Annotated in this window: 54 protein-coding genes, 1 tRNA gene and 1 pseudogene (1 of these 56 running past the window's edge); 25 read left to right on the top strand and 31 right to left on the bottom strand. The window is 56.8% G+C overall.

Translation table 11 applies throughout. The features are described 5' to 3' along the window. Window positions 1-70: 70 nt before the first annotated feature. Window positions 71-1342: an SLC13 family permease gene (locus JAO32_RS13175; RefSeq protein WP_334241112.1), complete on the bottom strand. Its 1272-nt coding sequence runs from the start codon at window positions 1340-1342 to the stop codon at window positions 71-73. A 75-nt stretch (window positions 1343-1417) separates the two neighbouring features. On the opposite strand from JAO32_RS13175, the gene JAO32_RS13180 reads away from it, so the two are divergent. From JAO32_RS13180 to JAO32_RS13195, 4 genes are all read left to right on the top strand, one after another. Continuing rightward, window positions 1418-1831 (top strand): cupin domain-containing protein, encoded by a 414-nt coding sequence (locus JAO32_RS13180; protein ID WP_334241114.1) that lies wholly within the window; start codon window positions 1418-1420, stop codon window positions 1829-1831. Window positions 1832-1835: 4 nt separating this feature from the next. After that, the gene (locus tag JAO32_RS13185) at window positions 1836-2909 is read left to right on the top strand and encodes a cytochrome-c peroxidase (RefSeq protein ID WP_334241115.1); all 1074 of its coding nucleotides are present in this window, start codon (window positions 1836-1838) and stop codon (window positions 2907-2909) included. A gap of 38 nt (window positions 2910-2947) precedes the next feature. Further along, entirely contained in the window at window positions 2948-3724 is a 777-nt protein-coding gene (locus JAO32_RS13190) for a carboxypeptidase regulatory-like domain-containing protein (protein WP_334241117.1), read from the top strand. Window positions 3725-3808: 84 nt separating this feature from the next. Then, entirely contained in the window at window positions 3809-4774 is a 966-nt protein-coding gene (locus JAO32_RS13195; protein ID WP_334241119.1) for a sugar phosphate isomerase/epimerase family protein, read from the top strand. Window positions 4775-4974: 200 nt separating this feature from the next. On the opposite strand, the gene JAO32_RS13200 is transcribed toward JAO32_RS13195, so the two are convergent. After that, the gene (locus JAO32_RS13200) at window positions 4975-6447 is read right to left on the bottom strand and encodes a sulfatase family protein (RefSeq protein ID WP_334241120.1); all 1473 of its coding nucleotides are present in this window, start codon (window positions 6445-6447) and stop codon (window positions 4975-4977) included. A 172-nt stretch (window positions 6448-6619) separates the two neighbouring features. On the opposite strand from JAO32_RS13200, the gene JAO32_RS13205 reads away from it, so the two are divergent. Continuing rightward, on the top strand, window positions 6620-7036 hold the full coding sequence (locus JAO32_RS13205) for a secondary thiamine-phosphate synthase enzyme YjbQ (protein ID WP_334241122.1): 417 nt from the start codon (window positions 6620-6622) through the stop codon (window positions 7034-7036). A gap of 64 nt (window positions 7037-7100) precedes the next feature. Here the strand turns inward: JAO32_RS13205 and JAO32_RS13210 are convergent, their stop codons facing one another. Together JAO32_RS13210 and JAO32_RS13215 are read right to left on the bottom strand one after the other, a co-directional pair. Beyond that, a complete protein-coding gene (locus tag JAO32_RS13210; protein WP_334241123.1) occupies window positions 7101-8960 on the bottom strand; it encodes a M20/M25/M40 family metallo-hydrolase in 1860 nt (619 codons plus the stop codon). A 90-nt stretch (window positions 8961-9050) separates the two neighbouring features. Then, a complete protein-coding gene (locus tag JAO32_RS13215) occupies window positions 9051-10022 on the bottom strand; it encodes a c-type cytochrome (protein ID WP_334241125.1) in 972 nt (323 codons plus the stop codon). 173 nt (window positions 10023-10195) lie between these two features. Here JAO32_RS13215 and JAO32_RS13220 point away from each other — a divergent pair, with 173 nt between their 5' ends. Then, on the top strand, window positions 10196-11116 hold the full coding sequence (locus JAO32_RS13220) for an alpha/beta fold hydrolase (protein ID WP_334241126.1): 921 nt from the start codon (window positions 10196-10198) through the stop codon (window positions 11114-11116). Here the strand turns inward: JAO32_RS13220 and pstB are convergent, their stop codons facing one another. From pstB to pstS, 5 genes are read right to left on the bottom strand one after another with little or no spacing between them, the layout of a single operon-like run. After that, on the bottom strand, window positions 11117-11920 hold the full coding sequence (gene pstB, locus JAO32_RS13225; RefSeq protein WP_334241127.1) for a phosphate ABC transporter ATP-binding protein PstB: 804 nt from the start codon (window positions 11918-11920) through the stop codon (window positions 11117-11119). Next, a complete protein-coding gene (gene pstA / locus JAO32_RS13230) occupies window positions 11917-12774 on the bottom strand; it encodes a phosphate ABC transporter permease PstA (RefSeq protein ID WP_334241129.1) in 858 nt (285 codons plus the stop codon). Before pstA ends, pstB begins: the two co-directional genes overlap by 4 nt. Continuing rightward, entirely contained in the window at window positions 12774-13217 is a 444-nt protein-coding gene (locus JAO32_RS13235) for a hypothetical protein (RefSeq protein WP_334241130.1), read from the bottom strand. Before JAO32_RS13235 ends, pstA begins: the two co-directional genes overlap by 1 nt. Further along, the gene (gene pstC / locus JAO32_RS13240) at window positions 13217-14206 is read right to left on the bottom strand and encodes a phosphate ABC transporter permease subunit PstC (RefSeq protein WP_334241131.1); all 990 of its coding nucleotides are present in this window, start codon (window positions 14204-14206) and stop codon (window positions 13217-13219) included. The genes JAO32_RS13235 and pstC overlap by 1 nt, the downstream gene beginning before the upstream one ends. A gap of 10 nt (window positions 14207-14216) precedes the next feature. After that, window positions 14217-15320 (bottom strand): phosphate ABC transporter substrate-binding protein PstS, encoded by a 1104-nt coding sequence (gene pstS / locus JAO32_RS13245; protein ID WP_334241133.1) that lies wholly within the window; start codon window positions 15318-15320, stop codon window positions 14217-14219. Between the two features lie 298 nt (window positions 15321-15618). Here pstS and JAO32_RS13250 point away from each other — a divergent pair, with 298 nt between their 5' ends. The 8 genes and pseudogenes from JAO32_RS13250 to JAO32_RS13280 all read left to right on the top strand — a co-directional run bounded on the left by JAO32_RS13250 (window position 15619) and on the right by JAO32_RS13280 (window position 23521). Then, the gene (locus JAO32_RS13250) at window positions 15619-15912 is read left to right on the top strand and encodes a DUF503 domain-containing protein (protein ID WP_334241136.1); all 294 of its coding nucleotides are present in this window, start codon (window positions 15619-15621) and stop codon (window positions 15910-15912) included. Between the two features lie 49 nt (window positions 15913-15961). Beyond that, entirely contained in the window at window positions 15962-16309 is a 348-nt protein-coding gene (locus JAO32_RS13255; protein WP_334241137.1) for a hypothetical protein, read from the top strand. A gap of 450 nt (window positions 16310-16759) precedes the next feature. Next, the gene (locus JAO32_RS13260; RefSeq protein ID WP_334241139.1) at window positions 16760-18010 is read left to right on the top strand and encodes a spinster family MFS transporter; all 1251 of its coding nucleotides are present in this window, start codon (window positions 16760-16762) and stop codon (window positions 18008-18010) included. Window positions 18011-18270: 260 nt separating this feature from the next. Next, window positions 18271-19809 (top strand): annotated as a pseudogene (locus tag JAO32_RS13265) (carboxypeptidase regulatory-like domain-containing protein); the annotation flags it as partial. Window positions 19810-19898: 89 nt separating this feature from the next. After that, complete coding sequence (locus JAO32_RS20075) at window positions 19899-20957, top strand: hypothetical protein (RefSeq protein ID WP_443082597.1); 1059 nt, start codon at window positions 19899-19901, stop codon at window positions 20955-20957. A gap of 128 nt (window positions 20958-21085) precedes the next feature. Next, complete coding sequence (locus tag JAO32_RS13270) at window positions 21086-21646, top strand: TlpA family protein disulfide reductase (RefSeq protein ID WP_334241145.1); 561 nt, start codon at window positions 21086-21088, stop codon at window positions 21644-21646. Window positions 21647-21816: 170 nt separating this feature from the next. After that, window positions 21817-22494 carry an HAD-IA family hydrolase gene (locus JAO32_RS13275; RefSeq protein ID WP_334241147.1) on the top strand — a complete coding sequence of 226 codons (678 nt, stop codon included), beginning with the start codon at window positions 21817-21819 and terminating at the stop codon, window positions 22492-22494. A 43-nt stretch (window positions 22495-22537) separates the two neighbouring features. After that, the gene (locus JAO32_RS13280) at window positions 22538-23521 is read left to right on the top strand and encodes an epimerase (RefSeq protein ID WP_334241149.1); all 984 of its coding nucleotides are present in this window, start codon (window positions 22538-22540) and stop codon (window positions 23519-23521) included. Between the two features lie 27 nt (window positions 23522-23548). Here the strand turns inward: JAO32_RS13280 and JAO32_RS13285 are convergent, their stop codons facing one another. Both JAO32_RS13285 and JAO32_RS13290 read right to left on the bottom strand, forming a co-directional pair. Next, the gene (locus JAO32_RS13285) at window positions 23549-25036 is read right to left on the bottom strand and encodes a SulP family inorganic anion transporter (RefSeq protein WP_334241152.1); all 1488 of its coding nucleotides are present in this window, start codon (window positions 25034-25036) and stop codon (window positions 23549-23551) included. Between the two features lie 328 nt (window positions 25037-25364). Beyond that, window positions 25365-26270, bottom strand: coding sequence for an SDR family oxidoreductase (locus JAO32_RS13290; protein WP_334241153.1), 906 nt, complete (start codon window positions 26268-26270; stop codon window positions 25365-25367). A gap of 42 nt (window positions 26271-26312) precedes the next feature. On the opposite strand from JAO32_RS13290, the gene JAO32_RS13295 reads away from it, so the two are divergent. Further along, window positions 26313-27221: a LysR family transcriptional regulator gene (locus JAO32_RS13295; RefSeq protein ID WP_334241155.1), complete on the top strand. Its 909-nt coding sequence runs from the start codon at window positions 26313-26315 to the stop codon at window positions 27219-27221. Window positions 27222-27322: 101 nt separating this feature from the next. On the opposite strand, the gene JAO32_RS13300 is transcribed toward JAO32_RS13295, so the two are convergent. The 3 genes from JAO32_RS13300 to JAO32_RS13310 form a co-directional block, all read right to left on the bottom strand. Beyond that, window positions 27323-27718 carry a (R)-mandelonitrile lyase gene (locus JAO32_RS13300; RefSeq protein ID WP_334241157.1) on the bottom strand — a complete coding sequence of 132 codons (396 nt, stop codon included), beginning with the start codon at window positions 27716-27718 and terminating at the stop codon, window positions 27323-27325. Further along, window positions 27715-28494: a carboxymuconolactone decarboxylase family protein gene (locus tag JAO32_RS13305; RefSeq protein WP_334241159.1), complete on the bottom strand. Its 780-nt coding sequence runs from the start codon at window positions 28492-28494 to the stop codon at window positions 27715-27717. Before JAO32_RS13305 ends, JAO32_RS13300 begins: the two co-directional genes overlap by 4 nt. 102 nt (window positions 28495-28596) lie before the next feature. Continuing rightward, on the bottom strand, window positions 28597-29367 hold the full coding sequence (locus tag JAO32_RS13310) for a glucose 1-dehydrogenase (RefSeq protein WP_334241161.1): 771 nt from the start codon (window positions 29365-29367) through the stop codon (window positions 28597-28599). Window positions 29368-29487: 120 nt separating this feature from the next. Between JAO32_RS13310 and JAO32_RS13315 the strand changes: the two genes are divergently transcribed. Then, on the top strand, window positions 29488-30375 hold the full coding sequence (locus tag JAO32_RS13315) for a LysR family transcriptional regulator (RefSeq protein ID WP_334241163.1): 888 nt from the start codon (window positions 29488-29490) through the stop codon (window positions 30373-30375). Window positions 30376-30624: 249 nt separating this feature from the next. After that, window positions 30625-31482 carry a glycoside hydrolase domain-containing protein gene (locus tag JAO32_RS13320; RefSeq protein WP_334241165.1) on the top strand — a complete coding sequence of 286 codons (858 nt, stop codon included), beginning with the start codon at window positions 30625-30627 and terminating at the stop codon, window positions 31480-31482. Window positions 31483-31770: 288 nt separating this feature from the next. Here the strand turns inward: JAO32_RS13320 and JAO32_RS13325 are convergent, their stop codons facing one another. Then, the gene (locus JAO32_RS13325; RefSeq protein ID WP_334241167.1) at window positions 31771-32619 is read right to left on the bottom strand and encodes an MBL fold metallo-hydrolase; all 849 of its coding nucleotides are present in this window, start codon (window positions 32617-32619) and stop codon (window positions 31771-31773) included. Window positions 32620-33226: 607 nt separating this feature from the next. Continuing rightward, the gene (locus JAO32_RS13330) at window positions 33227-34189 is read right to left on the bottom strand and encodes a 2-hydroxyacid dehydrogenase (RefSeq protein WP_334241168.1); all 963 of its coding nucleotides are present in this window, start codon (window positions 34187-34189) and stop codon (window positions 33227-33229) included. Between the two features lie 65 nt (window positions 34190-34254). On the opposite strand from JAO32_RS13330, the gene JAO32_RS13335 reads away from it, so the two are divergent. Beyond that, window positions 34255-35259 (top strand): LLM class flavin-dependent oxidoreductase, encoded by a 1005-nt coding sequence (locus tag JAO32_RS13335; RefSeq protein WP_334241170.1) that lies wholly within the window; start codon window positions 34255-34257, stop codon window positions 35257-35259. 70 nt (window positions 35260-35329) lie between these two features. Here JAO32_RS13335 and ispG read toward each other — a convergent pair whose 3' ends face one another. After that, on the bottom strand, window positions 35330-36574 hold the full coding sequence (gene ispG / locus JAO32_RS13340) for a flavodoxin-dependent (E)-4-hydroxy-3-methylbut-2-enyl-diphosphate synthase (protein ID WP_334241172.1): 1245 nt from the start codon (window positions 36572-36574) through the stop codon (window positions 35330-35332). Between the two features lie 67 nt (window positions 36575-36641). Here ispG and JAO32_RS13345 point away from each other — a divergent pair, with 67 nt between their 5' ends. Both JAO32_RS13345 and JAO32_RS13350 read left to right on the top strand, forming a co-directional pair. Then, entirely contained in the window at window positions 36642-37853 is a 1212-nt protein-coding gene (locus JAO32_RS13345; protein WP_334241174.1) for a PQQ-dependent sugar dehydrogenase, read from the top strand. Between the two features lie 35 nt (window positions 37854-37888). Further along, window positions 37889-37965 (top strand) — tRNA-Arg (locus JAO32_RS13350). A 94-nt stretch (window positions 37966-38059) separates the two neighbouring features. On the opposite strand, the gene JAO32_RS13355 is transcribed toward JAO32_RS13350, so the two are convergent. The 5 genes from JAO32_RS13355 to JAO32_RS13375 all read right to left on the bottom strand — a co-directional run bounded on the left by JAO32_RS13355 (window position 38060) and on the right by JAO32_RS13375 (window position 44444). Then, window positions 38060-40789: a TonB-dependent receptor gene (locus tag JAO32_RS13355; RefSeq protein WP_334241176.1), complete on the bottom strand. Its 2730-nt coding sequence runs from the start codon at window positions 40787-40789 to the stop codon at window positions 38060-38062. 56 nt (window positions 40790-40845) lie between these two features. Beyond that, window positions 40846-41442: an acid phosphatase gene (locus JAO32_RS13360; protein ID WP_334241177.1), complete on the bottom strand. Its 597-nt coding sequence runs from the start codon at window positions 41440-41442 to the stop codon at window positions 40846-40848. 291 nt (window positions 41443-41733) lie between these two features. Further along, window positions 41734-43155 (bottom strand): ATP-binding protein, encoded by a 1422-nt coding sequence (locus tag JAO32_RS13365; protein WP_334241179.1) that lies wholly within the window; start codon window positions 43153-43155, stop codon window positions 41734-41736. A 3-nt stretch (window positions 43156-43158) separates the two neighbouring features. After that, a complete protein-coding gene (locus JAO32_RS13370) occupies window positions 43159-43824 on the bottom strand; it encodes a response regulator transcription factor (protein ID WP_334241182.1) in 666 nt (221 codons plus the stop codon). A 23-nt stretch (window positions 43825-43847) separates the two neighbouring features. Beyond that, entirely contained in the window at window positions 43848-44444 is a 597-nt protein-coding gene (locus JAO32_RS13375; RefSeq protein WP_334241184.1) for a hypothetical protein, read from the bottom strand. Between the two features lie 247 nt (window positions 44445-44691). On the opposite strand from JAO32_RS13375, the gene trhO reads away from it, so the two are divergent. Beyond that, on the top strand, window positions 44692-45423 hold the full coding sequence (gene trhO, locus JAO32_RS13380) for an oxygen-dependent tRNA uridine(34) hydroxylase TrhO (RefSeq protein WP_334241187.1): 732 nt from the start codon (window positions 44692-44694) through the stop codon (window positions 45421-45423). Window positions 45424-45538: 115 nt separating this feature from the next. On the opposite strand, the gene JAO32_RS13385 is transcribed toward trhO, so the two are convergent. Genes JAO32_RS13385 through JAO32_RS13395 form a run of 3 tightly spaced genes read right to left on the bottom strand, consistent with a single transcriptional unit; the run spans window position 45539 to window position 47317 of the window. Continuing rightward, a complete protein-coding gene (locus tag JAO32_RS13385) occupies window positions 45539-46363 on the bottom strand; it encodes a DUF4252 domain-containing protein (protein WP_334241189.1) in 825 nt (274 codons plus the stop codon). Window positions 46364-46395: 32 nt separating this feature from the next. Then, a complete protein-coding gene (locus JAO32_RS13390; protein WP_334241191.1) occupies window positions 46396-46803 on the bottom strand; it encodes a hypothetical protein in 408 nt (135 codons plus the stop codon). After that, window positions 46796-47317 carry an RNA polymerase sigma factor gene (locus tag JAO32_RS13395; RefSeq protein ID WP_334241193.1) on the bottom strand — a complete coding sequence of 174 codons (522 nt, stop codon included), beginning with the start codon at window positions 47315-47317 and terminating at the stop codon, window positions 46796-46798. Before JAO32_RS13395 ends, JAO32_RS13390 begins: the two co-directional genes overlap by 8 nt. Before the next feature lie 161 nt (window positions 47318-47478). On the opposite strand from JAO32_RS13395, the gene rbfA reads away from it, so the two are divergent. From rbfA to JAO32_RS13415, 4 genes are all read left to right on the top strand, one after another. Then, window positions 47479-47880: a 30S ribosome-binding factor RbfA gene (gene rbfA / locus JAO32_RS13400; protein WP_334241195.1), complete on the top strand. Its 402-nt coding sequence runs from the start codon at window positions 47479-47481 to the stop codon at window positions 47878-47880. Next, complete coding sequence (locus JAO32_RS13405) at window positions 47880-48929, top strand: DHH family phosphoesterase (RefSeq protein ID WP_334241197.1); 1050 nt, start codon at window positions 47880-47882, stop codon at window positions 48927-48929. Before rbfA ends, JAO32_RS13405 begins: the two co-directional genes overlap by 1 nt. Window positions 48930-48952: 23 nt before the next feature. Beyond that, entirely contained in the window at window positions 48953-50821 is a 1869-nt protein-coding gene (locus JAO32_RS13410) for an ArnT family glycosyltransferase (RefSeq protein ID WP_334241199.1), read from the top strand. A 76-nt stretch (window positions 50822-50897) separates the two neighbouring features. Continuing rightward, on the top strand, window positions 50898-51899 hold the full coding sequence (locus JAO32_RS13415) for a GNAT family N-acetyltransferase (protein WP_334241201.1): 1002 nt from the start codon (window positions 50898-50900) through the stop codon (window positions 51897-51899). Window positions 51900-52167: 268 nt separating this feature from the next. Here the strand turns inward: JAO32_RS13415 and queF are convergent, their stop codons facing one another. The 6 genes in view from queF to JAO32_RS13445 are tightly spaced (at most 25 nt apart) and all read right to left on the bottom strand, a layout consistent with a single transcriptional unit that may run on beyond the window. After that, on the bottom strand, window positions 52168-52590 hold the full coding sequence (queF, locus tag JAO32_RS13420; protein ID WP_334241203.1) for a preQ(1) synthase: 423 nt from the start codon (window positions 52588-52590) through the stop codon (window positions 52168-52170). A 20-nt stretch (window positions 52591-52610) separates the two neighbouring features. Next, window positions 52611-54749: a DUF6351 family protein gene (locus tag JAO32_RS13425; protein ID WP_334241205.1), complete on the bottom strand. Its 2139-nt coding sequence runs from the start codon at window positions 54747-54749 to the stop codon at window positions 52611-52613. 23 nt (window positions 54750-54772) lie between these two features. Further along, window positions 54773-55651, bottom strand: a complete 879-nt coding sequence (locus JAO32_RS13430; protein WP_334241206.1) for a TIGR03435 family protein — start codon at window positions 55649-55651, stop codon at window positions 54773-54775. A 25-nt stretch (window positions 55652-55676) separates the two neighbouring features. Next, the gene (locus tag JAO32_RS13435; protein WP_334241208.1) at window positions 55677-56726 is read right to left on the bottom strand and encodes an SDR family oxidoreductase; all 1050 of its coding nucleotides are present in this window, start codon (window positions 56724-56726) and stop codon (window positions 55677-55679) included. Window positions 56727-56742: 16 nt separating this feature from the next. Continuing rightward, a complete protein-coding gene (locus tag JAO32_RS13440) occupies window positions 56743-57168 on the bottom strand; it encodes a DUF3291 domain-containing protein (RefSeq protein WP_334241210.1) in 426 nt (141 codons plus the stop codon). A 4-nt stretch (window positions 57169-57172) separates the two neighbouring features. Then, window positions 57173-57671: the final stretch of a glycoside hydrolase family 43 protein gene (locus tag JAO32_RS13445; protein ID WP_334241212.1), read on the bottom strand. It continues 509 nt past the right edge of the window; the window shows 499 of its 1008 coding nt (coding positions 510-1008); its start codon lies beyond the right edge, outside the window; it ends in the stop codon at window positions 57173-57175.

The following is a 57671-nucleotide window of genomic DNA, read 5'->3' on the forward strand; positions in this document are numbered from 1 at the left end:
GACCTGCATTGCTCTCAGCCCTCTGCAACGCCATCGGGAGGCCAAGAGAATGCATCATGCAAAGCAGCTCTCAACCTCCAAGGTAGCGCATCAGCAACAACCCGCACACCGCAGCCACCATCGCCACTGGCATGGCGATCGCACCAGCCTTCAGAAAATCCCACGCGCTGACGTGCATCCCTTCCTTACGAATCGCCAGCAACCAGAGAATCGTCGCCAGCGATCCCGTCACGGAAAGATTCGGCCCCAAATCCACACCAATCAGCACCGCGTGCGATAGCACACCCTGCACCTGCGCCTTCTGCACAGTGGCTCCGGCAATCAAGCCCAGCGGCAGATTATTGACGACGTTATTTCCAACACCCACCACAAAGCTCACCACGAAAGCACCAGCGACTACAGGCAGATGCGTAGCCCATCGCATCGCCGCCACGGCATAATCCAGCGCGCCAATTGCCTCCACCGCACGCACCATCACAAACAGCGCGGCCACCAGCAACAGCGTCGACCAACTGATCTCCTTCAGCATCAGCAGCGGACTCTTTTTCGCAATCAACGAGACAATGCCCACAACCACACATGACGCAACACACGTGGGCAGACCAAGCTGCCACCCCAACCCCGAAGCCACCAACAACACGACGATCACCAGCAACAATCCAGCCAACACCACCTTCGCGTTGCTCTCCAATGACGTCGCTTCCGGCTCGCACTCGATGCTGTCACGCAACTCCTCCCGGAAGTACCAGCGCAACACCAAATAAGTCGCCGCAATCGACAACACCGAAGGCACCCCAAACGAAGCCAGCCACCGACCCAGCGGCGGCATATGCGCACCAAACACCACCAGGTTTGCAGGATTCGAAATCGGCAACACAAACGACGCCGCATTCGCAATCATGGCGCATGCAAACAGATAAGGCAGCGGCGGCACCTTCGCCTTCTTTACCGCAGCCAACACTGCGGGCGTCAGCACCACAGCAGTCGCATCGTTGCTCATGCAGATGGTCACAACCGTTCCTACCGCATACATCAGCGCAAACAGCCGAGACCGTTTTCCATGCGCCCCCAGCACAGCATGCGTCGAAAGCCAATCAAATACGCCATTCTCTTTGGCCAGTTCGCTCAGCAACATCATGCCGATCAGGAACAGATACACATCGCTGCCTTCGGCCACGGCTTTTCCCGCAGTCTTCAGGGGCACCAGCCGCAGCACCACCAGCAGCAAAGCACCGGGTCCCACCCACCATACTTCCGGCAGGTTCTTAGGCCGCACCAGCATCAGCAAAATGCTCGCGGCAACAATCACAATCAGCAGCACATGGGATAACTCAACCGGCATCTGTCACACTCTGACGTCTTTCGTCTCTGCACGGTTGCGAAATCGCACAGCTATACTGGCCACCCGGAGCAAATCATGAGCGAAGCCGCCATCACACACATTGACACCATAACCGACGCGCCGCTTCTGGCCGACGGTGTCATCGCCTACGAAAGCCTTCCCGCCGTTGGAGCAGCGCCCGGCACCGCAGCCTACGTGCATTACAACGGCCCCACCGGCCACCTCAGCACGCTCTGCACCGGCATGTGCGTGCTTGATCCCGGAGCCACACCACATCCGCCGCACCGTCATCCCGAAGAAGAGACCATGATCGTCGCCACAGGCACCGGCATCATCGAAGTTGATGGCGTCACAACACAAGTCGGCCCTGGAGCAATCATGTACTGCGCTGCCAACACGCTCCACGGCATCACCAACACCGGCAGCACTCCCATGACCTTTTTCTTCTCCAAATGGCTCGCAAAGGGTGTTGAGGCACAGAGCGTCTAACAGAATGATGAAGCAACAACCGCACAATCGCGTCTTCCTCTGCCTCGCCCTGCTGCTTCTATCTGCCGGTTGCAAGAAGAAGGAGGTCAGTGCGCGCCCCATCGGCGCAGAGGTTCACATCCAGCCGCTGCTCGGCCTGCCGCCTGTTCCCATTCCAAAGGACAACCCGCCCACCGTCGACACCATCGCCCTCGGCCGCCGCCTCTTTTATGACAAGCGCATCAGCGTGGACAACACACTCTCCTGCGCCAGTTGCCATGATCCGCAGTCGTACTTCACCGATGGCAAGAACGTCAGCACCGGCGTACGCGGCGCACTCGGCACACGCAACGCGCCCACCATCCTCAACGCTGCATATCTGCCGTTTCAATTCTGGGATGGCCGCGCCATCACTCTGGAGGAGCAAGCCGCCTTCCCCATCGCAAACCCGGTCGAGATGAGCCAGCCTCACGCCGCCGATGTCAGCAAACTAGGCGACGATCCCGAGTACCGCGCACTCTTCGAAAAAGCCTTCGGCACGGACGACGTGAATATTGCGCGTGTGGAAGCGGCGCTCGCCAGCTTTGAACGCACCGCTCTCACCGGCAACTCGCCCTTCGACCAATACCAGTTCGGCGGCAACAAGAACGCGCTTACACCTGCGCAACTCCGCGGCTACGGCGTTTTCCTCAATCCCAATGGCGGTAACTGCGCCTCATGCCACACCATCTCGCCACAGGGTGCACTCTTCACCGATGGCAAGTTCCACAACATCGGCGAAGGCGTGAACGACGAAGGCGACTTCAGCGACGTCGGTCGCTTCCACGAAACCAAAGTCGCCACCGACAAAGGCGCGTTCAAAACACCCACACTACGCAACGTGGCAAAGACCGCACCCTATATGCACAACGGCCGCCTGAAGACGCTGAAAGAGGTCATCGACTTCTACGCAGGCCAGGGCAACAGCAACCCGTATCTTGATCCCGAAATGAAGAAGATTCACATGAGCGGCCAGGACCGCGCCGACCTTCTCGAATTTCTCAACGCCCTCACGGGCGACGTAACCCCCAACCTAGGCCCACCATCCAACAGCAAGTAAAGCCAAAAGCGTCTGAACCACCGAGGGAACAAACGCACATGAACCGCAAGCTCTGTACCGCCGCATTTCTCCTGCTCGCCATCACCGGCTGTAAGCAATCGCAAAGCACCGCCGACACCTCTGCCGCCACCAAGCCGCCCGAACCCACCTATTTCAAAGTCGATACCGCCACCGCGGGCACCGTCACCGGCACCATCAAGTACGAAGGCGCAAAGCCGAAGCCGAAACTCATCGACATGAGCAGTGATCCCGCCTGCGCCAACGCCCACAAGGGCGGCAAGGTATATGACGAATCGCTGCTTGTGGACAAGCAGGGTGATCTGGCTAACGCTTTCGTCTACATCTCCAAGGGCCTCGAAGGCAAGGCCTTCGCCACGCCCACCGACTCCGTCAAAATCGACCAGTCTGGCTGCTGGTTCAAACCCCGCGTGCTTGGCCTGCAAACCGGCCAGACGCTCGACATCATCAATTCCGACCCGGTTACGCACAACATCCATCCCATGCCGCATGACAACCGCGAGTGGAACCACTCCCAGGGACCCGGCGACCCGCCCATGCACCGTAAATTCACCAAGGCGGAAGTCATGATCCCGGTAAAGTGCAACATCCACGACTGGATGCACGCCTTCATCGGCGTGGTTGATCACCCCTACTTCGCAGTCACCGGCGACGACGGCACCTTCAAACTGCCGAACTTGCCACCGGGCACCTACACCGTCACCGCATGGCATGAAAACATGGACCCCGTAGAAACCACGGTCACCATCGCACCCAGCGGCAAGGCGGAAGCAAACCTCACTTTCCACGCAAAGTAACGCCTTGCTCTTGCCCCAAACCCCGCCAACCGTCTAAAGTTGGCGGGGTCAACGCATTATCAATAACGCTGGAGTACAAAAGCCATGAGCAACATCACACGCAGAGTCTTCCTTGGACGCGCGGGCAGCCTTGCCGCCGTCACCGCCATGGCCGCCGCCATGCCCCGCTTTGCTTCGGCAACACCACTCGGCCTGCCCATCGGCATCCAGCTTTACGTGGTGAACGCTGACCTTGGCAAAGACGCCGAAGCCACCATCAAGCAGCTTGCAGCTATCGGCTACAAGGAAGTGGAAACCGCAGGCTTCGGCTCTGCAAAGACTGCCGCCGCCCTCCGCAAAATCTTCGACGACAACGGCATCAAGTGTCCCAGCGCGCATCTGCAGTTCGATATGAACAACCTGAACAAGGCGTTTGACGACGCGCATACGCTCGGCTGCACTTACGCCACGTCGTCCGTGCCCAAGCAGCTTCTTGCATCCGCTTCCATGCCCGACATGAGCAGCATGTCGCAGGACGAGCGGCGCGCCGCCATGGCCAAGACCATGCGTGGCATGCTCAATCCCATGACGCCGGACGAATTCAAGGCACTCGCCGAAGCCATGAACAAGGTCGGCGACGCTGCCAAGGCCAGCGGTCTGCGCTTCGCCGCACACAACCACACCATGGAGTTCGCTGACGACAACGGTAAGCCTGGCTACGACTATCTGATCTCGCACACCGACAAGGACAAGGTCTACTTCGAAATCGATTGCGGATGGATCACCGTCGCAGGCCATAAGCCCTCGGAGTACATCAACCGCTATCCGGGCCGCATCCGCATGCTGCACATCAAGGACTTCCTCACGATTGAACCCGGCGCCGCAACCGGCCCCAACGCCCCCAAAGGCGCAGAGATCGGCACAGGTGTCGTGAACTACAAGGAAATCTTCGCCAGCGTAAAAGGCAAGGGTATCGAGCACATCTTCGTCGAGCAGGAAGGCCCCTACAGCCGCATGCCCGCCATGCAGGCCGCCGAAGTCGACTACAAGTACCTAAACTCGCTTAAGTAACTTTACGCCTCAATAACCATCAAGAAGGACGGCCTAGGCCGTCCTTCTTGTGCTTTGCCCCACAAGCGAAGCTCATACGATTCGAAGAATCGTCATCCTGAGCGAAGCGCAGCAAAGTCGAAGGACCTGCATTCTTCTGTGCCCTCTACAACTCACCAGGACACTAAAAGATTTCCGCAGCAAGTAATTAGGAAAACGAACTAACTCTCCGGCAACTCGAACGTATCGCCCGTATCCGTAACCCACTGCTTCAGCCGCGCCAGCAGCCGCTTCCGATCTGCCTTAAAACCATCGTTGAACGCCACATTCACCTGTTCGTACGGATCGTCAATCAGATTGAACATCATCCAAGACTGCCGCGGCAGACATACATACTTCCATCCATCCGTCGTCACAATCCCGCGATACGGCGTGTTCACGCTATCCGCATGCCCCGTAGGAATCACGTTCTGCAGATACACCGAATCCGGATTCTTAGGCCGCGGACGCGACTGCAAACGATGCCCCGAAAGATCATTACCCTCCATCCAATCCGGAATAGCAACATTGCACAGACCAAGCGCGGTCGGAGCAATATCAATCGCACTGAACAGCACATTGGGTCGGCCCGTTTCATGGCCATCGTAAAAAGCTTCGCTACCGCTGACGATCATCGGAATGCGAACCGACTCCTCATAAGGATTCGTCTTCAGAAACTGCCCATGCGATCCATGCGTATCCCCATGATCGGCAAAGATCATGATGTGCGTATCGTCCAGCAGATTCAGCGAAGTAAGCGTCTCAATAATCCGACCGATGTTCCAATCCCAGTTCTCAATCTGCGCATAATACCCTGCCAGGTCCTGACGCGATTTCTCACCAATCGTTTCGCGCCCACCAAGCACACGCGGCCCTTTACCCGGCAGCGTCTCATCCGCAGGCACATTCGGTCGCAGCTTGATCTGCTCTGCGTTGTAGTGAGACATGAACTGTGGCGGCGCAATATAAGGGTTATGTGAAGGCTCCACAGACAGCACACCAAAGAACGGCTGCCCCTTCCCTGCCTTCTGCTCCGCAGCGCGCTCGTGAATGTACTTGATCAGCAGGTCAGTCAACGAGTCAGACTCATACCCCGGCAGCCGATACTGAAACGCATCCTTGCCCTCGCCGCCATGCACCCACGTATCCCACGGACTGTTGTTGTTCTCATACCCAATCCACGTTTTGAAACCACCACGCCGCTCCGGCGGAACAACATACATGGTGGCGCGGCCTTCCGATTCATGAAAGCCGCCCAGATGCCACTTGCCGAAATACCCCGTGTGATATCCCGCATCATGAAACAGATTCGCAACTGTCTTCTGCCCCGCAGGCAAAGGATATTCATGCCCAGGCACCATGTGATGCGGATAGCGACTCGTCAACATCGTTCCGCGAAACGGGCAGCACAATGGAAACCCCGAACGAGCCTGCTGAAAGTTAATACCGCTACGGCTTAATCGATCAATGTTCGGCGTATGCGCATTCGGATCGCCATTGATCCCAAGCGCCTGCCCACGCATCTGGTCCGCCACCAGCCACAGGATGTTGCTCTTCTTCGCGGACTGCTTGCCCTGCGCTTCACTTCGCATACCAGCAAGCGACGAGGCTACTGCTGCCTGCGATGACTTGATAAGAAATTCACGACGGTCCAAAACGGGCACTCCTTTGGCGACTCATTGCCGAACCACTCTTTGGTTGCTGAAATTATCCAGCAGCCATCGCAGTCCGTCGCATGAGAAATACAGGAAGCAGTGTTGACAGCTACTTTCCGCCACTCCCAGCGCATTCCGCAACAGAGATATCCTTGAAATCAGGGGCAGTCGATTGAAGCAATCCGTACACAAACTCGAAATCACAACCCGAGGCCAGGGCCTCTACGAATTCACATCGAACGTAGAAACATGGCTGCGAAATCAGCAGATGCAGACCGGCCTGCTCACCGTCTTCTGCCGCCACACCTCGGCATCGCTCCTCATCCAGGAAAACGCCGACCCCAGCGTCCGCCGCGACCTCAAGTCCTACTTCAGCCGCATCGCTCCTGAAAATGGTCCCTACGAACATACCGACGAAGGCCCGGACGACATGCCCGCGCACCTGAAGACCGCCTTAACGCAGGTGCAACTCTCCATCCCCATGGTGAACGGCAACCTCGTTCTGGGAACCTGGCAAGGCATCTATCTCTTCGAGCACCGTACCCATCCGCATCGCAGACAGATCGTGCTCCACCTCATTGGAGAGTAGTCTTAGCAAACAGAGAAGCCAGCCGAACATCAGGCTGGCTTCTCTATTTAGTTAGGAAAGAAAACTACTTCCACGAAACCGGCGCAGCTTCTTTCGGCTGCACAGCGGTGCATGGATTAGGCCGTTCCGGAGCCTTCGCTCCCTCAGGCAGCATGAACTCCTCCACCGGCGTGCGCGGCAGTGTGCTCTTCCTGGCAGCAATCACACGCGCATTCGGCACCGGTGGCGCAGGCATCGTAGCCGCCGAGCAGCGCGGCACCATCTGGTCTGCATTCGCCAACGCATACAGAGTCAACGCCTCTTCCACCGCGGCCTCGCGCATATCCGGTTCATAGATGCGCTCATAGGTATCGAAGCTGGTGTGATGCGTATACGTGTTGTAGTCAAACGGATCCTGACTGTAACCAACGCCCGGCAGACCTGCATTGTTGAACGAAGTGCTGTCGGTGCCGCCCGTCTGTCGGCCAACCGTCGGATTCGCGTGATAGAAACCCCAATCCTTGAAGTTATCCATCGCGCTCTGCACCATCGCCGCCGCCTCGGTCGGACCAAACACGCTTGCGCCACGCGGCTTGCCCGTACCATCGTCCAGGTTCAGATAGGCATCCAGCTTGTACCACTCCGGCTTCGGATTCTCAGCGCTGCCAAAGTGCTGCGCTACGTATGCAATGGAGCCATACAGGCCCTGCTCTTCCCCGCTCCACAGAGCCACACGAATCGTACGGCGATGCGGAAGGTTAAGAACCTTAATCAATCGCAACGCTTCCACAGCAACGGTGCTGCCCGCGGCATTATCCGTAGCTCCCGTCGCCGGATTCCACGAATCAAAGTGACCGCCCGCCATCACCACTTCATCGCTCTTGTCCGTACCCGGCAACTCGCCAACCACGTTGTAGACCGTCTTCCCTGCAGGATAAAACTCGTTCTTGATGTTCAACCGGATCGTCACGGGAATGTGGTCGATCTTCGTCGTGCGATAGATGCGGCCATAATCTTCATTGCCCATCACCAGCGTCGGCAGGTTCGGGCTATCGGGATTCTCGTTGTAACCAGCGGTCGACTGCTGCAACACAATGCCATACGCACGGCCCGAATCCTTCACCTCAGCCAGCGCGCCATTCGCAATCAGGAACTTATTCACCTGCCCTGTTACCTCGGCAAGCGTCAAGCCTTCCTGCTTTGGGGGAGTCGGTGGCGTGGGGAATCCACCACGGCGGCCACCTTGCTGCTCCCATGTCTCATCAGGACGACGCAGCGTTGCCGGCGCAAAGTTCTCCGGCACTTCAACATGCGGACCGTAGAAGATGACCGATCCCTTGACCTTGTCCTTGATCGAAGCAAGATACGCATCCAGCTCTGCCTGCGTCACAGGCTTGTTCTCCGCAGGCTTCGTTTCAGGCATCGGCGCAGGCGAAGTTCCAGCCTGCTCCATCGCCTTTAATTGCTCAGGCGTCGGCCCGCCGCCACGACCAAATGCACCACCGCCACGACCAAGAGCAACCGGAGGAGGCAGCGGCGGTTCCACCACCAGCACCTTCCCCTCAACCATGCCCTTCGTTCCCGGCGTCCACGAGATCGCGCGCACATTCAGCGGCTGCTGGAACGGCGCAACCACATTCGCCACCGTCTCATAGTTCTGCCAACCCGGATGGTTGAAGTTCCACGGCTCCAGATGAACATTCTGGAAACCCCAGGCCTTCATCTGCTTCACCGCGAAGTCCTGCGCAGCCTTCAATCCCGGCGAACCCGTAAGCCGAGGTCCATACACATCAGTGACCTCATGCAGCCACCACATCAACTGCGAATCCTTCGTCTCCTGCGCACGCAACTGCGTGTTTACGTCAGAGACAGCGGGTGCCTGCGCCATTGCCGGTACAGCTACCAGGCAACTGGCGGCGAGCATACGAACCAGAAATCTGGTCATGCGTAACTCCTTGTGAGCCGAAGCCCAACCGAAATGCGATGTTTGGAAGTTTTCATCCTAACCGCATATCCCCCGCCCATCAAGAAAATTTCAAGGCTGCAACGATGCCAGATATCCCGTAATCGCCACCATCTGCGGCAACGTCATGCTCTGCACTACGGGCTTCATCATCGCGGCATTCTTTCCGTTGCGCGCACCTGTCTGAAAGTCAATCAACTGCCGCGTCATCTGGCTCGGCGATCTTCCCGCAATCGACGGCACATCGCCCACGCCACGCAAATCCTTCCCATGACAAGCAACGCAGGTCTGCGTCAGCGCTTTGCCTTTCTTCAACGATCCCACCGGCACATACGCCACAAACCCCGAGTGCGGATTCCGCAACTCCGTCTGCTCAAGATCCTCCGGAACTTCCAACACACGATCGCCAATCGGCTCTGTCTTTGTTGGATCAGCAACCACCATCATCAGCGCGCCCACCTTCGTCACTGGTACACGATTCGTCTCCACCACACGAATCCATTTCACCGGCTTCAGCGAAGCAAAGTAGTCCACACCAGCTTCAATCTCCTCCGGCGTCGCATGCTGCACAGTCTGAATCATATGTTCCGTGGAACCAAAGCGCGGTTCAGACGACTTCCGCAAACCATCGCGAAAATCCGCCATCTGCTCCATCATGTAACCCTTCGATAGCCCAGCGACACTCATGTTTTCAGGCCGCCCCATGCCCGTCGGCAGATGGCAATGCCCGCAAGCATTCACACCCGGAGCGCGCCCCACCGCCACCACCGGCGGCATCTTTGGATGCTCATTAGGAAACCAGTCCGGCACAAGAAAAAGACTCGGAATCTCTTTGTCCGTATACGCAGCAGAGCTTCCCGGTACATGCTTCACTTCACCGGTAGGCCGCTCTGCAGGAGCAGAAGGTGTGCCGGGTGGCAACAATGGCCACGCCCACACAGGCAACGACTCACCCGCGTTTTTCTGCGCATACAAACGATAAGACAAAGGCAGCAACGAACCCGCCACCACACTGGCAACAGCAAACCATGCAAGGGATTTCACCGCAGCATTCTTGCACGACAGCAGCACAATCGTGCACGCCGCATAACGCCGCGAGCTACAAACAAATTCCTCCGCGAGAAATGGAATAAGAAATATCTCTTTCTCATTTGGATGGCTACACTTATCATCGGCCCACAGGGACGGCAGTGCTATTTTTGCCTTCGGAGGAATTCATGATTCGATCATTTCTTCTTGCAGCATGTATCGCACTCACCGGCACCTGCGCCGCCCAACCGGCACTCCCATCCAGCTTCGTCGCCAAAACCATTCATAGCCCCGCTGGCGCAGATATCTACGTACGCTCCGGCGGACACGGTCCTGTAGTCGTCTTATTGCATGGCTATGCGGAAAACAGCGACTCCTGGGCGCCACTCGCTTACGACCTCATGAAGGATCACACCGTCGTAGTTCCCGATCTCCGCGGCATCGGCAAATCATCCATACCCACCAGTGGCTACGACAAGAAGACTCAAGCCATCGACATCCGTGCCGTAGTCACATCTTTGGGCTATGACAAGACCGTCGTCATATCGCACGACATCGGCATCATGGTCGCTTACGCTTATGCCGCCACCTATCCCGATAAAGTCGAGCGGCTGGTCATCATGGACGCTCCCATACCGGGCTTAGGCCCGTGGACTGACATTCTGCAGATGCCCGGCGTGTGGCACTTCAATTTCCACGGTCCCGACGCGGAGCGGCTCGTGCAAGGTCGCGAACGCATCTACTTTGACCGCATCTGGAACGACTTCACCGCAGATCCAGCCAAGCCCGATGACGCCACGCGAAACTTCTTCACCGCCAGCTACACACGCCCCGGTGGCATGCGCGCAGGCTTCGCCCAGTTTGCAGCCTTTTCGCAGGATGCAAAAGACAATCAGGAATTTGCGAAGACGAAACTCACTATGCCAGTGCTCGCAGTAGGCGGCGAGAAGTCCATGGGAGCACTCGAAGGGGTCATCATGAAATCGACCGCTGTGAACGTGCAGAGTGAAGTCATCACAGGGTCAGGCCACTGGCTCATGGAAGAAAAGCCTACAGAAACCATCGCACTCATCCGCGCGTTTCTGCAGCAACCAGCAACAGCGAAATAATCAGCCAAAGCGCCCGGTCACATACTCTTCCGTCTCGCGCCGTGCGGGCCGCTGGAAGATCACGCGCGAAGCATCAAATTCCATCAACCGCCCGGCCATGAAGAAGCCCGTGTAATCCGCCACACGCGCCGCCTGCAACATGTTGTGCGTCACGGTAATGATGGTGCACTGTTCCTTCAACTCCACCATCAACTCTTCGATCTTCGCAGTCGCAATTGGATCCAGCGCCGAGCACGGCTCATCCATCAGCAACACTTCCGGATCAATCGCCAGCGCACGCGCAATGCAAAGTCGCTGCTGCTGACCTCCGCTCAACCCAAGTGCAGACGAGTGCAAACGATCCTTCACCTCATTCCATAGCGCCGCACGCTGCAGGCTCTTTTCCACGCGTGCATCAATATCGCCACGACTCACAATGTGGTTCACGCGCAGCCCATACGCCACGTTGTCATAGATCGACTTGAAGAACGGCATGGGCTTCTGAAACACCATGCCCACCTTGCGTCGTAGCACAATCGAATCAAAATCAAACAGGTTCTGTTCGCCCAGCAACACATCGCCAGAGATGCGCGTATGCGGCACCGTCTCATACATGCGATTCAAAATCCGCAGGAACGTCGACTTACCGCAGCCAGAAGGCCCAATCAGCGCAGTGACTTTTCGTGCAGGCAGCACAATTGAAATATCGTGCAGCGCATGAAAGCCGCCGTAATAAAAGTTCACATCGCGCGCAGTGAACTGTGGATGCACAAAGTCTTCTGTCACCGCACCCTGCGGCGCAAACACACTCGCCAGCGAACTCATCGACTCACCCGCCGACCACGCTGCAAAACCACACGCGCCACAATGTTGATCGCCAACACCGCCATCAACAACACAAAGCCAGCGGCCCACGCCTGCCTGTGCCAATCCTCATACGGTGAAATCGCATAGTTGAAAATCATCACCGGCAACGAAGCAGTCGGCTCATTCACGCCCTTGCTCCAGAACTGATTGCCAAATGCCGTGAACAACAGTGGCGCCGTCTCACCTGCCACACGCGCCAGGTTCAGCATGATGCCGGTAACAATACCCGTAATCGCCGCAGGCACAATCACGGTAAACACCGTCTGCGCCTTGCTCGCACCCAGCGCAAGCCCACTCTCACGCATGCTGTTCGGCACGCCACGCAGAAACTCTTCCGTCGAACGCAGCGCAATCGGAATCATCATGATCCCCAGCGCAATGCCGCCCGCCAGCGTGGAAAAGTGACGCATCGGCAACACCACAAGTGTGTACACAAAGATGCCCATCACAATCGACGGCACACCATTCAGCAGATCCGTCATGTAGCGGACCAGGCCCGACAACCACCCGCGTCCAAACTCCGCAAGATAGATGCCAGCCAACATGCCAAGCGGAATCCCGATCGCGCTCGCAATCAGCAGCATCTTCAGCGAACCCACCAGTGCATTCGCCATGCCGCCACCCTCCTGCCCCACAGGAGCAGGCAGCTTCGTGAAGAAATTCCAATTCAGCGAACGGCCGCCATGCCATGCAAGATAGCCCAGGATGAAAAACAGTACGCTCACCACCAGCAGCGTGCAAAGCCCGGTCAGCGTGAGCATCACCGCATTCACGACGCGGCGTCGTTTCGGAGGATACGCAGGCGACGCCATCAGTCGTCATCCTCCCTGTCCGACCAGAACCACACCGTCTTATCGGTGCCCTTGCGAATCACAGCGAAGTCATCTTCACAGCTATAGGTCTCGTAACCTTCATTGCGAAGCGTGTCGGAGGAATTCGTCGTACGCACTTCTTCCGGAAACCATTTCGGCAATCCGGTTTCAATAACAAATCCATCTTTATCCAACTTGCACTTCGCCAGGAATGCATCCGTTGCATCGCTAGTAAACGTGCCCACAAAACGTTCCGTATCCGTATCGCCGCTCACCTTCACAGCGCGCAGATTCTGCGGCACGCCATGCGGCATCCAGCCACTCTCCACATACTGCCGAACCGTCTCGGCAGATGGATTCGCCGACGCCGCATCAAATGTGTTGTCACAACCCAACAGCGTAACCAGTAGCAACGGTGAAACAGCAGAAAGCATGAGTTTCATCACGCATTCACCTCCTGCACCTTAAAACGCAACATCAGTAGCCGTGCGGCTGCATTAATTAGCATGGTCGTCACAAAAAGCACCAAACCAAGCTCAATCAATGCATGAATGTACAGGTCGCCCGTCGCCTCGGTGAACTCATTCGCAATCACCGACGCAATCGTGTAACCCGGCGCCAGCAGCGACAGGTGCACATCCGGCACATTGCCAATCACCATGGTCACTGCCATCGTCTCGCCCAGCGCACGCGCCAGGGCCAGAAATACGCTGCCCATAATGCCGCGGCTGGCATACGGCACCACTGCGCGCCAGGTCACATCCCACTTCGTCGCACCCAGCGCCATCATCGCCTCACGCTGCGAAGCAGGCACGCTCAACAGCACCTCGCGCGAGATCGACACGATGAACGGGACAATCATGATGGCCAGCACCACTGAGGCGGAGAAGTAACTCACGCCATAGAATGCGCCCTGAAAGATAGGTAACCAACCAAATAATGCGCGCAGCGGTGGCACCACGTAGTTGCTCAGGATCGGCACCAGCACAAAGATGCCTAGCAGGCCAAAGATCACGCTCGGCACAGCCGCCAACAATTCCACAAGGAACGTGAGCACATCGCTCACTCTCCGCGGCGCCATCTCCGCCAGGAAGATAGCCGCACCCAATCCAATCGGAATCGCAATCGCCAGCGACAGCACGCTGGTTACAAGCGTCCCGTAGATAAACGGCAGCGCACCAAAGATCTCGCTACCCGGATCCCAATCGCTGCTCCAAAGAAAATGCCAACCCGACTGATGACGCGACAGAGACGAGTTCACCCACAGGTGCTCCGCCAGCAATCCTGTGATCAGCACCACCGTCAACGCCGCGCACAGCGTAATCAGGTACGCCGCTTCATCGCCCTTGCGCAGCCGTTCCATGAACGACAGCTTCGTCGCTCCCGCCGTCTTCTGCGCAACCATCTCCGACGATGTCTCCGTGGTCGTCATTCCCATCTCTTCAGTACTGCAGCTGCTTCAGCGCCTGCAACTCGCGATCCACAATATCCTTCGACAACGGCGCATACGAAAGTGCAGCGCCATACTGCTGCCCTTCCGTCAGACCCCACGTCAAAAACTCTTTCAGCGCCGCGCCCTTCGCGCGATCCGCCATCTTCGTCGGCACCAGCATCCACGTGAAACTGCACACAGGATAGCTGGCCACGCCGGGAGGGTTCGTAATGTCCGCGCGAAAATCGGCTGGCATATATTTCGACATCGCCGTCGCCGCCGCCGACACCGAATGCAGATCCGCCTTCACAAACTGCCCCTCGCGATTCTGAATCCTGCCGTACAGCATGTGGCTATTCAGCGCATACACCAACTCCACATAACCGATGGAGTTCGGCATCTGCCGCACCAACCCGGCAACACCCTCGTTACCCTTGCCGCCCAGCCCCACCGGCCAGTGTGGCGACGTGGACACCCGCACCTTCGCTGCAAACGCCGGATTCACCTTCGCCAGGTAATCCACCCACAGGAATGAAGTGCCGCTGCCATCTGCGCGATGAATCACCAGGATGAACTCATTCGGCAGCTTCACGCCCGGATTCGCCCGCGCAATCTCCGGATCGTTCCACTTCTGAATCGTGCCCAGAAAAATCCCCGCCAACGCCGCCGGCGTAAAGTTCAGCTCCGCCGAAACACCCGGCAGGTTATAGACCGGCACAGCCGCGCCCAACGCCGTGGGAAAGTGCAGGATATTCGCGCCACCCAGCTTGCTGCGCGCCTCTGCAAGCTGCGAATCGGTCATCGGCCCGTCGGTGCCGCCAAAATCCACAGTGCCAATGCTCACCTGCCGAATACCGCCGCCCGACCCGATGCTCTGGTAATTCACCTGAATCCGCGGATGCGTCTTCAGATATTCGGCAGCCCACTTGGAATAAAGAGGATAGGCAAAGGTCGAGCCCGCTCCGGTCAGCGTCATCTGCTGTGCCGCGGCCACTAAGCCGCAACCAATCCACAACAGCAGAGCGCACATCCCTGCGACCCGACGAAGCAAAACCACCCCTGAGAAAAACGGAAATCCAGCAGCCGAACCCACGCCCGCGCCGCCTGCCAACATCGTCTCACACGGAGCGCCTGCCCCAACACTAGCCCATCGTCATGAACACACCATGAACGCAACAGCGCCAGTACTGTCATAACGCCAGAGTGCCGAGGCCGTCATTCTGAGCGAAGCGAAGAATCCCAACGAATCCTCCGCAGCCAACGCCCTCAAACCCCTCCAGCCACGACCCGAAAACCAGCTTCGCGAAAGCGAAGCTCCAACAGTCAAAGACCTTCATCCTGAACGAAGCGAAGCGGAGCTAAAAGGACCCGCATTTCCATCCCGCACTAGAATGCTTCCGGGAAGCCAAAACATGCCCATCGCAACCCTCACCATCGACCTCGCCATCGAGCACGCGCAATCCCTCAAGGACCGCCGCCAAGTCGTGCGTTCGATTAAGGACAAGCTCCGCCACGGCTTCAACATCTCCGTAGCCGAACTCGACGAAACACCCATGTGGAACCGCGCCACCCTCGGCATCGCCGCCATCCATAGCAGCCGCGACTACCTCCAGGGCCAACTCCACGAAGTAGAAGATGCCGTCAACCGTCTCGCCACGGGCTTAGGCGCAAGCGTCCTCGACGCGCAAATCGATATCCTCGACTGACAACGACATTTAGCCACAGAGCCACGCCCCGGCGCGATACGATACTCACATGCTTAAAGGCACACTCATGACCATCCGCCTGCTGTGGCTTGTGAACATCCTCACTGGCGTCTTGTTTTACTTCCACGTGGTTGCATGGCCCATCAGCGTGCACATGTACATTGGCTTTGCCATCGCGCTGCTGATGATTGTGATCGGCCTCATGGGCCTTGGTCGCGCAGCGGGCCTCGCCGCTGGAACCATCCTCATGGCCATCCTGCTACCCGTCATCGGCATCCTGCAGCTCACGCACATCGGCCGTCCAGATCTGCCTTACATCCAGATCACGCACGTCATCATCAGCATCGCATCCATCGGCATCGCTGAAGTCCTCGGCAAGCGCTTGAAAACGGCGTAAGCCAGCAAAGCTCATACGCACGAAACGCGGAAGTGAACTGATACGCATCCACCAGCGAAGCTCACACGACTGAAAGTCGTCATCCTGAGCGAAACGAAGTGAAGTCGAAGGACCTGCACCTTTTCTCAGCCTTCTACAACGCATCGCGCAACCAAACACATCAACAGCCGAAACCGGGTGCCCAGGCGCGCAAAGCTCACCTGGGCATCGCACTTTAGTGGATCAAACGGCCAAAGACCGTCATTCTGAGCGATGCGAAGAATCTCAACGGACTCCCTCAGACCAACGCCACCTATCCCTTCCAGCTACAAATCAAAGCGAAGCTCATGCGCACGAAGTGCGTCTTCTTTCGGAAGGGCAGGGCTTCAGCCCTGCCCTTCCATCTTGCTGACAAGGCGCGGCTTTAGCCGCTGAAGGGAATACATCCCAAAACCTGCTATCCTCCTCGCGATGACCGCTGAGACCAAAGCCAACGCAAAAGCCGCCACCGTAGCGTTGGTGCTGCTCACCTCACTCAACCTCGTCAACTACATTGACCGCTACATCCTGCCCGGCGTGCAGGAGATGATCAAGGCGGAGTTCCACGTCTCCGACGAGCGCATCGGCGCTCTGACGATGTACTTCTTCCTCACCTACATCATCGCGGCACCGCTCACCGGCTGGCTCGGTGACCACTTCCCCCGCAAGCCCCTCATCGTTATCGGCGCACTGCTCTGGAGCGGCACCAATCTTTTCACCGCAATGGTGCATAACTTCGACGGACTTTTATTCCGCCACGCCGCACTCGGCATCGGCGAAGCCAGCTTCGGCATCTACGGCCCCGCGCTCCTGAGCGACTACTACCCACCCTCGCAGCGCAACCGCGCCCTCACCATCTTCAACATCGCTATCCCCGTAGGCGCGGCGCTTGGCTACAGCTTCGGTGGATGGGTCGGACAGAACCACGGCTGGCGCTCCGCGTTTTACATCTCCGCCATCCCCGGCGTACTTATCGCGATTGTCATCCTGTTCTTTCTGCGTGAACCGGAACGCGGCGAATCCGACACCGGCAGCGAACAGAAAAAGTCCGCCGCAGTCCTTGATCTGCTGAAGAACCCCGCATACCTCACCGCTACGATGGGCTACGCCATGACCACCTTCACCATCGGCGGCATCAGCGCATGGATCCCCAGCTTCCTTCAACGTGAAGCGGGCATGTCTGCCACATCGGCAGGCTTTTCCGTGGGAGCCATCACAGCCGTAACTGGCATTCTCGGCACCGCCATCGGCGGATGGTGGGCACAGCGCTGGCTCAGGACGGACCACCGCGCCCTTTACTGGGTCTGCGCCATCGGCCCGGCCCTCTGCATTCCCTTCGCTCTTCTCTGCTTCTTCGGCCCGAGGTCCTTCATGCTGCCATCATTGGCCGTTGCAGAACTCGCGCTCTTCCTCGGCAGTGGTCCGGTCAACGCGGCCATCGTGAACTCGGTCAGCGCACGCGTCCGCGCCACCGCCCTCGCCGGTCAACTCTTCCTCATCCACCTCTTCGGCGACGTTCCATCGCCACGCATCATCGGTTTTGTCAGCGACCACAGCAACCTGCACATCGGCCTCGGTGTCTCCGTCATTGCGCTGGTCGCATCGTCCCTCCTGCAATGGGGTGGTGCCCGCTTCGCCCCCCGCGACACCTCCACCGCAACCGCCGGCGCGCAACATTCTTAATCCGCAACGAAAATTTCTACTTTTCCCACCGCTCGATTTTCGTACTGATCTACAGGAACCAATACCGCTCAGCTTCCGTATAACGCTTCATTACTTTTTGAAGCCGGACGCGTGAGCCGGTCTCTACCCCTGTAAGACCAACGATTTTCGAGAGAATTACTGTGAAATTGAATCTGTTCGCCCTGATTACGGCGGTTACACCTGCGCTTGCCTTCTCTGCTGCAGGCGCGCAGTCCAAATGCACGCCGCTCACCGGCCTGGTGCATGACTCCACCGCTGCAATCATTCCCGGCGCATCCGTACAGCTTGACGACACTCCCCCCGTCGTCGGCGACGCCGCAGGCCGCTTCCACATCGCCTGCGTGCCTGCAGGCCGCCACACCCTGCAAGTTACCTTCAGCGGCTTCGCACCTTTGACGATGCCCGTCACGCTGCCCCGCGCCAGCGAACTCTCCGTCACCCTGCACCCCGAAGAAGTCCAGACCACAGTCGACGTCGCCGATACCGACGACGAGAATCCAGCCGCCGTCAATTCCGCCACCGCCACCGGTCCTTCCACGACCATCTCCGGCAAGCGCCTGCAAACGCTCGCGGATGACCCCGACGACCTCCTGCGCCAGCTCCAGCAGATGGCCGCAGCCGCAGGCGGCGCCCCCGGCAACACCACCATCTCTGTCGACGGCTTTGTCAGCGGCGACAACAACTCCACAATTCCGCCGAAATCCTCCATCGCCTACATCAAGGTCAACCCCGACCTCTTCTCCGCGGAATACCGCAACCCGCCCTTCGGCGGCGGACAGGTGCAGATCTACACCAAGCCCGGCCAACCGGCGTATCACGGCGCTCTCTTCGCCACCAATTCCAGCGCATGGATGAACGCGCGCGATCCCTTCTCCGTCAGCCGCGCCGCGCTCGGCAAACAGCGCTACGGCTTTGAACTCACCGGCCCCATCCGCAAAAAGGGATCGGACTTCATCCTCAATCTCGAACACCGCACCGTTAACAACTTCGCCGCCATCAACGCCATCAACGTCGACGCCTCCGGCAACCAGACACCCGTCCTCGCCAACGTGCCCACCACACAAAGCCGCTGGATCGGCATGGCGAAAGTCGACTGGCAGCTCAGCGAAAAGAATACCTTCATCGTCAGCTTCAACGCTTGGCAAAACAACCAGCAGAACGTAGGCGCAGGCGGCACCACGCTCCCGGAAAACGCCTACACGAGAAATTCTTACGATCACGAACTTCACATCACCAACGTGACCGTCGTCTCGCCCAAGATCATGCATGAAGCCCGCCTCGGCTTTGAATTCGACGGCAAGGACCAGACCCCCAACTCCCTCGCGCCTCAGCTTTCCGTCGCTGGCGCGTTCACCGGTGGCGGCAATAGCATCGGTGCCCTGCGCGACCACGAAGTGGACGTCGAATTCGACGACGACGCCATCATCAACCTCGACAAGCATCTCCTCAAGTTCGGCATCCAGTCCGAGTTCCTGCGCGAGCGCTTCCGCTACACCAACAACTTCAACGGCACATGGCTCTTCGGTGGCGGCACCGCACCCGTACTTGACGGCAACCACCTCCCCACCGGCCAAACGCAGACCATCACCGGCGTTGAACAGTACGTGCGCGCGCTCAACGGCTGGGCAGGTGGTTCGCCCACGCAGTACTCCAACATTGCGGGCAATCCCACCATCAACCTGACGCAGTACCGCCTCGCCCTGTTCTTCCAGGACGATTGGAAGGTCACACCGCGTCTCCATGTCGCATGGGGTCTGCGCTACTACACGCAGAACAAGCCCATGGTGCATAACAACTTCAACCCGCGCCTTGGCATTTCGTGGCGCCCGACAAAGAATCCAAATGGACACTGCATGCTCACGCAGGCATGTTCTCCGGCCGCTTCTCCGCACACAGCTACGCGCAGTTGCTGGATAACGATGGCGTCCAGCGCACCACCAGCCTCATCTACTCACCCACCTGCTCCGGCGTCTTCAATCCCAATACCTGCAACCCATTCGTAGGTTCCACGCCGCTGCAGTCCATCCGCAACATCCAACCGCACATGCCCAACCTGTTCTTCAGCATTCAGAACCTGGGCTTCAGCCACACCATGGGCAAAAACTGGAGCATCTCCGCGGACTACTACATTGCGCAGATGTGGCATTACACGCGCTCGCAAAACATCAATCCGCCACTCAACGGCCAACCGCTCGGCCCGCGTCCTCTACAGCAGAACGTCAATATCCTGCAGTGGCAATCGAATGGCCGTGGCTACGGCAACGTCATCTTCCTTGGCCTGTCGAACCAGACCTTCAAGTACGTCCAGTTCTCACTCGGCAGCGTTCGTGTGAACATCATCGATAACACCAACGACGACCCGTTCTACACACCGCAGAAGACTGGCTCCAACGCCGGCGAATTTGCCCGCCGCACCGGCAATGCTCTCTGGGAAGTCTTCGGCAACGCCACCGCCAAACTACCCTACGCCATGCAGCTCAGCGCCAACATGAACGCACAGGGCGACACACCGTTCAATCTCACCACCGGCTTTGATAACAACGGTGACGGCAACTTCAACGACCGTCCCTTCCTCGCCTCCACTGGCACGCCTATCTGCACTGCCACCATCGCATCCAACTGCGCCTACCAGACGCAGTATGGCCTGCTCGCCACCTCAGGCACAGGCGCCACCATTGGTCGCAACGCAGGCATCCAGCCCTGGACCTTCTATCTGGACACCAATCTGCAGCGCACCTTCAAGCTCACGCACAACGCGAAGGCAGAACATCCGCAATCGCTCACAGCCAACATCCGCAGCTCCAACGTGCTGAACCACCTCAACGTCACCAACGTAGGCAGCGTAGTAGGCTCACCCACCTTCGGCCGCGCCACGCAAGGCGACAACGGCCGACGCATCGAAGGCGGCCTCCGCTACAGCTTCTAATTAAACGAGGCCTTGTTCAACAACTGCATGTGAGCAAGGCCACTCACTTTCCATCAGCCGACTTCACAGGACTGATAAGCTGAATCGGCAAGAGCCATCAGAATCTCGGCGTTAACCAGGACGAGCGCATGAAACGAGCGTGGAAGTGGATAGGCGGCGTGTTTATCGCTTTGTGTGTCCTTGCCTCTCTGGCCGGGCTCTTCGTGTTTCGCGTCGTCCGTCGAAATGTCGAATCGCGGTCGCCGGGACTCGTCGCTATCTCGTTACCGGCGCCGGACCTGTCATTCCAAACACTCGATGGGCAAGAGCGACACTTAAGCGACTACAAAGGGAAAGTGGTCTTTCTCGATCTCTGGGGAACATGGTGCATTCAGTGTGTAGCAGAGATGCCCACCGTGCAGTCTCTATACGACCGATACAAGCATGATCCAGAGGTAGTCTTTCTGATCGTCTCCCGGCTTGATACGCCGCAACGCGTGGGACACTACGCGCGTCTTGGACACTACTCTTTGCCGTTTTTCGTTACACGCGATGAAGACATTCCTCCTTCAATGTACTTTCATCAGTATCCGGCAACCTTCCTCTATTCAAAAGACGGCAGGATTGCCGCCCAGCATGCAGGCGGGGCTGATTGGAATGACCCAAGTGTTCTTGCTTTCATCAATGGGTTGAAGGCCCGCGCAGACTAGTTCGTAAGACAGATCCTGATAAACGCTCTTAACGGAAGTCACTGGCTCCCTTAGCGGCACCATACAAGTTGGGCACCTACCGACAACCCATTGGACAGAATGGCTCACATCGCTCACGCTGATACAAGAGCGTTCCGCTGGAACTCTCCGTGTGAGGAGCAAACGTAAGAATGGAACAACGCGTAACGATTTGGTGCAAGGCTATCTTGTTCGACATGGATGGCACACTCGTAGACTCCACTGCTGTCGTCGAACGAGGCTGGGCCATATGGGCCGCGCGCCACGGACTGCACCTTGAGTCCATCCTCGAGTTCTCACACGGACGCCCCGGCTCAGCAACGATGGAGCATTTCCGACCCGGGCAGGATCATGCGGCGGACATCGCCGAGCTTGCCGTTCACGAAGAAACGAACGTGGAAGGTGTAATCGCCATTCCCGGCGCCACGGAGTTTGTGAAAGCGGTACAAGGACATCCGTGGGCCATCGTCACATCAGCCTGGAGAAGGCTAGCAACAATTCGCGTGGGCGCTGCAGGACTACCAATGCCAGAGGTTCTGGTACCAGTCGACGAAATCAGCAAGGGCAAACCAGACCCCGAAGGCTTTCTAAAGGCCGCCGAAATACTCGGCGTGCAGCCCAAAGACTGCCTCGTCTTTGAAGACACACGCCCCGGCATCGACGCAGCGCTTCGCGCAGGCATGCAGGTTGTAGGACTGTTAACAACCGTGCCAGCAACGCAACTGCAACATGAGTTTTTAGTACAGGACTTCCGCTCAGTGTCGATCGTTCCGCAAGGTGACCAACTCGAAGTGTCACTCGTAATCGCTGACGACCATAAAGTAAGTTAACTAACTCCCGAAATCAAGACCGCTCATCCCATAGGATAAGGACATGCGCATCCTTATCCCTGGCGGCAGCGGACAAGTCGGTCGCGTCCTCGCTCGTCATCTCACTGAAGCCGGTCATCAGGTCACAGTCCTCTCTCGCAACCCAAGCCCTGCGCCCTGGCAAACACTCCAGTGGGACGGCATCACGGAAGGCCCGTGGGTCTCCGAACTGCATCGTGCTGACGCCGTCATCGGTCTATCGGGCCGCATCGTCAACACGCGCTACACGCCCAAACATCGCAAGGAAATTCTCGACTCACGCATCCTGCCCACGCAACTTCTCGGCCGTCTCATCGCAGCCTCACCCACACCACCGCGCATCTGGCTCAACGCCTCCACAGCCACCGTCTATCGCGACGCATACGATCACGCGCAGGACGAGTTTCACGGTGAACTCGGTGACCGCCCCTTCGAACGCGGCACACGCGAACCAGCCTCACTCCCGGAAACCTACTCCTTCTCCGTCGACGTTGGCGCACGCTGGGAAGAAGCTCTCTTCGCAGAAACACTGCCGAACACCCACCGCGTAGCGCTCCGCACATCACTCGTCATGTCGCCCAGCCCCGGCAGCGTCTTCGCCGTCTTCTCGCGCATCGCACGTCTCGGTCTCGGTGGAACACAAGGCTCAGGCGAACAACACGTCTCCTGGATGCACGAACTCGACTTCGTACGTGCCATCAACCTTCTCCTCAAACATCCAGAGATCACAGAAGAAACCAGCGGCGTCATCAATCTCGCCGCTCCCGAAGCGCCCATCAATCGCCGCTTCATGCGCACACTTCGCCGAGCATGGCACATGCCCATTGGCCTGCCAGCACCAGAGCTCCTCATGCGCCCCGCACTATGGGCGATCCGCACTGAACCAGAGCTCGTCTTCAAAAGCCGCTGGGTAGCACCCGCACTTCTTCTGAAACACGGCTTCCAGTTCCGTTACCCCGACTGGCAATCCGCAGCCAAAGACCTCGCCGCCCGTCTGCAAGCAACCTGAAGAACATCACGCGCGTGCAACGACAAACTAAACCTCGTCATAAGCAGGCATGGACGAAATGCTCACGGCACCATCTTTGCGCCGCAGCAGACGATCACAGTTTTCGCTAAGACCGTGAACATGGAGCATCTTGCCTGCATCTCGATAACGCTTAGCGATTGATTCAATCGCCTCAAGAGCTGACGAATCCATGATCCTCGCATGATCGAAATCGAGATACGTGTCGGCAGGATCGGTCTTCGGACGAAAGAATGCAGTGAATTGAGCTGTCGAAGCGAAGAAGAGACTACCGCGAAGTCGGTATGTCTTGGAACCGTTCTCTTCAACGATGTCAGCTTCAAGTTGCTGTGCATGATCCCACGCAAACACAAGCGCTGCGATAACGATCCCTGCAACGACAGCAGTCGCAAGATTCGTAAGGACAGTGATCAGCGTAACGATCAGCATCACAGCAGTGTCGTGTTTCGGGATGCGAAAGAAGTTCTGCAGGCTCTTCCAATGAAACGTCTCTGCTGAAACCACGAACATAACTCCCACAAGCGCAGCAAGTGGAATACGCTCAATCAGGCGCGACCCGGCCAGGATGAAAGACAAAAGCAAACAACCTGCTGCAATGCCGGAGAGACGGCGTCTGCCACCAGAGTTGAGATTGATCATGGACTGCCCAATCATCGCGCAGCCACCCATGCCCGTGAAAAGCGATCCCACAATGTTTCCCAGTCCCTGCGCCATCGACTCGCGATTGGGTTCGCCAACAGTATCGGTAAGCTCATCAATCAAATTCAGCGTGAGCAGTGTTTCCACAAGACCAATGGTGGCAAGCACAAAGGCATACGGAAGCGTGATGAGTAGAGTAGCCATCGTGTAAGGAACGGCTGGCAGATGAAAGCTCGGAAGTGTGCCTCGTATTGAGGCAAGGTCACCAACGGTTCGCGTATGAATACCGAAAGCCAGCACACATGCAGTCGCTGCCAATATGCCCGCAAGTGCAGATGGAAAGGACTTCGTCAGCTTCGGAAGCAAGACCGTCACAATCACCGTAACGGCAATCAAGCCAAACATTGTGCCCAGTGAAGAAAGCGGAAGCCAGTGCTGGCTACCATCCGGCATACGCTCTCGCAGATGTTGAAACTGCGCAGAAGCAATGATGATCGCCAGGCCATTCACAAAACCCAGCATGACGGAATGCGGCACCATGCGGATCAGTTTGCCGAAACGAAACGCTGCGAAGAGTAGCTGAAGAATGCCGGTAAGAAGAATGGTGGCGAAGAGATATTCAATACCGTGCTGAACAACCAGCGCGGCCGACACAACAGCCATAGAGCCAGCCGCTCCGGAAATCATTCCCGGCCGACCACCAAAAATCGCAGCAATCAGGCAGAGGATAAAGGCAGCGTAAAGACCGTTAAGTGGGTTAACGTGCGCCACAAGCGAGAAGCCGACAACTTCCGGCACAAGCGACAAGGCGGCCGTAAGGCCCGCAAGGACCTCTGACCGGATGATTCGGATGTTCAACAGATATTGCTTTCCACAAATCAGCACAGTATCCGCGCGCGGGCGGATGCCTGCTTCATTGTTGTGGTGATAGTTTGCTGCTCTTCTCGGTGGCTGCGGTATCCAATAACGGGTCGCGCTCGTAACTCAAGGATAACGTACAGGCCTTTATGACAAAGCGTCGCATCATCCGCAGGCTTTAGGAATTAGCCCGTAAACACGTCTCATCACATGCGCTCGTTTGTGTCGACATATCGGCACCAACCAGCATCGAGCCTGGCCTTTCCAATTCCTTCCACGCATCAGTTGGAGTTAAGAAAGGATGTTGGCCAGGCTGCAGTGCGGTCCATCATACAAATCGGGATTCGTTCTGTTTCGCCCACGTTCTGAAAGCAATAGGTTTCTGTCCCGTCACTTTTTCTACCGTGTTAAACATGGGTGCGGTCCCGCCTTGACGAATATCACGGAATGACTCCACAACGGCCGCAGCCAGAAACTGCGGAAGTCCACCCTTAACCATCGCCTGCACAGCCTCCTCTTCGGACAGGTCGATACACTCCAGTTTTCTGCCGATGACACCCGAAAGAATGCCTACCTGCTCGGCTACCGTCGTTAACTCATCGCCCGTGATGTTCAATATCTCCTCTGTCAGTTCTTCGGTCAGTGCGCGAATTCCTACCGCAGCGATGTCCGTCGGAGCGACTGGAGCGAATCTTCCCGTTCCCATGGCGTTGTAGACTCTGCCTTCCGCTTTGATCGACCCGATCCAGCCAAAGGTATTCGACATGAAGCCTCCGGGACGGAGCAGCGTGGCGGTCATTCCTGATTCCCGGATGATGTCTTCCTGTTGCTTGTGCATCTTTCCGATTGTCAAGGAAGGATCTGCGGCCGCAAGGGTTGAGAGGAAGACGATCTTTTCGACTCCCGACTCTCGTGCGGTATCGACAAATTTCGCGAAGCCGTTTTGATCGGGGCCACGGTTCATGAGGAACACGGCCTTGATTCCTTCTAGGGCAGGCCGGAATGTTTCCTGCTTCGTAAAATCACCCACCGAAACCTCGCCTCGCGTGGCCAATGGTTGATACTTGTCCGGATTTCGCAGAAAGAGTCGCACCTGTTTTCCGTGGTTGAGTAGGCCTTCTGCGATTTTGCTTCCGACATTTCCTGTGGCACCTGTTACGAGATACATTCGTTGCTCCTCCTTGGTGGAACAGCCGTTTAGAGGTAGGCAACAGAGCTGCGGATTCTCGAACAATTACCATGATTTGAGACACTCTGTTCCTAATGGAGAACAATCATGGTGGATCTCAACGAGCTTCAGTTCTTTGCTCAACTGGGAAAGGCGCAAAGCTTCACGTTGGCAGCTCGCCAGTTGGGGACCCAAAAGTCTGTCGTGAGCCGCGCGCTGACAAGCCTTGAGGCAAGACTGGGCGTGCGTTTGGTGGAACGCACCACCCGCCGCGTCGCACTCACGGAAGCAGGCGAGATCTTTCTTGAAAAATGCCTTCGCGTTCTTGAGGAAGCAGAACAAGCCGATCTTGCGATCAACGCGATGCACAGCAAACCGAGGGGCCGGTTGCGCATAGGCGCTCCTGCGGCTTTCGTTCGGTTTGTGCTCGCTCCGCTCCTGGCAGATTTTCTAAATGAATATCCGGGGATGAAGCTCAGCCTGCAAATCATCCAGGGTACGCCGATGCCGAACGAATCGGGATTGGATTTGGCGATCAGGCAGGGACCATTGGATGACTCGACGATGTGGGTCATGCCTCTAAGGAAAATCTCGCTTGGCCTATACGCTGGCTCCGGCTACGTCGCAAAGAATGGGGCGCCGCAAACGCCTTCCGATCTACGCCTTCATCGCTTCATCAGTACAAATTGCGGTGCGCATGGAGAGCCAGCCGATTTCGTGAAAATTTGTTTACGAAGAGGAAGTCTGACAGAAACAATTCGTATCGAGTCTCATCTCAGCCTTACCGATCCATCTTTGAATCTGCAGCTCGCCATTTCTGATGCCGGCATCACCCAACTGTCACAATCCATCGGACAGTCAAACGTCGACGCAGGACATCTTGTACGGATTCTGCCGGAATGGGAGCCTGATGCCGTAGAACTGTTCGCTGTGTACGCTTCCCGCCTGAGTGCATCACCCAAGTTACGGGCATTCCTCGAATATCTTCGAAAGCATTCCGAAAGCAGCGATACATAACGAGAACGCCCTTGTAGCCAGGAATGATCACTTCCCACAAGCCGACATATGAGGAGTATCCAACGACGCGAGCCATTCCCGGACTCGACCCGCGCGAAAGTTCACCTTGCGTACTGCTCCTCAGACACAGCCTCAAGCCAGTCCACAGCCTTGCCATCCACGGTTTCGGTGATCGCAATGTGCGTCATGCCCACCTGGGCGGACGCTCCATGCCAATGCTTTTCACCGGGTTCGAAGAAGACAACGTCTCCTGGCCGCACTTCCTGGATCGACTCTCCATCCTTCTGCACCCAGCCTAGCCCTTGCGTGATCACGATGGTCTGACCCGCCGGATGCGTGTGCCAACGAGTGCGTGCGCCCGGTTCGAACGTCACGACACCGCCATTGGAGTGCCGTCCACCGTCCGCCGGGAAAAGCGAATCGACGCGAACGTTACCTGTGAACCAGTCCTTCGGTCCAACCATGGAAGGGATGGAGCCTGCGCGAGTAATCTTCATTGTGCTGTCTCCCGACTGCTTTGTTTTTGTCCATCACCCGCCTTCGCAGCCTCTGGAGCCTTGTTCTGTCGCTTCTCGAAAACATCTTTCGCCACCGGCAGGGCAGACATCGCACAGGGCCATCCCGCATAGAAAGCGATATGATGCAGCATCTCCGAAGCCTCTGCCTGTGTCAGCCCATTGTCCATCGCCCGATTCAGGTGAAACGGAATCTGTGCCGTCTGTGCATTCGCAATCAACGCACTCACCGTGACCAGGCTGCGGTCACGCGGAGCCAGAGCAGCCCGCAGCCATAGATCGCGAAACAGCACGTCCGTCGTCGCCTGTACGAGTCCAGGAGAAACCGTGCCGAAGTTGCCAGCAACCTGTGTCGCTCTCTGCTTCTCCATCTCTTCATTGATCGGCAGTAGCTTACCTTTGGCCGCTGGCAGTTCATCCGTTCCAATGCCACGCTCACGGAAGATGTCCTTGGCCACCACTATGGCTGCCATCGCATTCCCCCATCCTGCATAGAAAGCCAGATGGGTGATGATCTCAGACAGTTCCGCCGGTTGAACGCCGTTCTCCAGCGCCAGCCCAAAGTGAAACCTGAACTCCATCGACTGGATGCGAGCAATAAGCGCTGCGACCGTGACCACGCTTCGATCCCGCGGTGAAAGCTCCGGACGCTTCCACAGTCCATCGAGCAGTGTCGCCTTCGTGTAGTACTCCAGCGCGGGAGACACTGCGCGCACATCGTCATACGTCAACGCCTCCGGCTTCTTCGATTCCGTCATATCTCTCTCCTCTGCCGGGGCGTGTACTACTCCCAGGCATGTCGCCGCCAGAGCAGCCGAACTCAAATGGATGAAAGTCCGTCGTTCCATCGGAGGCCTCGACTACCGCATCACGTATCCACCATCGACAGAGATGGACTGTCCCGTCACATAGCTCGCCATATCGCTGCACAACCAGAGAACGGCATCGGCAATCTCCTCAGGGCGTCCAAGCCGCTTCATCGGCACAAACGTCTGCAGCATCTTGTCCAGCTCAGGCCCTTGCCCCTCGGCAATCATCTTGTCCGACATGGGCGTCTGGATCATCCCCGGGCAAACGTCGTTCACGCGAATGCCGCGCGTCGCATACTCCAGCGCCGCGCTCTTCGTAAACCCAATGACACCGTGCTTGGCCGCGTGATACGTGCCACGTTGATTTCCACCAATGAGCCCGCCAAGAGAAGAGCAGTTCACGATCGCACCGCTGCCTTGCTCGCGCATCACCTGCAGTTCAAACTTCATGCAGCTCCACACGCCCCGCAGATTCACGCCCATCACGCGGTCATAGTCATCCCGCGGGGAATCCGCCGTCTCTGCCAGCACGTTCTGGATGCCCGCGTTGTTGTAGGCCGCGTCCAACCGTCCAAACTCGGCCACCGTCTTCTTCACCATGGCCTCTACCTGCGCGTCTTGCGAAACGTCGCACGTAACGGCGAGGGCCTTGTAGCCTTCATCCGAAAGGTCCTTCGCCGCCGCCTGAACTTCCTTCTCGTTCCAATCCGCCAGCACCACGGCAGCCCCGGCCTTTGCAAAAGCTTTGGCGGTAGCTAGTCCCAGCCCGGATGCGGCTCCCGTCACGAGTGCCACCTTGTTCTCAAATGAAATATGCATCATTCCTCTCCTTTTCGTGAGCCTGACGCTCAGGGCCAACTTCATGTGCCACAGAAAGTATGATGGGCGTAACTCATCGAAAAATCATTTACGGCGGCAAACCGTTATGCATATCATTCATGAATGGCCAGGAATGATTTAGCAGAGTTATCTGCCTTCGCCACCGTCGCAGAAGAGAGAAGCTTCACACGGGCAGCCACGAAGCTAGGTCTGTCTCAGTCGGCACTTAGCCATGCCATCGGCAGCCTTGAAAAACGCATGGGCGTTCAACTGCTCGCGCGAACCACTCGAAGTGTTTCAGCCACGGCTGCGGGAACAGCGCTCCTCAGGGAACTTGCTCCCGCACTCGAACGCATCGGCTCTGCCGTCGCGGAGGCCATGCAGCAGAGGGATCGTCCGGCAGGCCGCATTCGCCTCATCCTTCCCCGCACGGCCATCGAGATGGTGCTCCTGCCTAAGCTAGCGAGCTTCGCCCGTGCTTATCCGGAGATCGTACTCGAAGTCACGTCCTCCAATGACCCGGTCGACATCATCGCCGGAGGGTACGATGCCGGCGTGCAGTTGGGTGAATTCATCCAGCGGGACATGATCGCCGTACCCGTCACGGCTGAGATGCGTCTCGCAGTGGTCGGCTCGCCCGCTTATTTCGAGTCAAACCCCATCCCAAGAACGCCACAGGATCTCAGGGATCACTCCTGCATCGGCTTCCGCTTCAGCAACGGATTGTATCGATGGGAATTTGAGAAGGGACGCAAGGCGCTCACGGTAAGCCCCGAGGGTCCGGCATCGTTTGACGATCCCGATCTGGTGATCCGGACCGTACTAGACGGTGTAGGTATCGGTACTGCCATGGAAGCCACACTCGAACATCTCCTTGCGCGCGGCAAGTTGATTCAAGTGCTCAAGGATTGGTGTCCTTCTTTTCCCGGATATTTTCTCTATTACCCCAGCCGAAGAAACCAGCCAGCAGCCCTCGCGGCGCTGATTAGGGCACTTCGGGTGTCTGGCTAAGGTCAATGGCGTGATTCGTTGGCTAACGAGGATTAGTAACGAGAAACGCCGATAGCGTCACCAATCGAAGTCACTTCCGACATGCCGACATATCGGTATTAATCATCGTTGCGTCTTGCGGAGGTTGGTGTTCATCGGCCACTTGCCACATAAGATGGGCTATCATTCGTGGGAAGAATCGCAAACGGCCCGTCCATATAGGACAATGTGCCCCCCATAGGAGTTTTCATGGCCATGAGGTCAAAGCTTGTGCGCGTCATTCCTTTATTGATTGCCAGCATCTTCTCATGTTCATCGTCAACACAGACCGGCGGTAGAGCTCTGGGATCAGCCAGACTCGCCAACGGTAATTACCTGGGACTTGATCGAAACCTCTACCCGGGCGACGACACGCTATCGGCAATCGCGAAGCGTTTCTCCTTCATCGGTTACTGGCTCAACAATCCGCCGGGCACGCAATCGAACAGCTGGCTAGGCAAACGTGTCGTCCTCAGATCTCACAATTTCGGTTTTCTCGTTCTATGGAACGGCAAGCTTGATAAGGAGATTTTGGCGAGCCTGAAGAGCGGGACTTCCGCCACAACACTTGGCATGACAGACGCAAAAGATGCGGTACAAGCTGCCAAGCGAGAAGGCTTTCCTGCGGGAACGATCCTCTTTCTCGATCAAGAAGAAGGAGGGCGTCTGCTCCAAGAGCAAGCTGCCTATCTATTCGCGTGGACGGAAAGGGTGACCACCGCGGGCTTTCGAGCGGGCGCTTATGTAAGTGGCCAGCCGGTGCCGGACGGCCCCGGAAAGACGATCACGACCGCACAAAACATCAAGGATACTGTGTCTGCGAAGCATCTTCATCCGATCGCGCTTTTCGTCGCTCAGGACAGCACCCCACCTTCGAACGGTTGCACAGTGACACCTCCTCCGTTAGCTGCGAGCGGGACACAAGGGGCGATCGCGTGGCAGTATTCTCAAAGCCCTAGACGCTCCGTGGTCACTCAGGCATTTATGAAGACTTACGCGAACGATGGCAATTGCTACGTTCCAGAATTGCCGGGAGTGCCGCTCGACTTGGACGTTGCACAAGTCCGTGATCCTTCTGAAGCACGCTGACATTTGGTCGTGTCTCATAATCCTTAAGAGTCGTTTTTTCTACAACTTCAACGGATTGCTCCCGACAGACGCCCAGCGGAAGCGCCCCGGCTGGATCGCAGCTAGATCGCCAATGCGCTCGTAGAAGCGGACTCATTACTTCCGCTATGCCGACCTGTCGTTACCGATGCTGCTTTGTCTTTGCCTTTCTTGCTGTCATTCTCAAAGGAATCTGCTTTCCTGGCGCTAAGTCGACTCATGAGGATTTACGTTTACTTCAACGGCTAGAGCCAACGCAACCAGGCTTTGCTAGCTGTCTTCGTGAATCTCGTAGCTGTCCCGGTGCTTCGAAAGTCGGATGAATCCCGGCAGATTCAAGTGCATTCCCCCGACCAGCAAGTTTTCACTCACGATCTCGCGAAGGAGGCCTTTGCGTGTCTCAATCATCAAGCCGGGGTCAATATCGAAAGCCAGAGTGACTTCGGGACGCGGAATCTGAATATCCGGCCAATGGACGATATCCCCCCAGATTAGAACGCCTTCGCCTGCTGATTCAATGAAGTACCCACTGTGCCCAGGTGTATGCCCGGGGAGGTGTCGCAGAGTGATCCCGGGGGCGACTGGACCTCCTGTTGTTGGATGAATCGCAGAGCGATAGGCCTGAAAAGTTCTGCAGGCGAGCGTGTGAACGCCAAGCAAGTGCGGAAACTTGTGGAAGTTTTCTAAGTTTCCCCAGAAATCTAACTCTTCTGAATGCAGTACAAGTTCTGCATTCGGAAAGAGCGGAGAGCCGTCCTGTGCAATCAAGCCACCAATGTGATCGGGATGAGCATGCGTTAGTAAGACCGTGTCAATGGAACATGGTGCGATCCGCGCGGCAGCGAGGATCGCATGCAATCTCCCTCCTGAGCCCATACAGTTCGCATCACCAGCATCAATCAGGATATTGCGCTGGCCGTTTTGTACCAGGTATGCGTTCACGGGCATGATTGGGGTTGGCGGCAGACCAGCCGCTGTAAGTAATTCCTCTGCCTCATCAATCGTGATGTTCTTACTGAGGATGTCGAAAGAGAACGTCTCTGTGCCATCGACGATCATCGAGATGACTGAATCGCCGAGATTCTTGCGGTACAGTGCATAAGACTGCGACGCTTGCATATTTTTGGCCATAGCACGCTATGGATGAAAGACGCCGTGTCCCGGATTCGCAAAGGCACAGAAGGCACAACGAAATTGCAATATGGGACGAGTGGCCTTATCCGCAACTGTAGCGAGAGATTATCTCTTCGGTCGGCAGGTACATGACCGCATCCTACATTCAGGTGGAAACCGGTCAGTTGAGAGATTAGTCCCGACAAACGCCCTTAGCTTCGGAAGGGCAGGGCTTCAGCCCCGCCGTAAAGGTCTCGAAACAAACCGCGCGGTCAACAGCATTCAAAGGAGCATGACGCTTCGCTCCGCGCGCTCACAGCCCGACCATGGCTGGCCTCAAGCCGACGGCGTCGAGAACCGCACAAAGCACTTGTCAATCCCCTATACCACTCAACTCCAACAAACCAAAAGAAATACAGTTGGCATGTTATTTCCCAAAACCTCCTAAAATAGAAACAAGGAAATAGCGAGGAGCGAAAAGCCAATAGCTAAAAGCTTTAGAAAGACGATTTTGCCCCTAAACCCAATGGACAGACGATTTTACAGCCAATAGAACTATAACCCCAATAGAAAGACGATTTTAGGAAAACAGGGGGGAGGGGGACCCCTCCGCTTAGCAAAGCTGATTTTCCGGCGCTTCCCCAGCCTCACGGGCAAGAATCCCATTCAGAACTAGCATCCCCATCGCATGACGAGTGTCCGTCGTAGCGCTGGCGATATGCGGCGTCAGGAAGACGTTCTCCAGATCGATATACCGCGGATCGAGCGCAGGCTCATTCGCATACACATCCAGACCTGCGGCAAACACGCGACCAGACCGCAGCGCCTCAATCAACGCATCATCATCCACCGTGTCTCCGCGCGACACATTCACCACCACAGCATTCTCCGGTAGCAGCGCAATGCGCTCGCGGTTCAGGAAGCGATGCAGTTCCGGCGTTCCCGGCGCGCACAGCACAAGGAAGTCGCTTACGCGCAATAGATCTTCTGCCGTCGCATGGTAAGTCGCACCCAACTCTTCCGCCGCAGAGAGCTGACGACGGTTATGGTAGTGAATCTCCGTACCAAACCCGCGCAGACGCGCAGCAATCGCCTGCCCGATCCGGCCCATGCCAAGAATGCCCGCACGACGGCCAGTCAATCCGATACCCAGCAACTGCACGTTGCTGTAGCCGGTCCACTTGCCGCTGCGCACCAGCGCCTCAGCCTCATGCCCACGACGCGCAGCGTTCAGTACCAACATCACCGCCAGATCAGCACACGCATCGGACAACACACCCGGCGAGTAGAACACGCTCACGCCATACTCGCGGCAAGCCTCCAGGTCCACGTGGTTATACCCCACAGACACCGTGCCAATAGCCTTCAGCTCCGGCTGCAACGCCGCGATCACCTCACGCCCCATCGGCTGCATCGCCGACACGAACACCACACGGCAACCCCGTACCCCCTCCACCATCTCAGCCGCAGAAAGAATTCGATCCTCTTCCGCACGAACGACATCGAAGTGTGTCGCAATAGCAGCTTCAACGGTTGCGGGTAAAGGTCGGCTCAGGAAGGCTTTGGCGCGTGTCATATCGCTCCATTATCACCGCATTTCAGGCTATGGTTCGATGTCCATCGAAGCATCATCCAATATCCATGAGCAGGCAATTACAGGTTTCTGTACTCGATCTGGTTGGTATGCGACCCGGCGAATCCACTGGCAACGCCATCGCCCGCAGCGTGGAGACGGCGCAGTTCGTAGAGCGCCTTGGCTATAAACGCTTCTGGCTGGCAGAACACCACAGCATCCGCGGACTCGCCTGTTCGGCAACAGCCGTCCTCATCGGCCATGTAGCGGATAAGACATCCACCATCCGCGTCGGCAGCGGAGGCATCATGCTGCCCAACCACGCGCCACTAGTCGTCGCGGAGCAGTTCGGCACACTGGCATCGATGTATCCCCACCGCATCGACCTCGGCCTTGGCCGAGCACCCGGCTCGGACATGCCCACCATGCGCGCCCTCCGCCGCACCAGCAGCGGTGACGACTTCCCTGACCTGGTAGCGGAACTGCGCCAGTATCTGGGCGACCCCAAGCCCGGACAGATCGTCCACGCCGTCCCCGGTGAAGGCACCCACGTACCCATCACCCTGCTAGGCAGCAGCGGCTACTCCGCCCAACTGGCAGGACATCTCGGCCTACCCTTCGCCTTCGCGGCACACTTCGCACCGCAATACGTGGAACCGGCAATGGAACTCTACCGCCGCAACTTCACACCATCAGACGTGCTGGACAAGCCATACGCCATGGTTGGCCTGCCGGTGATCGCCGCCGACACCGAAGCACATGCCAAACGGCTACTCACCACGCCGCAGCAACGCTTCCTGTCCCTGATACGCAACCAGCCCATCGAGGTACGCCCCCCGGTGGACTCCATGGCAGGCCTATGGACCTCAGCCGAAGCCGATGCTATCGCAGCGCGGCTTGCACTTGCTGTTGTAGGCGATCGCGAAGCTGTAAAACAGCGGCTGCAGCGCACCGTGGACTGGCTCGGCGTGGACGAGATCTTTGCCGTAACCGACACGTACGAGCAGGCCGATCGCCTGCGTTCCTACGAGATACTCGCAGACGTGGCGAAGGAGATCACGCTCCCCGAATAGTTGGAGCAGCAATAGCAAAGGCGCATGCAGAAAGCATGCGCCTTTGTGTATATGTTTATGGGTAAGCGAACTACGCGGAGACCAGTTCCTCGATCTGCGCCTTGCCATAGTGGCTCTTCACGTAGTCGTCCAGGATGACCTTAAACTCGTCTACGATGTGATCGCCCTTGAGAGTCATGGCCAACTTACCGTCAATGTAGACCGGTGCCTTGGGCTCCTCAAACGTACCCGGCAACGATATGCCGATGTTGGCATGCTTGGACTCGCCGGGTCCGTTGACCACGCAACCCATCACAGCCAGCTTCATCTCCTCCACACCTGGATACTGCACCTTCCACTCCGGCATCGACGAGGTGATGTAGTTCTGCACCTGCTCCGCCAGCATCTGGAAGTAGGTCGATGTGGTGCGCCCGCAGCCGGGACAGCTCGTAACCTGCGGTGCGAAGCTGCGGATGGAGAGCGCCTGCAGGATCTGCTGCGCACAACGCACTTCCTCGCTACGGTCGCCACCGGGCGTCGGTGTAAGCGACACACGGATCGTATCGCCAATGCCCTTCAGCAGCAGCGGAGCCAGACCAGCCGTGGAGGCCACCGTTCCCTTCATGCCCATACCCGCCTCAGTCAATCCAAGGTGCAGCGCATGATCGGTACGGTTGGCGAGTTCGGAATATACATCGATCAGGTCGCGCACACCGCTGACCTTCGCAGAGAGAACGATCTGATCGCGACGCAGCCCGTAACGCTCAGCCGCGGCAGCGTTGTCCAACGCGGAACGAACCATCGTCTCCAGCATGACCTCGCGCGCCGGCAGAGGATTGGCCGAGCGGTTGTTCTCGTCCATCATCTTCGTCAGAAGAGCCTGATCCAGAGAACCCCAGTTCACACCAATGCGAACGGGCTTCTGGTACTTCACTGCAACCTCCACCATGGTGCGGAAGTTGTCGTCGTCCTTGCGGCCGATCGAGACGTTGCCAGGATTGATGCGGTACTTCGCCAGTGCCTGCGCACAGTCCGGATACTTGGCGAGGAGCAGGTGACCGTTGTAATGGAAGTCGCCAATGATGGGCGTTTCCCAACCCTTCTTGCGAATGCCTTCCACGATGTAAGGCAGCGCCTTCGCGGCGTCGTCGTTATTAACGGTAACGCGCACCATCTCGCTGCCAGCGCGGGCAAGGGCGGCAATCTGCTGAATTGAGCTTTCGATGTCGGCCGTGTCGGTGTTGGTCATCGACTGCACGACAACCGGAGCGTCAGAGCCGACGCGAACGTTGCCAATCTTGACGGTGACGGCCTTCCGGCGGGTGATTTCGGGCATGGGAACCTCAGCATTAAGTTTACCAAAGCGGCAACCCGCACCCCCTTAAACTGAGTCCCTTTCCCATATGAATCGAACCGTAACGGTTGTCCTCCTCCTGCTGTCGATCATTCAGGCAAAAAGCCAGATGGTTCCACATCGATTGCAAGCCAATGGCAAGGCGATCACCCTGAACCTGCCTGCCGGATACGATGTGCGAGTCGCATTGGACGGGTTGAAGAGGGTTCGCTTTCTAACGAAATCGCCGGACGGTCGCATCTTTGCGACGGACATGTTCAATCGCACCGACAACCGGCGCGGACAGGTTCTCATCCTCGATGGTTGGGAACCTACTGAGAACCGCTTCACACGTGCGATCCCATATCTGCAAAATCTGCGAAACCCGAACAGCCTTGCCTTCTTCACCGATGCCAGCGGACAGACTTGGCTTTATGTGGCGTTGACAGACAGACTGGTTCGTTACCGATACAAATCAGGCGACGTGCAGCCATCCAGCGCGCCGGAGGTATTGGCGCATTATCCCGACTATGGTCTGGACTACAAATATGGTGGCTGGCATCTCACTCGCACCGTTGAGTTTGGCACCATTGCAGGTAAGCCGCGCATGTTTGTATCTGTTGGATCGTCCTGCAACGCATGCGCTGAAAAGGAAGCTGTACGAGCCACCATCAGCGTTATGGATCCGGATGGTAGCCATAGCAGGATCGTGGTGAAGAATGTCCGCAACGCTGTGGGACTGCTTTGGGATCAGACTTCCTCCAGCCTGCTGGCCACCAACATGGGCGATGACCAATTAGGTGATAAAGCTCCTGAAGATACCCTGTTGCGCTTCTCAGCAGACGAGATTGTTGCAGCGTTCACGTCAGGCAAACCGATCGATGTGGGATGGCCGGCTTGTTATGTCGAGGGTGGAAAGATTCATCCAGACCCGGAGCTAGGCAAAACGCTGGGAGCTTGCGCAGCTGTGAAAGTCCCCCTCACCGGTTTTGCCGCTCACAGTTCGCCGCTCGGCGTGGAGAAGGTTGCGAATGGGGAGTATCTGATCGCCCTGCACGGCGCAGGTCATCCTCGGATTGGTACAGGTTACCGTGTGATTTCCGTCACAGAAAACGATTGGAAAGCGAAGGACTTCATGACGGGCTTCCTGGAAACCTCCACTAGACGGTCCCACGTCATAGGACGCCCGTGTGGGATCATGCGGCTCGACAACGATCGCTACCTCATAACGGATGATCTACTGGGTGCGATTTACGTGGTCTTCCGTTCCCGGGGTCATTAAATTACTGGAATGATTCAGCTACACTAGCGAGACGTGGCCCGGTAGCTCAGTTGCATAGAGCAGCGCACTCCTAAGGCGAAGGTCGCAGGTTGGACTCCTGCCCGGGTCACCACCAAATCTCTCATTCCAATCAATAAGCCGTCTGCGAGACAAGAAAAGAGCTGCAGTGTCTGCAAGACACCGCAGCTCTGAAGTGAGGAACGAGATTAGCGTTTTGGCGACAGGCCGAACGTAACCGAGAGCATAACGCTGCGGCCCGGCAGAACACTGATGTTGTCGCCACCGTTAATCGGCGTTTGTCCAGTAGTGTTGAACGGGTCAACGTAGGTGGTTCCGTTCGCCGCGATGTTCTGCGTCAGTGCGGTGCCTGCAATGCTGTTGCCCGTAATGCTGTGTTGGTCAAACAGGTTATTGAAGCTCAGGCGAATCTTCGTCTGATCAAATCGTCCACCATTGCGGATGGTGTAGTTGAAGAACAGGTTCGTTACGGAGAAGGGATTAATGGTCGCCTGATTGTGGTACTGTCCATTGTCCTGATACAGCGTTCCTACACGCTTGTTAAAGATGCCTGCATCCCATCCTTTGTGCTGATAGGTCACAGCTTCGGTTTGCGTATCCGAAGGCGTATTCGCTACCCATAGGCCGGAAGGCGCAGTGAGGTTTAGAGTCGGTGTAGACGAGGTGCATCCGGTGGTTCCTGAAGTGCAGCTTACTGCGAGATTACCCACGTAGGTGGCGCGGCCAACCGTTGCATTCAGATACACGCTCAGTCCATGCACGATGTAGATGTTGCTCTCTGCTTCAAAGCCTTTGGTGATAGAGCTGGGTTGCAGGAAGTAAATCGGCTCGCCCGATGGATCCAGTGTGGACGAATAGCTGTTCTGGAAACGCGTGTGATAAAAATCCGCGTTAAAGGTCACGTGCCGCAGCTTGACGATGCTACCGAACTGATAGGTCGTGGAACGTTGCTGTTTCGGCAGTGTCTTCACGGGCGTTCCCGTTGCACTTTGCTGGTAATCAAAGACCTTGCTTGGAGGCACCACACTTCCTGTGGCTAGCTGAGCATAGGCAGACCAGTTGTTGCTGAGTTTGTAGTTGCCGTCAATGGAAGGAAGCCATGCAGAGTAAGAGCCCGAGTTTGTAATGAAGGAATTCGGATTATTTGTTCCCAGGCCTCCAATTGTCTTGCCATTGTCGGCATACTGCTTTGTCTGAATGTTGTAGTGAGCGAACTTCGTTCCCGCCGTCACATCGAATTTGCGGGTTACATGAACGTCATACTCCGCATATGGTTGGTATGAATTCGTCCAGAAGGATTCGTTGAAGTTTGAGAGCGGCTGATCGGCCCAGTTGTTCAACGGGTCAGAGGGAAACTGATGGCGGTTGGTATCAGCCCATTCATACCACATGCCCGCGCGTAGGATTCCAAAGCGTGACACCTGGCTCAACGTAGAAGTCTCTCCATACTTGCGGTAGCTGTTGTACTTATCCACACCGCAAGGAAGCGCACTGACTCCCTTCTTCACCACCTGCACATTGCATGGCGCAATCGTCATGCCGTTATAGGTTTTGGAGCCATTGATCGTTGTCTGATGCGTGATCGGCGTAGCGTTGGAGTACTTTTCGCCGTTGTCGTAGTTATAGGTATACGGCTTCACATCCAGAATGAAGTTCTTCCCAAACTCTGAATGAAGTCCCACATACTCAAAATCTGTGGGTACATGGTAATAGTTGTACTGATTGTTCAGATAATTAACCGGATCGGAGTTATCTGTAAGCAGGAAGTTGATTCCAGAGCCAGCAAAGGGCGCGAGCGTTCCGGTGCAGGTATAGCCAGTCTGCGCGCCATACATCTGGCAGCGAGTTGCGTTGAAGTTCGGCGTATTTGCATCCAGCCAGATCACACCGGAGAAGCCAGAGAGATACGTCTTGTCTGAGAATTTGTACTGCGCCTTGATGGAACCAGCATTACGCGTCTGATGGTTGAAGGTCTGGTAACCGTCAGACTGCATGTGATGCACGTCAATGGAGAAGTTCAGCTTTTTACCAGGTAGCAGGCCGCCCGAGTCATATTCGAAGTTGTACAGCTGCGTATTAAACGAGCCATAAGCAACACTGCCGCGGATGTTGCTGACCGGGGATACGGGCTTCGACAAAAGATGGATGGATCCGCCAAACGGCGTGGGTCCAATGGTGGAAGCTGAACCGGGGCTGCGATCGAAATCAATGCTGCCGAGAAACTGCGACGGGAAAAATGCCCACGAGTGATGGGTCGGAGTGTTGGTGTCGTAAAAAGGAATGCCGTCAAAATCAATGTCGTAGTTTCCATCAGGAAAACCGCGGAAGTACGTACTCGATTGTCCGAGCCCAACGCCATTGCCATTGGTTGTGAAGGTACCCGGGGCCATCGCTACGGCCTCGCCAAAGTCAGCTACAGGCGACGTGAAGTTGCGAAGGAAATGCTGTGTGACTACAGTGCGCGCAGAGCGCGCGTCCAACGGTGTATCCATGGGAGCGAGTTCAGCTGCGATCGAGTGTGTCGCGTCTGCCTCAACATTTACCTCGGTCGCGACAGACCCGATGCTGAGTGTCATGGAAAGGTCAGTTGCCGAGTTTCCAGCTACTTCCACGCCAGTCTTCACCGTGGAAGTGAATCCAGTGGAAACAGCCTCCACGCGATAGTGGCCATACGGCAATCCTGTAACGCTGAATTGCCCCTGAGCATCCGTCGTCGTGCTGCGCGCAACCGCCCCACCATTTTCAGCGGTGATATTAACGGTAGCGTGCGGAATGGAATTGCCCTTGGCATCCAGAACCGTACCGGTGATGGACGCAGCGACTTGCGCAACGGCCATGTGTGTTGTGACCAGGAATGCTGCGCTGAAAGCAAACAGTGGTGCTCGCGCGCACTGCAAGAATGTCTTTCGATTCGTCATCCGTAACCTCCGAGGAATGCTGTTTAAAAGCTGGTTGTAAGAACAGTGGCGCGCGCTTATCGCGATGCCGTTACTGTGAGTCGTTGCTGCAACTCCTGCTGAGCTGCAGCCAGTCGCGCGCGGAATACGGGATTGGCAAGCATGGCACCGAACATGGCAGACGCTATTTCACGAGACGCCACAAGATCGCTGGCATAGTGCACACCGCAGGTCAGCCGATGCTGTGCGTAGGCATCCGTACGCGCCAGGATCAAGTCCTTCTTGTCAGGAGCGATGTAAGCCATCGTGTAGCCCAGCAGATAGCCGGAGAGTGTGTGGCCACTGGGATAGGAGTTGTGTTCGGTAGTGACCTTGCAAATAGGGTGAAGCGTGCTGTCCAACTGGTATGGGCGCGGACGCGCGAATGCGTTCTTCAGTGGCGTGCTCGCCACACCTTCCTCGTTGTGAACATCTGCGGAAAGCGCAGCCAACACCGGCAGATTTTCCGCTGTGAATCCACTACCGAAGATGTTGCGGTAGATGAAAATATCCTGCTCTACATCATCTGCTTTGGCTGCCTGCACATCCTGCGGCGTGCGAGTTACTTCCAGCTTGTGCAGTTGCTCCAGCTCTCGCGCGGTCGTTGCCGAGTTATCTGTCGGAGGATGCTCCACGATCAAGCTGACATCCAAAGTGGAGCCAAGGAGAAAGTGCGAAGTCTTTACTGCCTTCGGAGGAGGCGGAGCTGTAGGGACCTGCTGCGCTGCGAGGGACGCACAAAAGAGGAGGCCCATAGCAGCCGTGAAGCGATTGAATTGAGTCATAACAGGGGCGAGACTAGGGGCGCTTTTTGAAAGAACAGAGATAAAACCATTGCAGGACTGTGAATTTGCCCCTCTGAAGGCAACGCAAATGCGCATTTCTGTTGAAATTCAGATGGATTTCAGGTCTGCTTCAGAGCCTTTTCAGAATTGAGACAGCTCCATCGTTACTTCGGTGGAGACAGGCAGGTCGTCTGCCTCTGGGAAATCGATGTGGAAGGTGGACCCCTGAAGTGGAGTGCTCTCTACCGCCAGATCTGCGCCATGCGCATCAGCAATCCATCTTCCGATGGAAAGCCCGAGACCATTGCCTGCACGCGACTTCCCTTCACGCAGATCCGCCTGATAGAAGCGGTCGAAGACATGCGCACGCACACTCTCTGGCATACCCACACCGGTATCGCGCACTGTGACGCGTGGCCGCATTCCGCTCCAGGACACCTCGACGCGAATTTCGCCATGCTGTGGTGTGTAGCGAATCGCGTTGTCTAGAAGAATGCCAAGCAGGCGCTGCAATAAAACCTCGTCGCCGTTAACGCTGATCGATTGCTCCGGGAGTTGCCAATCAAGGTAAATGCTGCAGGATTCAGCAAGGTCTTCTACGCGCCTGCATCCGCTTACAACCAACTCTGACAGATCCACGCGCTTGAACTGCACTTCGTTGATGAAGTTGTCGCTCTGCGCCAATGTCAACAGTGCATCCAGCAATGTAGTAGCTGTGCGGCACTCCGTGACAATCTTCTCAAGATCATGTCTGTACTCGTCTTCCTTGCGTGGACGAATCAATGAGAGCTGCGCCGTCGCAAGCATCACAGTGATGGAAGTACGAATGTCATGTGAAGCATCTGCGGAGAAGCGACTCAGTCGCAGCACCGCAGCCTCAAGCCTTGCCAGCAGTTGATTCCATGCAATCACCAGGTTCTGCACTTCATCACGCGCTGTGGGCACAGGCAATCGCTTTGAGAGATTACCCACGCCAATTTCTAACGCAGCCCGCGTAATCCGATCCACCGGCTTCAACGCATGGCGACTCAAGAGATATCCGCTAACAGATGCCACGATCAGCAGCGCGGGCAATAGAAGGAACAATGCATTGCGATACTTGCTGAGAATGATGGCTTCTTCATCCAGCGCGCCACCGATGTAGAGGCGCACCGGTTGCCCCTTCAGCAACATGACATGACACAGCACCAATACCGGTCCACCCTGGAGAGTGACCTTGCTGTAGGCTGGGCGTTCACATCCCTCTGATTGCGGCAGATCTGGTCCTGCTTGATCCGCAGGAAACATCCACGAACCATCGGCATTACGCACATGGAAGAGATTGCCTTCGTGCGTCACCAATGCATAATTCTTCAACTGCTCGATGATGCTGGCCTGCGTGCGCGATGCCTCATTCGTTTTCAGAAGGCTGATGAGTCGTTCCTCTCGCCCTTCCAGATGCGTTTGTTTGGCCTGAATGAGTTCATAATGCAGCAGGCCATACGTCAGCATGCCGAAAAGCACCAGCCCCGTGAACATGACTAGCGAATACAGCAGCGCGAGCTTTGCGCGCACCGAAAGCATTACCTATGCCTCTTCAAAGATGTAGCCAACGCCGTGCACCGTACGGATCACCGTGTGGTCTACCTGAAGTTTGGAGCGCAGTCCGTGGATATATACATCCAGCGTGTTCTCCTTCACATCGGCTGCATACTCCCAACCAGCTTCAATTAGCTGCTCACGCGAAGTAACAAGCCCTTTGCGGCGCATCAGAGTTTCCAGCAACACATACTGCTTGCGTGTCAGAGCAATCTCTTTGCGATTGCGAATAGCAACGCGTCGTCCCGGATCCAGCACGATGTCGCCAGCACTAAGTGCAGGAGGATCTTCGCGGGTAACGCGACGGCCAAGCGCCGTAACGCGAGCCAGCAGGATCTCCAGGATGAATGGCTTCACAAGGTAGTCATCTGCGCCGCGATCGAAAGCATCCACGATCTTGGGTACTGAGTCCACCGCTGTCAGCATCAGGATGGGTGTCTTGCACAGCTTGCGGCGAACGCGCTCCAGGACAGTAAAGCCGTCGATGCCGGGAAGAAGAATGTCCAACAGCGCAACGTCAAACTGTCCGTTTAACAGGCACTCTTCGCCTTCGTGTCCGTCATAGCAAATGCTGACACGATGGCCTTCTTCACGCAGCGCACGATTCACCAGTGCTGCAATCCGCGTATCGTCTTCGATGACCAGTATGTTCATGGCGGTTACCGCGATCGTCGCTCTTAGCGTTGCGCGATCTTCAGGTCCTCATGGATCAGCCGTTGCGAAGTGAGTTTGCCATCAGCGTCAAACGACAGGACGACCACCCAGTCGTAGACATCGTCCGGCCATTTGCCATCAGGGATCAGGGTCTTCGAAGCGCCGAAGGCCTCCAATAATGCGGGAATCTGGCCGTGGCGCCAGGAAACCAGTGGATGTGTTCCATGCGGGTTCTCGCGCAGTTCTTTCACCAGCAGCGCATTGTCCTTGGTGCCAATATCGCTGTGTAGCGGCATGCCGGTAGCGTTATGCAGCGGCTCCAGCGTAAGCCTAGGCCGCATGCTCTCCTCGCTGTCGGCGCCCGCATAAAGACCATCCACTCCAAAGGAGAGATCACCGTCATGGAAGTGCTGGAAATAGTTCACATAAGCCTTGGCGCGTGCCTCGCCTTGCGGCGTAAGACCATGGCTATCCATTGACTTGTTTGATTTGTCCGGTTTTTCAGCGTGACGGACGATGAGCAGAACATTGTTGGCCAGATAGTCATGGGACTGGCCCAAAGCAGAGACAGACCAAAGCATGGCGAAGGCGAATGTCGCCAACACACGCGTGACACGCATGCAGAAACTCCAGGGTGAGACGGATCACCAGATTCAGGGATCTTCATCTCAAGAAGAACTGAGCAGGCTTTATTGCAAGATGAAAACGCTGTGAATTTCCGCTTGCGACGTTAATCTGACGTTCCAGCGCTGGTATGAAATGGGCCTCTAATTTATGGCTAAAGCCATCTTTTTCAGAAAGATTCGTTCTGCGAACGAACCGCTTATCTATAAATACATCCCGAAGGCCTTCTACACTGGAAGCAGGATGTACACGGTCGCTGCTTTTTATCGCTTCTTCGCTCTCACCGATCCGCAGGCTCTGCGGGACGAACTCCACGAGACATTTGCTCTCACGGATCTGCGCGGCACAACGCTGTTGGCGCCCGAAGGAATCAATGGCACTATGGCTGGCTCAGCAGAGACGATGGAGCGGCTTCTGAACCTGCTGGCAGAGCGCGCGGGGTTAGACCGCGCCGAAGTGAAGTTCTCTTCCAGCGAAAAGCCTCCATTCCGCCGCCTGAAGTTTAAGCGCAAACGCGAAATCATTACCTTCCGCACTGATGACCCGGTAGATCCAGCGCGGCCCGGTAAATATGTGGAACCTGCAGGTTGGAATGAGTTGATCTCCAGCCCCGATGTGCTGTTGCTGGATACACGCAATACGTATGAGACAGAAATCGGCACCTTTGACGGTGCGGTAATGCCTCCGCTCGAGAAATTCTCCGATTTCGCGCAGTGGGTGCAGGAGCATCTTGATCCGGCGCGGCATACGAAGGTAGCAATGTTCTGTACAGGTGGGATTCGTTGCGAAAAGGCTTCTGCTTACATGCTGCAGCAGGGCTTTCCTGAGGTGTATCACCTGCGCGGCGGTATTCTGCGCTATCTGGAAGAGACCCCGACGGAGCAGAGCCAGTGGAAGGGTGACTGCTACATCTTCGATGAGCGGATCGCGGTACGACATTCGGATCTGCGCCCGGAAGATACCTTTGAAGGATAAAACCTTCGTTGGCCGAAATAACTAATCCATCAACGACGAATGCCCAGGCTCGATTTTGTAAACCTGGGCATCATCGTTTTCATTTGCGCTTGTGTCTTTTGCAATCAGTTGAACTCTATCGCGGCGAGGGTGGCGTCGCAGGAGTCGCAGGAGTTGCGGGTGTGGCCGGAGTTGCCGGAGTCGCTTTACTGCGGGAATAGTGACTGCTGCCGGTAATGCCCATGAGAGGAGCCATGGCACCAGCGCCTGCACCGCGCGAAATGCCCATGACACGCCCCATCGCGCCATTGACATCTTCCATGCGGAAGTGGCCGCGGATGTGAACGACATTCACTTCACGCGATTCAGCGTTGAGGATCACCATGTCGCTGATAAAGCCATCGCCGCCGCTCCGGATGACGATGTCATTGCTTTCGTCAGCGCTTTCATTGCGAATGATGTGTGACCAGCCGTTGCCTTCCAGCTTGCGACGCAGACCGTCCAGATCGCTGCGCTGATACTGGCCCTTCTGGGCAAACTCGTAATTGCGGACAGTGATGAGATCAATCTTGGAAGAGAGGTCGGCGTAACGGCCATCGCGATTGCCGGCCAGCGCCATCATGTTCTTATCGAGGTTGACCTCATTGCGCTCCTTCGCATTCGCACCAAGGCGATCAAGCCCTTCCATGAGGTCATCTTTTGTCTGCGGATCGTATCCGACCATAGCGGGCTGTTCTGCTACTTCTGTTGAACCATCGTCATGCATCGTGACTGAGTAAGCATGGGCAGCTTCGCCAGTGAACGAAGCAGTAAGAGTCGTCGTGCCCGATCCGCTGCGCATGGCCAGCAGATACGGCTGCTTGGCAGAGGGTGTGGTGGCAGTCTGTGCATGGACTGCCGTGGTACAGACCGCCAGCAGAGCCGCTGCTGCGAATTGCCGGAGAGAAAAAATGTCGTCCATCGTGCTTATCCTCAAAACCTAAGTTCCAAAAGTTATTTCGCCAATTCCAGCGCGATCTGGGTGAAGCGTGCGGCGCGAGTGCGCTCCATGCTGGTGTCCACCTGATCCAGAGCGTGGTTGGTCAACTGCAAAGCCAGATCCAGCTGCTGCTGTGCTTCCGCTGCACGACGCGCTTCACGGGCGTGGTGCAGATGCACCATATCGCCACCGATGGCGAAGACAAGCGTTGCGGCAGCAACAGCCCACCATCCGGCGCGCTTGTGGGCCGAAGCAAAAACGGCAAGACGATTCTTCTGCTTTCGTGCAGCTTCGCGGGTCGCAACGCGCTGCATAACGCGATCTGTAAATCCTTCTGGAGCGGGCACGTGGCGCAGGCATCCGCGCAGCTCGTGCTCCAACTCTTCGATTTCCACCTGTTCGTTCCGCTCGAATTTATCCACGAACATACTCCTTCAAAACTACTGATCCTTTGCGGCGTAAGAGTTGCAAGCCGCGCTGCAGGTGGCTCTTTACGGTGGCCACTGGGTCGCCGGTGGTACGGGCGATCTCTTCCGGTGTGAGGTCTTCGCCGTAGCGAAGCACCAACACGGTACGTTGTGCCTCCGGCAGGCTGAGCAGCATACGCTCCATGGCTACCCCCATGGAACCGCAGTCTGATCCGCCGGAATCGCCGGGACGGTCATGTTTGTCTTCCCACTCGTCGGACTGCCCTTCCGGCCTAACCTTGCGGCGACGGAGAGCGTCTGTCGAACGGTGGGTGGCGACGCGACGAAGCCAATGGCGCACGTGGTCCGCGCTTTCCAGCCGAGGAAGCCAGTGATGCAGCTCCAGGAAGACGTCCTGCGCCACTTCCTCTGCCAGACCGCGGTCGCCGACAAGACGCAGCGCCACGGAAAAGACCATGGAACTGTGGCTGTCAACGATGTCGCGAAACTCGTCTTCGGTTGCCGTCACCCGATTTTTCCTTACTCCTCAAACAGCCTGTTCACTCTTCAATACGGCCTACATAGCCTGGGCGAATGCAGGAAGTTAACGAAAACTGCAAGTTTTTTATCAAGCCAGGTTTCCACAACCCTGCTTTGGTATCCTGAACTGTCAGAAACGGGGAATTTGCCATGCCGGAACATCGTGCAAGAGAACATCATCGGAACCGTGTCCAGGAGACACTGCGGGAAGAGATTGGTGTCATTATTGACGGCGAGCTTTCCGATCCGCGGATTGGCTCGACCACGGTGACTGAGGTCACGCTGGAACCCGGTGGCAAAAGCGGTCATGTGTACATTGCCGTGAACGGCGACGACGGGGACGAACAGCGCACGCTGGATGGTCTCCGCGCTGCCAAGGGCTACATCCGCGCTGAGTTGCTGGACCGCATGGGAACGCGCCATATACCGGACTTGTCGTTTCATATTGATCGGTCTGAGAAGATTAATGCGCGTATGGATACACTGCTGACGCGGATGAAGAAACGTGAAGGACGGCGACGCGCCGGAGCCACGGAGGCTAATCCATCCTGATGGCGTCGTCCGTGCGCTACTCCAATGATATGTCGCAGGATTTTGATCCGCAGCCTGGGCCGGCGGAAACTCCTCTACAGCAGATTGCAGAGGAGATACGGCAGCATCGCCGTTTCCTGGTCACCTCGCATGCGCGCCCAGATGGCGACGCTGTGGGATCGACGCTGGCTATGGGTAGCATCCTGCACCGCCTGGGCAAGGAAGTGGACTTGGTTCTGGCCGACCCTGTTCCTCAGGTGTACCGGACACTGCCTGGCATTGCGCGAATTCGCCAGTCGCGTGAAGTGGACGCATCCGCTTATGACGCGGCCATCATTCTGGAATGCGACGGGACCTTGCGCACCGGCCTGAACGGGCTGAATGGCATGCGCATCCTGAATATTGATCACCATCTGACGGGTATTCACTTCGGAACATTGAACTGGATTGATCCGGAAGCTTCGGCTGTAGCCGCGATGGTGTTTGAAGTGGCAATTGCGCTGGGTGTAGACGTGACCCCGGCGATTGCGACCTGCCTGTACACCGCACTGATGACAGATACGGGCTCTTTCACCTATCCAGGAACTTCTGCTGATACATTCACGCTGGCGCACGCTCTGATTGATCTGGGAGCGAAGGCGGACAGTGTGGCGCGAGATGTCTTGTACAGTGTTCCGGCTTGTCGTATCCAACTGCTGGGTCGGGCGCTGTCGAGGATACGGATTGAGCAGGGTGTGGCGTGGTCGTGGATCACGCAGGATGACCTGAATGAGTTCCACGCAACAGATGAGGACTCCGAAGGCACCGTAAACTATCTGATTTCCATTGCTGGTGTGGAAGCCGCCATATTCCTCCGGGAAACAGGTGGTGGACTTGCAGGGTTTCGGACCTCCCTGCGATCCAAATCAAGCGTCGATGTTTCTGCCGTCGCCAGCCGTCTTGGTGGTGGCGGGCATAGGAATGCCGCAGGTTGCACGTTGGAGGGATCGTTCGATGCTTCTGTAGCGCGTGTGCTCGCTGCGATGTATGAAGAGATCGAACGTGCCGCAGCCGCCGGGACAGTCTGTTAGCCTCAGATTCGGCATCCCAAACGGTGAACGAACCCATACAGAACGAATCGGCAATTCCGCCGGATGATGTTTCCACGCGGCCACTGGGTTGGCGCGCACGGATGCAGACAGAGGCCGCATGCACGCTCCGCGAGTTAGTGGTGCTGTGTGTGGTGACGGCATTGCTGCTGTTCTTTGGGCTTGTGCCATTTCGCGTCGGGCCTGCGGTGATTTCACAACCAGCGATTGGCCTGGTTGGCGCGGATGAACCGCGTTACGCGCAGATTGCAGTGGAGATGCTGGAAGAACACTCGGCGGTTTGCCACGCGTTAAACGCGAAAGTGATTCCACGTTCGCTGCGATGGAACGATATTAAGGCGAGTTTCGCATGTGCCCAGGGCGGAACCATTACGCCGATCCTGTACGGACATCCTTGGCTTGAGAAGCCTGCGCTGTATTACTGGCGCACCATGAGCTTCTACAAGGAATTTGGTAAGAGCGACTGGTCGGCGCGTTTGTCGAGCGCGACGGGCGCATTTGCACTGGTCTTCCTGATCTTCCTGCACATGCGACGATTCCGCCCTGGCGGACATCTGGATGCTGCACTGATTACCGCGTCTGCGGTGGCGATTGTTGCGTTTGCGCGCGGTGCAAGTACAGACATGCAGCTCGCCGCGCCATTCTGCATCGGCATGCTTGGCTGGTATGCGTGGTACGAGACAGGCAAGAAGTTCTGGTTGTTTGACCTGTACTTTTTTGGCGGCATCGCTACGCTGGCGAAAGGCCCTGTGGCGATCTTTCTTTCTGTCAGCATCATCCTGTTGTTTGTTGGATTGCGACGTGAGTGGCAGGTGCTACGACGGATGATCTGGCTGCCGGGTATCTGCTTGTTCCTGGCAATCGTGCTGCCGTGGTTTATCGCGGTTCAGTTACGCAACCCCACGTTCTACAAGTTCTTCCTGTTTGAACAAAATCTGCAGCGGTTTGCTACGGATCGCTACCAGCATCATCAGAACCCGTTTTACTACCTGATCGTGTTGATTTTGGCTCTGATGCCATGGACCGTTGTGGCGCTGCGAGCACTGTGGGATTCCGTGGATATTGCATGGGCTGAGTGGCGCGTGCGCCATAAGCCTGCGCGCTACCTGGGGCACACACGCGCGGGCGATGCCTTCCCTGAGTTCCTGGTGCTGTGGGCGATCTTCCCGGTGGTGTTCTTTTCGTTCTCCGGATCGAAGTTGCCGGGATACATCCTGCCCGCAATTCCGCCGATTACGATTCTGACTGGCGACTACCTGTATCGTGTGCGTCGCTGCGGATTACCGCGCTGGCTGATGGTGTCGCACGGTGTCATGTGCGGTCTTCTCACGTTCGTGCTGCTGTTGTGCCCGCAGTACATGGTGTATCAGCGCATGATTCCTGCCACACGGGCGCTGCTGTGGGCGGGATCGATTGCTTTGGTGACCGGCGTTGCCATTGTTCTGCTGACTCGTCGCTTTGGGTTGCAATGGCTGCGCCCGCTTACGTTGGTGCCGCTCATGTGCCTTCTGTTCTTCCTGCTCCATCGCAATGGATGGCTTCTGGATGAGAATTACTCCGCGCGGCCCATGGCACGACAGATTCAGCAGATGGCGCCGGATGTGAAGTTGCTGGTCACACACCATATCCGACGCGATACAGATTACGGATTGTGTTTCTATCGCAACCAACCATTGCGGCACTATCTGCAGGAAGAATCTGCGACAGAGAAACAGAGCGTGATCACGGGGGTTCCGAACGAGGAGCACATCCTGGTGATTCGGTCGGACGATACAGCCTCGTTGCAGAAGCTGCTGCCTTGGCGGCATTACAAGCTGATGTTTATAAATGTGTGGCAAGGGCTGGCCGTGTATCGCGTGGATGCTTTGCAATAGGAACCAAAGAGGTTCCCCACTCACATAAACCCCGCAAAACAAAGACAAAACCGTCTACTCTCAGCGATGAGAAGACGTGCTGGAACGATACGACATACGTGATTTGCGGCTGTACACAGGCCGCGACCTCCGCGAATTGCTAGCGGAAGAAGGAAGGCTGTGGCACGAACGGCTGCGGTGGGATTATTCCGAATCCATCGCGTTGCTTTTGGGCTACCTGGATTCGCGGATTCTTCCGGGGTTTGTAGCAGTAGAACGTACGACAGGCGCAGTACACGGCTACTGCTTCTCTGTGTATGAAACGCAGAAGGCCGTGGTGGGCGATGTGTTTGCCATCGGCGAGGATGCGCGCGAATTGGAGATTTCGCTGCTGCATCACCTGCTGCCCATGTTGCAGCACACTCCGGGTGTGGACAGAGTTGAATCACAGTTGCTGCTGGAGAGCAGTGACTTGCAAGAGCCATTTCAGGAGCACGAGTTTCGTGCGCACGCACGCCTGTTCATGGAAGTAGATCTGCCCGATCTTCGAGAGCTGATTCCGGAAGGAAGTCTCGTTCGGCGGGACGATGAAGTTCTTCCAACACTGCCGCAGCACCTGAAGCTGGTGCGATGGACAGCTCCCTGCTATCAACCGGCCGGCGACCTGATCCATCGCGCATATGAGGCCCACGGCGATTCCAGCATTAACGATCAGTACCGCACGGTGCAGGGATCACTGCGGTTTCTGCACAACATCGTCCGCTTCCCTGGCTGCGGTGTGTTCGACGCGGAGAACAGCTTTGTCGTGCGGGATGAACGCAGCGGTCAGCTTGAGGCGCTCGCATTGGTATCCAAAGTGGACGTTGGGGTAGCGCACATCACACAGCTTTGCGTGTCGCCTCGGCGGCGCGGCTATGGAATGGGCAAGATGTTGTTAAGGCATGTGGCCACGCAACTGGCACAGAAGGGTACGCGGGCGATTACGCTCACTGTGACCGAAGCCAATACTCCAGCGAAAACGCTGTATGAAAGTCTTGGATTTCGGACGCGGCTAGAGTTCTGTGCGAATGTGTGGACTCGAAACTCCATTCGAGGATGAAGCGTCGCCTATTCTAAAGTCAGTCCGTGACAGACCAAAACGGACCCGCTTGTAGCGGGTCCGTTTCGCATTTAGCCGCTGGCATCAGCGAGCGCAGTAACGATGATGGTGGTGATACCGCCACTCTCGACATCCATGACGATGGTGATGATATTGCGCATTTGCATTCACCATCATGGTGGCGATGCCAGCAAGAAAGATCAGGGAGAGGGTCAGCCTTTTCATGACACGTGTGATGCGTGACATGCCGCTGAGACTGTCCCGTGGCTTACTTTGACGGTGTCGTCTGGTCGTGTGGGCGCGGATACGTCGCTGTAACCACGGTGCTGATGCCACCGCGCGGACGGAAGTCGCCCTTTACTTCAGCCCAGATGGGATCGCAGGCCGCAACCATATCGTCGAGGATGCGGTTGCAGATGTTTTCCTGGAAGATGCCGAGGTTGCGATAGCAGAAGAGATATTCCTTCAGACTCTTCAGCTCCAGACACTTGTCCTTTGGCATGTAGCGGATGATGATGTGGCCGAAGTCCGGCAGGCCGGTGCGGGGGCACACGCTGGTGAACTCCGGATCGTCGATAAGGATCTCGTAGGAGCGGAACTGGTTCTGCCACGTCTCGATGGCGGGCATGGGCTCTTTGGTGCCGGCGGCTGCGTGCTCGTCGGTATAGAGCGGGCTGGTGTTGGTCATCATAATCGTTATTTCCCTGCCCTCTATTTTAGCGTTTTTGCTGGATTTTCGACGGCAGGCGGCTGGTAGATCAGATTCTTTGGCGATGGGCCGAACGACGGCCACGGGATGAGCGGCACCTGGTTAATGCCCGGTTTAGACCAGTCACAGACGCCGTTGGGAAAGATCGTTTTCAGGCGGGCAAGGTCGTCTGCGCTGAATGGCGCTTTGTAATCGGCTGGATCAACAGGCTTGAGCGTGCATTTCAGCACGTTTCCAGCAAGCGGACCGCCAGCCTCGTGGCGTGCGTTGGAGTAAACGGGATAGTCGTGCTGGCAGGGGCTGCTGGCGTCTTGAAAGACGAGTTCATCGCGGGTGAACCGGCCTTCAGTGAAGCAGCCGTCAACACCGGTGGAGGGTTTGTTGCGCAGGACTTTGTCGCGCTGTGTACCGGGGCGCGTATCGCCTTTGTAGGCGGTGATCCAATGATTGAGCAGGTCCTGCGCTGCGGCGTCCGTAACGATGTTGCGCCAGAAGACCATGTTTGCGGAACTGCCGTTAGCCTGACGGACACGATCACGTAGAGCGAAGTGGAACCAGCCGTAGTGGTAGCCACCGGTTTCTTTCGATGTGCCGTCATCAACGATGGGAATGGAAGCGAGGCCGCCGCCGCCGCTAAGCATGAGACCGGATTGGTAGGTGCGGCGGATAGCGTCCAGATTGCCCTGCGTGCGAGATGGAATGTAGTTGGAGTCGTTGTCGACACCGCCGATTTTTTCGTTGAGATCAAGGAACTGCGTCGTTGTGATGACGCCACGATTCAGCGCGCTAAGACCGTATTGCACACCCGTGTTATCGAACGGACGGAGAGCGAATCCCGTCTGCGGATCGACGCCGTAGGCATTGCGTGCCCAATCAAAGATGGTGGGACGTGCGCCCGTGGGATTCTTTTCCGGATCGTAGCGAAGTGATCGCGGCACAGCATCCTTCCACATAGCCGAGAGATATCCTTTGATGTCATCGCGGTGGGGTACAGGATCGGTACGCTGCGCTTGATTAGCCGCGTCAATCATGGCATCGACGGAGGGATAGCCACCAATCGCTGCCTGCTGCACGCCTGTGAGCGCGAGTGGCGCTGTCGATTGAAAGTAATGCATGAGCAAATGCGCATCGAGTCCAGCAAGCGCAATGGCGAGCGCATCAGGAAAAGTCGCACGAATCATCACGCCGTCGATGAGACCGGGTAAGGCATCCGCAATTTGCAAGGACGTGTATGCACCACCGGAGCCGCCAATAGATATTGTCCAATCCGGCACACCGAATGTTTCGATGAAGTGTTCCTTGCCCATTGCCGTGGCTTCACCAGCAAGGATGGCGTTACAGGAGTTGCTGGTGTGGTTGAGCGTGTTGGAGAAAAGCGCATCGCCCTGTGCGAGTCGTTCACGATCCAGCGTGGAAACACCGAGCGCGGCCCCCTGCACATACCATCCGCCAGGGCAACCTGAGCCCTGCAATGCAATGAGATGGTGGTTCCATCCGCGTGGCGGAGCGAATGGCGTGGGCTGCGCCTCGTTGGTGGGATCGTGAAGTACGGCGTTCTGGTAGATGCCGCGGTCCATGGTTCCCGTTTCCACGCGGACGATGAAGTTCACTGTGTTGCCAGACGCCGTAGTGGTGATGGCAACATCCCGCGGAACTTTCGTGAGGTCTTTCATCGGCTTGAATTGCAGCGAGTTCTTCGGTAGATAAACATACTGCACCACCGTGCGTGCGGAGCAGTTTTCATCCAGCGGCTTCCCCAACGTTGTCCCGTCAGGAAGTTTGAAATCGTTGGTCTGGCAGATGAATGGCGTAATACGCGGACCAGAGAAGACGGGGCCTTCGATGGGATAATTCGTTAGCGTGAGCGATGCGGTTCCGCTGCGCAGCGTGTTCGCACCGTTGCGCAAACCAGTAACCAGTGCAAGGTAGTTGCCCTGCCCTTGTGCGTGGAAGGCGCGGCTGACGTCTGTGCCATTGAGCGTAACGGATGGCTTCGCTGCAAGCGTATGCAGTTGCACGAGAACATCTCCGCCGGTGACCAGAGAGGCATCGGTCGATAGGGCTTTGAGAGTGGTCTGCGAGAAGGCGGAAACTGTGGCGGCGAGAAATCCTGCTACGAGAAAAGCTGTCCGAATGAGCACGGCAGCATGATACTTTGCCTCGCTCAGTTCTCCGAAAGACGCTCGATGTGATCAAGGACGAGAACTGGCACAGGTTGCTTCTGCGACTCCAGCTTTACACCGAGTTGTTTGTGCAACGCTTCCTGAAAGCCCTGTCCATCCACGTCTGTCCCGGCGGCCGCTTGTGCGTAGGGTGATACGAAGTCGAGAACGAAATCGATGTTGCCAGTGATACCGGTGTCGTTGACGACTGGACGACCGAGGTCGCCCCACCCCGTCAGCGAAGTGGCAAAGACACTCATCGGCATATCGCGAGCGCCGATACGGAAGTGTGTGCTAGCACTACCGGAGAGAAGTAGCAGACCTCCGCAGACTTCGGGATAGCCTTCGGCGTCTGCATCAACGGTGGTTTTTCCCTTGAAATCTTTGGAACAGGTTCCGGTGTGTTTGCGGAAGTGAGGACCAAAGGTATCCGGCTTGAGTAGTTGCAGCGAATAGACAGAGGCAGTGCGGGTTTCGTAATGCACGACGAGGCCGAAGCGATCCGCAAGCAGCGAACGCATCATGAGACGGAGTTCGTCCTTGGTGACGTCGGTTTTGTCAGTGCGTGCCTGGATATCGAACCGCGCTTCCGTGACCCATTTGGGAGCCATGTCACGAAAGGCGTCCTGCTGCGGTACGGTCATGCGATAGGCGAAGGAGACCAGCACCAAGAAATCCATATTGCGGACGTTGAGTTGGCCACCAGTTGGCGAGTAGACGTTGCCGGGGCCGAGTGGCACATTCGTCTGCGGTGGTTCGCCTCCTGGTCCCTCAACAGACTTGTTCTCGCGGATAGAAGCAACGTCGAAGGCAAGCTTCTGCTGCGCTGTTATAGGAAGCGCGAGGCTGAGGATGGCAAGAAGTCCGGCAACGATTCGCATATCGCATTCAGCCTATCGCAACAGCTCAAACGAGACCGAGATCGAAGAGGCTGTCAGCACTGGAATTGAGCGCTTCTTCGATGGAACGCGGTTGCCAGCCGAGGAGTTGTTGAGCCTTGACCGACGTAGTCTGGCGACGTTTCCCGAGTTGTGGAATCAGATCTTTTGCCTCAGGCCTGATAAGAGCGAAACCACGAATCATCCAATCAGGCAGTTCTCGCTTCGGCAGTTTTGCACCGCGTGTGCGGAGGTGTTTGCGCAGAATGTTCGCATATTCAATGAACGGAACAGCATTGCCAGTGATGGCGAGGAAGCGCTGACCATTTGCCTCCGGGCGAGTCATGGCAAGCAGTTCGAGGTCTGCTACGTCACGAACATCGACGGCACCGAAGGCGATGCGAGGCACGCCGGGAAATTCGCCTTTGAGCATGCGTTGCAGTATCTGCACCGAAGCTGAAAGCTTCGGCCCCAACGCGGGTCCAAAGATGCCGACCGGATTCACAGATGCCAACTGAAGATTGCCGCCTTCGCGCGCAAGGAAGTCCCATGCGGCGCGTTCCGCAATCGCCTTGCTACGAATGTATGGGCTAACGTCGTCGCCATCTATGTTGGTCCAGTCGTCTTCCGTAAACGGCGTGGGACGATCCGCATGGCCGTAGCCGATGGCTGCAAATGAACTGGTAAGAACGACACGTTCCACGCCTGCATCGCGCGCTGCTCGCAGGACTCGAAGCGTGCCCTCGCGTGCGGGTGTGGTCAGGTCCATCGCCTTCTCATCCTTGCCAAAGAAGAACGGCGAAGCAACATGCAATACGTAGCGACAGCCTGCGACGGCCTCGGGCCATCCGATATCAGAGGTCAGGTCGGCCGTACTGAATTCAATGCGGGTATCGCCGAGACCGGCACGTATCAGCATCTCGCACACTTCGTGACTACGATCCAGCGAACGCACTGTTGTACGGACGCGATAGCCCTGACGCAGCAGTGCAGCGATGCAGTGAATGCCGACAAAACCAGTGCCGCCGGTGACAAGGACAAGATCGTTCATAGTCATTGGATTCGAATCAGTTGCCATGAGGTAAAGATTTTTCTTAACGTTTCGCGATGGTTTTGAAAGGACGCAGTCGCGGTGACTCGAAGGTCAGATCCGTATGTCCCGACGCAGGATGGAGCACCTTAGAAGGCCGGCCTTCCGTTCGCATACGAAACTCTGCCTCTTCCCATGAAGGCAGCGAATCACCATCCTGCTGCCAGTGCGTTACAGAAGCCTGATCACACCAGTGCAGCAGTTTTGGCATAGCTGCTTTATGGGCTCCCGAGGTCATGTATGCCCGCATGCTTTCAGCGCTGTCCCACATGGTCATCGTCCAGAACGTGAATTTGCGATCTGGCAGCAATGAACCTTTATGGAAGCCTGATGCGCTGCGCACCTGTGACTCTGACCGCAATGCATACACCATGAAGGCAGGCAGGAAACGCAGAGAACGGAGACGGAGACGTGTCAGGCTGATATGCATGCGATCACTGTGGACGAGGTATCGGTTGCTGGATTGACACCGGCTTACCGAAGTTCGGCGTACCGTCTGCATTCCACGTGAAGGGCTGGATGCGCGGTGAGCGGTGATTGCCGCAGCCCTGCCCTGGCTCTGGATTCGCGTGATAGACGATCCAGTTCTGACCGTTGGGCGCGGTAAAGAATCCGTTGTGACCGGGGCTATATGCGTGGGCCGATGCATCTGTCGTGAAGAACGGATGATTGATCTTGGTCCAGCTCCTGGCATCAAGCAGATTTGCGTTTGCCTTGGCCTCCAGTTCACCCAGGGAGTAGAAGTCAGTCCAGCAACCGTTGGCAGAGAAGGTGACGAAGACCTTATCGCCATGCGGCAGGAACTCAGGCCCTTCATTGACGCTGACGTGGCGCCCCGGCAGATCACCGTGCAACTCCCATTCGTATGTGGGCTTGCCGATGAGTGTGCGTGGACTGTCGATAGTCCATGGGTTACTCATATGCGCGATGAAG

The sequence above is a fragment of the Terriglobus sp. ADX1 genome, from assembly GCF_036877645.1.
GTDB lineage: Bacteria > Acidobacteriota > Terriglobia > Terriglobales > Acidobacteriaceae > Terriglobus.

Coding starts and splice junctions, on each gene's coding strand:
- JAO32_RS13175 (WP_334241112.1), bottom strand. CDS start 1,342: ATGCCGGTTGAGTTATCCCATGTGCTGCTGATTGTGATTGTTGCCGCG.
- JAO32_RS20075 (WP_443082597.1), top strand. CDS start 19,899: ATGTTCTCCGGCCGCTTCTCCGCACACAGCTACGCGCAGTTGCTGGAT.
- pstB (WP_334241127.1), bottom strand. CDS start 11,920: ATGAGTTCGCTGGCGAGTGTGTTTGCGCCGCAGGGTGCGGTGACAGAA.
- JAO32_RS13295 (WP_334241155.1), top strand. CDS start 26,313: ATGGTGGATCTCAACGAGCTTCAGTTCTTTGCTCAACTGGGAAAGGCG.
- pstC (WP_334241131.1), bottom strand. CDS start 14,206: ATGACGACCACGGAGACATCGTCGGAGATGGTTGCGCAGAAGACGGCG.
- JAO32_RS13270 (WP_334241145.1), top strand. CDS start 21,086: ATGAAACGAGCGTGGAAGTGGATAGGCGGCGTGTTTATCGCTTTGTGT.
- JAO32_RS13375 (WP_334241184.1), bottom strand. CDS start 44,444: ATGCGTGTCACGCGTGTGTTGGCGACATTCGCCTTCGCCATGCTTTGG.
- queF (WP_334241203.1), bottom strand. CDS start 52,590: ATGATGACCAACACCAGCCCGCTCTATACCGACGAGCACGCAGCCGCC.
- ispG (WP_334241172.1), bottom strand. CDS start 36,574: ATGCCCGAAATCACCCGCCGGAAGGCCGTCACCGTCAAGATTGGCAAC.
- pstS (WP_334241133.1), bottom strand. CDS start 15,320: ATGTTGGCAGGCGGCGCGGGCGTGGGTTCGGCTGCTGGATTTCCGTTT.
- JAO32_RS13280 (WP_334241149.1), top strand. CDS start 22,538: ATGCGCATCCTTATCCCTGGCGGCAGCGGACAAGTCGGTCGCGTCCTC.
- JAO32_RS13405 (WP_334241197.1), top strand. CDS start 47,880: ATGGCGTCGTCCGTGCGCTACTCCAATGATATGTCGCAGGATTTTGAT.
- JAO32_RS13185 (WP_334241115.1), top strand. CDS start 1,836: ATGATGAAGCAACAACCGCACAATCGCGTCTTCCTCTGCCTCGCCCTG.
- JAO32_RS13235 (WP_334241130.1), bottom strand. CDS start 13,217: ATGAAACTCATGCTTTCTGCTGTTTCACCGTTGCTACTGGTTACGCTG.
- rbfA (WP_334241195.1), top strand. CDS start 47,479: ATGCCGGAACATCGTGCAAGAGAACATCATCGGAACCGTGTCCAGGAG.
- JAO32_RS13435 (WP_334241208.1), bottom strand. CDS start 56,726: ATGGCAACTGATTCGAATCCAATGACTATGAACGATCTTGTCCTTGTC.
- JAO32_RS13345 (WP_334241174.1), top strand. CDS start 36,642: ATGAATCGAACCGTAACGGTTGTCCTCCTCCTGCTGTCGATCATTCAG.
- JAO32_RS13325 (WP_334241167.1), bottom strand. CDS start 32,619: ATGCAAGCGTCGCAGTCTTATGCACTGTACCGCAAGAATCTCGGCGAT.
- JAO32_RS13310 (WP_334241161.1), bottom strand. CDS start 29,367: ATGATGCATATTTCATTTGAGAACAAGGTGGCACTCGTGACGGGAGCC.
- JAO32_RS13430 (WP_334241206.1), bottom strand. CDS start 55,651: ATGCGAATCGTTGCCGGACTTCTTGCCATCCTCAGCCTCGCGCTTCCT.
- JAO32_RS13210 (WP_334241123.1), bottom strand. CDS start 8,960: ATGACCAGATTTCTGGTTCGTATGCTCGCCGCCAGTTGCCTGGTAGCT.
- JAO32_RS13275 (WP_334241147.1), top strand. CDS start 21,817: ATGGAACAACGCGTAACGATTTGGTGCAAGGCTATCTTGTTCGACATG.
- JAO32_RS13370 (WP_334241182.1), bottom strand. CDS start 43,824: ATGAACATACTGGTCATCGAAGACGATACGCGGATTGCAGCACTGGTG.
- JAO32_RS13315 (WP_334241163.1), top strand. CDS start 29,488: ATGGCCAGGAATGATTTAGCAGAGTTATCTGCCTTCGCCACCGTCGCA.
- pstA (WP_334241129.1), bottom strand. CDS start 12,774: ATGGCGTCGCCTGCGTATCCTCCGAAACGACGCCGCGTCGTGAATGCG.
- JAO32_RS13180 (WP_334241114.1), top strand. CDS start 1,418: ATGAGCGAAGCCGCCATCACACACATTGACACCATAACCGACGCGCCG.
- JAO32_RS13255 (WP_334241137.1), top strand. CDS start 15,962: ATGCTTAAAGGCACACTCATGACCATCCGCCTGCTGTGGCTTGTGAAC.
- JAO32_RS13250 (WP_334241136.1), top strand. CDS start 15,619: ATGCCCATCGCAACCCTCACCATCGACCTCGCCATCGAGCACGCGCAA.
- JAO32_RS13260 (WP_334241139.1), top strand. CDS start 16,760: ATGACCGCTGAGACCAAAGCCAACGCAAAAGCCGCCACCGTAGCGTTG.
- JAO32_RS13365 (WP_334241179.1), bottom strand. CDS start 43,155: ATGCTTTCGGTGCGCGCAAAGCTCGCGCTGCTGTATTCGCTAGTCATG.
- JAO32_RS13300 (WP_334241157.1), bottom strand. CDS start 27,718: ATGAAGATTACTCGCGCAGGCTCCATCCCTTCCATGGTTGGACCGAAG.
- JAO32_RS13440 (WP_334241210.1), bottom strand. CDS start 57,168: ATGCATATCAGCCTGACACGTCTCCGTCTCCGTTCTCTGCGTTTCCTG.
- JAO32_RS13220 (WP_334241126.1), top strand. CDS start 10,196: ATGATTCGATCATTTCTTCTTGCAGCATGTATCGCACTCACCGGCACC.
- JAO32_RS13195 (WP_334241119.1), top strand. CDS start 3,809: ATGAGCAACATCACACGCAGAGTCTTCCTTGGACGCGCGGGCAGCCTT.
- JAO32_RS13305 (WP_334241159.1), bottom strand. CDS start 28,494: ATGACGGAATCGAAGAAGCCGGAGGCGTTGACGTATGACGATGTGCGC.
- JAO32_RS13330 (WP_334241168.1), bottom strand. CDS start 34,189: ATGACACGCGCCAAAGCCTTCCTGAGCCGACCTTTACCCGCAACCGTT.
- JAO32_RS13385 (WP_334241189.1), bottom strand. CDS start 46,363: ATGGACGACATTTTTTCTCTCCGGCAATTCGCAGCAGCGGCTCTGCTG.
- JAO32_RS13190 (WP_334241117.1), top strand. CDS start 2,948: ATGAACCGCAAGCTCTGTACCGCCGCATTTCTCCTGCTCGCCATCACC.
- JAO32_RS13335 (WP_334241170.1), top strand. CDS start 34,255: ATGAGCAGGCAATTACAGGTTTCTGTACTCGATCTGGTTGGTATGCGA.
- trhO (WP_334241187.1), top strand. CDS start 44,692: ATGTACACGGTCGCTGCTTTTTATCGCTTCTTCGCTCTCACCGATCCG.
- JAO32_RS13355 (WP_334241176.1), bottom strand. CDS start 40,789: ATGACGAATCGAAAGACATTCTTGCAGTGCGCGCGAGCACCACTGTTT.